At 63.1% G+C, this 57671-nt stretch carries 44 protein-coding genes and 1 tRNA gene (2 of these 45 cut by a window edge); 27 read left to right on the top strand and 18 right to left on the bottom strand.

Going from position 1 to position 57671, the window contains the following annotated elements; genetic code table 11:
- Positions 1-1899, bottom strand: the 5' portion of a protein-coding gene (locus JOD78_RS05555; RefSeq protein WP_121041697.1) for an alkaline phosphatase PhoX. The gene continues 57 nt to the left of window position 1, outside the view; 1899 of the gene's 1956 nt are visible here — the first part of the coding sequence; its start codon is at positions 1897-1899; its stop codon lies beyond the left edge, outside the window.
- A 177-nt stretch (positions 1900-2076) separates the two neighbouring features.
- Here JOD78_RS05555 and prfB point away from each other — a divergent pair.
- From prfB to JOD78_RS05585, 6 genes are all read left to right on the top strand, one after another.
- A protein-coding gene (gene prfB, locus JOD78_RS05560; RefSeq protein WP_121041699.1) for a peptide chain release factor 2 occupies positions 2077-3181 on the top strand; the annotation gives its coding sequence in 2 pieces (ribosomal slippage) (positions 2077-2157 and positions 2159-3181; 1104 coding nt in all).
- A 75-nt stretch (positions 3182-3256) separates the two neighbouring features.
- Positions 3257-4798, top strand: a complete 1542-nt coding sequence (gene lysS / locus JOD78_RS05565; protein WP_121041701.1) for a lysine--tRNA ligase — start codon at positions 3257-3259, stop codon at positions 4796-4798.
- Positions 4799-5096: 298 nt separating this feature from the next.
- A complete protein-coding gene (locus JOD78_RS05570; protein WP_209566797.1) occupies positions 5097-5795 on the top strand; it encodes a glycine zipper 2TM domain-containing protein in 699 nt (232 codons plus the stop codon).
- Between the two features lie 418 nt (positions 5796-6213).
- Positions 6214-7146: an alpha/beta fold hydrolase gene (locus JOD78_RS05575; RefSeq protein WP_209566799.1), complete on the top strand. Its 933-nt coding sequence runs from the start codon at positions 6214-6216 to the stop codon at positions 7144-7146.
- 108 nt (positions 7147-7254) lie between these two features.
- Positions 7255-7770, top strand: coding sequence for a DUF4118 domain-containing protein (locus JOD78_RS05580; protein ID WP_209566801.1), 516 nt, complete (start codon positions 7255-7257; stop codon positions 7768-7770).
- A gap of 113 nt (positions 7771-7883) precedes the next feature.
- Positions 7884-8318: a histidine kinase gene (locus tag JOD78_RS05585; RefSeq protein ID WP_121041709.1), complete on the top strand. Its 435-nt coding sequence runs from the start codon at positions 7884-7886 to the stop codon at positions 8316-8318.
- On the opposite strand, the gene JOD78_RS05590 is transcribed toward JOD78_RS05585, so the two are convergent.
- Positions 8300-9775 carry a PLP-dependent aminotransferase family protein gene (locus JOD78_RS05590; protein WP_209566803.1) on the bottom strand — a complete coding sequence of 492 codons (1476 nt, stop codon included), beginning with the start codon at positions 9773-9775 and terminating at the stop codon, positions 8300-8302. The two genes, JOD78_RS05585 and JOD78_RS05590, sit on opposite strands and share 19 nt — an antisense overlap.
- A gap of 104 nt (positions 9776-9879) precedes the next feature.
- On the opposite strand from JOD78_RS05590, the gene JOD78_RS05595 reads away from it, so the two are divergent.
- Positions 9880-10623: a GNAT family protein gene (locus JOD78_RS05595; protein ID WP_121041713.1), complete on the top strand. Its 744-nt coding sequence runs from the start codon at positions 9880-9882 to the stop codon at positions 10621-10623.
- Here JOD78_RS05595 and JOD78_RS05600 read toward each other — a convergent pair.
- The gene (locus JOD78_RS05600) at positions 10598-11515 is read right to left on the bottom strand and encodes a LysR family transcriptional regulator (RefSeq protein WP_121041715.1); all 918 of its coding nucleotides are present in this window, start codon (positions 11513-11515) and stop codon (positions 10598-10600) included. The genes JOD78_RS05595 and JOD78_RS05600 overlap by 26 nt on opposite strands.
- A 164-nt stretch (positions 11516-11679) precedes the next feature.
- On the opposite strand from JOD78_RS05600, the gene argC reads away from it, so the two are divergent.
- Together argC and JOD78_RS05610 are read left to right on the top strand one after the other, a co-directional pair.
- Positions 11680-12612 (top strand): N-acetyl-gamma-glutamyl-phosphate reductase, encoded by a 933-nt coding sequence (argC, locus tag JOD78_RS05605; RefSeq protein WP_209566805.1) that lies wholly within the window; start codon positions 11680-11682, stop codon positions 12610-12612.
- A 227-nt stretch (positions 12613-12839) separates the two neighbouring features.
- Positions 12840-13067, top strand: coding sequence for a hypothetical protein (locus JOD78_RS05610; protein ID WP_039785514.1), 228 nt, complete (start codon positions 12840-12842; stop codon positions 13065-13067).
- Positions 13068-13149: 82 nt separating this feature from the next.
- On the opposite strand, the gene JOD78_RS05615 is transcribed toward JOD78_RS05610, so the two are convergent.
- The 6 genes from JOD78_RS05615 to JOD78_RS05640 all read right to left on the bottom strand — a co-directional run bounded on the left by JOD78_RS05615 (position 13150) and on the right by JOD78_RS05640 (position 19555).
- Entirely contained in the window at positions 13150-14175 is a 1026-nt protein-coding gene (locus tag JOD78_RS05615) for a TRAP transporter substrate-binding protein (protein ID WP_209566807.1), read from the bottom strand.
- A gap of 54 nt (positions 14176-14229) precedes the next feature.
- Positions 14230-15354: a zinc-dependent alcohol dehydrogenase family protein gene (locus JOD78_RS05620; protein ID WP_121041720.1), complete on the bottom strand. Its 1125-nt coding sequence runs from the start codon at positions 15352-15354 to the stop codon at positions 14230-14232.
- Positions 15355-15430: 76 nt separating this feature from the next.
- Complete coding sequence (locus tag JOD78_RS05625; RefSeq protein WP_209566809.1) at positions 15431-16270, bottom strand: CoA ester lyase; 840 nt, start codon at positions 16268-16270, stop codon at positions 15431-15433.
- Entirely contained in the window at positions 16270-17460 is a 1191-nt protein-coding gene (locus JOD78_RS05630) for a CaiB/BaiF CoA-transferase family protein (protein WP_209566811.1), read from the bottom strand. Before JOD78_RS05630 ends, JOD78_RS05625 begins: the two co-directional genes overlap by 1 nt.
- 24 nt (positions 17461-17484) lie before the next feature.
- Positions 17485-18651 carry an acyl-CoA dehydrogenase family protein gene (locus JOD78_RS05635; protein WP_209566813.1) on the bottom strand — a complete coding sequence of 389 codons (1167 nt, stop codon included), beginning with the start codon at positions 18649-18651 and terminating at the stop codon, positions 17485-17487.
- Between the two features lie 43 nt (positions 18652-18694).
- Positions 18695-19555, bottom strand: a complete 861-nt coding sequence (locus JOD78_RS05640; RefSeq protein WP_204726582.1) for a MaoC family dehydratase N-terminal domain-containing protein — start codon at positions 19553-19555, stop codon at positions 18695-18697.
- A gap of 295 nt (positions 19556-19850) precedes the next feature.
- On the opposite strand from JOD78_RS05640, the gene JOD78_RS05645 reads away from it, so the two are divergent.
- Entirely contained in the window at positions 19851-20789 is a 939-nt protein-coding gene (locus JOD78_RS05645; protein WP_204726583.1) for a LysR family transcriptional regulator, read from the top strand.
- Between the two features lie 20 nt (positions 20790-20809).
- Here the strand turns inward: JOD78_RS05645 and JOD78_RS05650 are convergent, their stop codons facing one another.
- Positions 20810-21574, bottom strand: a complete 765-nt coding sequence (locus JOD78_RS05650) for a sulfite exporter TauE/SafE family protein (protein ID WP_209566814.1) — start codon at positions 21572-21574, stop codon at positions 20810-20812.
- A gap of 12 nt (positions 21575-21586) precedes the next feature.
- Here JOD78_RS05650 and JOD78_RS05655 point away from each other — a divergent pair, with 12 nt between their 5' ends.
- From JOD78_RS05655 to JOD78_RS05685, 7 genes are all read left to right on the top strand, one after another.
- Complete coding sequence (locus JOD78_RS05655; protein WP_157845819.1) at positions 21587-21733, top strand: hypothetical protein; 147 nt, start codon at positions 21587-21589, stop codon at positions 21731-21733.
- A gap of 96 nt (positions 21734-21829) precedes the next feature.
- Positions 21830-22618: an SDR family oxidoreductase gene (locus tag JOD78_RS05660; protein WP_134135905.1), complete on the top strand. Its 789-nt coding sequence runs from the start codon at positions 21830-21832 to the stop codon at positions 22616-22618.
- Between the two features lie 123 nt (positions 22619-22741).
- Positions 22742-22831, top strand: a tRNA-Ser gene (locus JOD78_RS05665).
- A gap of 101 nt (positions 22832-22932) precedes the next feature.
- Positions 22933-23214, top strand: a complete 282-nt coding sequence (locus JOD78_RS05670) for a hypothetical protein (protein ID WP_204726585.1) — start codon at positions 22933-22935, stop codon at positions 23212-23214.
- Positions 23215-23885: 671 nt separating this feature from the next.
- Positions 23886-24980, top strand: coding sequence for an MBL fold metallo-hydrolase (locus JOD78_RS05675; RefSeq protein ID WP_209566816.1), 1095 nt, complete (start codon positions 23886-23888; stop codon positions 24978-24980).
- 2 nt (positions 24981-24982) lie between these two features.
- Complete coding sequence (locus tag JOD78_RS05680; protein WP_209566818.1) at positions 24983-25504, top strand: hypothetical protein; 522 nt, start codon at positions 24983-24985, stop codon at positions 25502-25504.
- Positions 25505-25574: 70 nt separating this feature from the next.
- A complete protein-coding gene (locus tag JOD78_RS05685) occupies positions 25575-26837 on the top strand; it encodes an HNH endonuclease (RefSeq protein WP_204726587.1) in 1263 nt (420 codons plus the stop codon).
- A gap of 343 nt (positions 26838-27180) precedes the next feature.
- Here the strand turns inward: JOD78_RS05685 and JOD78_RS05690 are convergent, their stop codons facing one another.
- Positions 27181-29754, bottom strand: coding sequence for an EAL domain-containing protein (locus JOD78_RS05690; protein WP_209566820.1), 2574 nt, complete (start codon positions 29752-29754; stop codon positions 27181-27183).
- Positions 29755-30114: 360 nt separating this feature from the next.
- Here JOD78_RS05690 and JOD78_RS05695 point away from each other — a divergent pair, with 360 nt between their 5' ends.
- Positions 30115-31305: an MFS transporter gene (locus JOD78_RS05695; RefSeq protein ID WP_209566822.1), complete on the top strand. Its 1191-nt coding sequence runs from the start codon at positions 30115-30117 to the stop codon at positions 31303-31305.
- 27 nt (positions 31306-31332) lie between these two features.
- On the opposite strand, the gene JOD78_RS05700 is transcribed toward JOD78_RS05695, so the two are convergent.
- The 4 genes from JOD78_RS05700 to JOD78_RS05715 form a co-directional block, all read right to left on the bottom strand.
- Entirely contained in the window at positions 31333-32787 is a 1455-nt protein-coding gene (locus tag JOD78_RS05700) for a TolC family protein (protein WP_209566824.1), read from the bottom strand.
- The gene (locus JOD78_RS05705; RefSeq protein ID WP_209566826.1) at positions 32777-34120 is read right to left on the bottom strand and encodes an HlyD family type I secretion periplasmic adaptor subunit; all 1344 of its coding nucleotides are present in this window, start codon (positions 34118-34120) and stop codon (positions 32777-32779) included. The genes JOD78_RS05700 and JOD78_RS05705 overlap by 11 nt, the downstream gene beginning before the upstream one ends.
- Entirely contained in the window at positions 34117-36294 is a 2178-nt protein-coding gene (locus tag JOD78_RS05710) for a type I secretion system permease/ATPase (RefSeq protein ID WP_209566828.1), read from the bottom strand. The genes JOD78_RS05705 and JOD78_RS05710 overlap by 4 nt, the downstream gene beginning before the upstream one ends.
- Before the next feature lie 91 nt (positions 36295-36385).
- Positions 36386-39973: a calcium-binding protein gene (locus JOD78_RS05715; RefSeq protein WP_245201984.1), complete on the bottom strand. Its 3588-nt coding sequence runs from the start codon at positions 39971-39973 to the stop codon at positions 36386-36388.
- 781 nt (positions 39974-40754) lie between these two features.
- Between JOD78_RS05715 and JOD78_RS05720 the strand changes: the two genes are divergently transcribed.
- The 5 genes from JOD78_RS05720 to JOD78_RS05740 all read left to right on the top strand — a co-directional run bounded on the left by JOD78_RS05720 (position 40755) and on the right by JOD78_RS05740 (position 49033).
- Entirely contained in the window at positions 40755-41741 is a 987-nt protein-coding gene (locus tag JOD78_RS05720) for a helix-turn-helix domain-containing protein (protein WP_134135913.1), read from the top strand.
- 696 nt (positions 41742-42437) lie between these two features.
- Positions 42438-43799: a DUF1329 domain-containing protein gene (locus JOD78_RS05725; protein WP_209566830.1), complete on the top strand. Its 1362-nt coding sequence runs from the start codon at positions 42438-42440 to the stop codon at positions 43797-43799.
- A gap of 40 nt (positions 43800-43839) precedes the next feature.
- On the top strand, positions 43840-45531 hold the full coding sequence (locus JOD78_RS05730; protein WP_209566832.1) for a DUF1302 domain-containing protein: 1692 nt from the start codon (positions 43840-43842) through the stop codon (positions 45529-45531).
- Between the two features lie 114 nt (positions 45532-45645).
- Positions 45646-48015 carry an efflux RND transporter permease subunit gene (locus JOD78_RS05735; RefSeq protein ID WP_209566834.1) on the top strand — a complete coding sequence of 790 codons (2370 nt, stop codon included), beginning with the start codon at positions 45646-45648 and terminating at the stop codon, positions 48013-48015.
- 22 nt (positions 48016-48037) lie between these two features.
- Positions 48038-49033: a YCF48-related protein gene (locus JOD78_RS05740; RefSeq protein ID WP_134135918.1), complete on the top strand. Its 996-nt coding sequence runs from the start codon at positions 48038-48040 to the stop codon at positions 49031-49033.
- 92 nt (positions 49034-49125) lie between these two features.
- Here the strand turns inward: JOD78_RS05740 and JOD78_RS05745 are convergent, their stop codons facing one another.
- The 3 genes from JOD78_RS05745 to JOD78_RS05755 form a co-directional block, all read right to left on the bottom strand.
- Positions 49126-50556, bottom strand: a complete 1431-nt coding sequence (locus JOD78_RS05745) for an aldehyde dehydrogenase family protein (protein ID WP_209566836.1) — start codon at positions 50554-50556, stop codon at positions 49126-49128.
- A 71-nt stretch (positions 50557-50627) separates the two neighbouring features.
- A complete protein-coding gene (gene tynA / locus JOD78_RS05750; RefSeq protein ID WP_209566838.1) occupies positions 50628-52919 on the bottom strand; it encodes a primary-amine oxidase in 2292 nt (763 codons plus the stop codon).
- Between the two features lie 243 nt (positions 52920-53162).
- Positions 53163-54284 carry a porin gene (locus JOD78_RS05755; protein ID WP_209566840.1) on the bottom strand — a complete coding sequence of 374 codons (1122 nt, stop codon included), beginning with the start codon at positions 54282-54284 and terminating at the stop codon, positions 53163-53165.
- A 293-nt stretch (positions 54285-54577) separates the two neighbouring features.
- On the opposite strand from JOD78_RS05755, the gene JOD78_RS05760 reads away from it, so the two are divergent.
- The 4 genes in view from JOD78_RS05760 to JOD78_RS05775 are tightly spaced (each overlapping or abutting the next) and all read left to right on the top strand, a layout consistent with a single transcriptional unit that may run on beyond the window.
- Positions 54578-55711 carry an ABC transporter permease gene (locus tag JOD78_RS05760; RefSeq protein WP_121041767.1) on the top strand — a complete coding sequence of 378 codons (1134 nt, stop codon included), beginning with the start codon at positions 54578-54580 and terminating at the stop codon, positions 55709-55711.
- Positions 55705-56535 carry an ATP-binding cassette domain-containing protein gene (locus tag JOD78_RS05765; RefSeq protein WP_209566842.1) on the top strand — a complete coding sequence of 277 codons (831 nt, stop codon included), beginning with the start codon at positions 55705-55707 and terminating at the stop codon, positions 56533-56535. The genes JOD78_RS05760 and JOD78_RS05765 overlap by 7 nt, the downstream gene beginning before the upstream one ends.
- Positions 56535-57452: an MlaD family protein gene (locus tag JOD78_RS05770; RefSeq protein ID WP_039785481.1), complete on the top strand. Its 918-nt coding sequence runs from the start codon at positions 56535-56537 to the stop codon at positions 57450-57452. Before JOD78_RS05765 ends, JOD78_RS05770 begins: the two co-directional genes overlap by 1 nt.
- A protein-coding gene (locus JOD78_RS05775; RefSeq protein ID WP_134135923.1) for an ABC-type transport auxiliary lipoprotein family protein crosses the window boundary here: on the top strand, positions 57449-57671 show its beginning. The gene runs 380 nt beyond the window's last position; the window shows 223 of its 603 coding nt (coding positions 1-223); it begins with the start codon at positions 57449-57451; the stop codon falls past the right edge of the window. The genes JOD78_RS05770 and JOD78_RS05775 overlap by 4 nt, the downstream gene beginning before the upstream one ends.

Here is a 57671-nt window from a genome sequence, read left to right on the forward strand (position 1 = left end):
GTCCTTGAAGTTGGCGCGCACGAGAGGATCGAGGGTGTCCTTGACCTTGTCGTGCAAGCCTTTCTCCCAATCGCCGGCGTGCTGGAAGTTGCTCATCACGTAGGTCCAGCCGTTGATCTCGTCCACCGCATGCAGGCCGGTCGATTCGGCCCCCGCCGGGCAGGACAGCACGCGGGTGAGCGCCTTGGTATCGACGTTGTAGGCCCACAGGAAGTTGTTGACGTGCATGCCGCTGTCTTCACCGATGAACAAGGTGCGCAGCTTTTCGGAAAACTTGATGTTGTCCGGATTGGCGATGTGTTCCTGGTCGGCCAGGTTGCCCAAGGCATCCGGGGTCTTCAGGTCCACGCCCACCAGGGCGGCCGGCGGGGCCATGTCGATGGCCACCCATTCACTGTCGATGGCATTGCCACCGGCATCGCGCTGGCCACCGCGCAGGTTCAGGGCATACACGGCGCCGGCCTTGGGGCCTTCGACCTTGATGTGGCCGGAGCCGTTGAGCATCGAGGTCTGCACATAGGACATGGCCGAATAGGCGATCTTGTCGCGGGCATTGACGGTGGTGCCTTCCATCTTGGTGAAGCCCAGGCTGCCACCGGCCAGTGCCGCGTAGCGGTGGGTTTCCAGGAAGGCGGCGGCCTTCTGCATGCCCGGCTTGACGCGCACCCAGTTGAACTTGCCATTGAACGGGATCTTGGAGAAGGAACCGTCAGCCGGATCGGTAGTGCGGATGTCCATGATGTCGGAGGACTTGTAGCGGTCCGCCATGGCCTTGATTTCGGCACTGGTGGCGCTGCCCAGGCGTACCCAGGACAGCTTGCCGGCACCCGGACCAACGCCCGAGACCTGCTCCCAGCGCGCCACATAGAGCGTGCCCGCGGACAGGTCAGCGGCGCGGTCGGCGATGAACATGAACAGGCCGCCGTTGGTGGCATCGTCGCCCATCAGCACGGTACGCTGGTCCGGCATGACCTGTACCAGTTCGTGCGAGATGCGGCCCAGGCAATAGTGCTTCTTGATGGAACCGGTGCCGTCCGCGTTGACGGTCACTTCCGGCAGGTGGCCGTAGTGATAGGGATTGGCGCGGTTTTCGTCGCCATACAGGTTCTTGCTGAAGGCCTTGAATTGCGGATTGGAGGCGATGGCAGAGGCGTCCGGTTCATATTCTTCCGACGACAGGTGCGTATTCCAGGGCGACAGGCTGGCACCGCAAGTGATCCACAGGCCGTTGACCTGGGAGGTATCAACATTGTGGTACTGCACCAGCGAGAGCTTGCCCGACGAAGGATCCTGGTCCAGGGTCAGCACGGCGATGGGCGACGGCAGCTGGCCGTACATGGCCGCCTGCTTCTGGTCGCGCGTGGTGTATTCGAATTGCACCACGGCAAATACCGCATTGCCCTTCACGCCCGGCACCTTGGCACCGGCCACGGTCAGCAGCGAAGAGCCGTCCGGGCAGTCGGAATAGAACTGGCGCTCCTTGCCCGGCACCGAGCGGTCGATGATGGGCTGGTTGTTGATGTCCAGGTAGCCGCCGGCGAGGATGCTGCCGCCCTTGCCGTTCGGGACCATGTCGCCGGTCATGAAGAAAGGCTGATAGGCCAGCTTGTAGCTCTGCTTGCTGCCATCTGCAAAAGTCACTTCCAGGGCCGAGCCGACGGTGGTGGCGGCCATGGCGGCCGGGTTGTCCAGGGTCGGGGCCGGCATGCCGGTGAAACGCGCCGAGGCGAAGGGCTTGCCCGCACCCGGGGTGGCGCAGGCGGCCAGCAGGGCCGAGGCCGACAGGCCGCCCGCCAGCGGCAGCAGGGGCGCAGCGCCCAGGGCCTTGAGCAGGTTGCGGCGGCCGGCTTGCGGCTGGTCGGCGACGGCGGGAGTGGCGGTGGGGGCAGGCTGTCTCATCGAGGATTCTCCGGTGGTGGCTAGCAGATGTCGGGCAGCGGCGGACGCTGCCGTCAGTATTTTGTCAGTCAAACAAGCGCGCCGATGGTAGCGACGGAAAATGACAGGCGCGTGACGGGGGTGAAACTGCCCTCCTCCTCTTGTATAATTCGAGGTTTGATCGCAAAAGAAACCATCATGGAAGCAGAACGCCTCAATTCCCTCCAATCCTTGCTCGATGATCTGGCCACCCGTGCCACCGAGCTTCGGAGGTATCTTTGACTTCGATGTGAAGTCGGAGAAACTCGAACAAGTCAACGCCGAACTGGAAGATCCCAACGTCTGGAACGACCAGAAGCGGGCCCAGGACCTCGGCAAGGAAAAGAAATCGCTGGAAGCGATCGTCCACACCCTCATCAAAATCGACAGCGAGTTGGCGGATGCGCGCGACCTCTTCGAGATGGCCCGCGAGGAAAAGGACGAGGACACCATCGTCGCCATCGAAGCCGATGCCGAGACCCTGAAGAAGCTGGTCGAAGACATGGAATTCCGCCGCATGTTCAGCGGCCCCATGGACGCCAACAACTGCTTCATCGACATCCAGGCCGGTGCCGGCGGCACCGAAGCCCAGGACTGGGCTTCCATGCTGCTGCGTCAATACCTGCGCTACTGCGAGCGCAAGGGCTTCAAGGCCGAGATCCTGGAACAGTCCGACGGTGAAGTGGCCGGCATCAAGACTGCCACCATCAAGGTCGAGGGCGAATACGCCTATGGCTTCCTGCGCACCGAAACGGGCGTGCACCGCCTGGTGCGCAAGTCGCCGTTCGACTCGTCCAATGGCCGCCATACGTCCTTCTCGAGCCTGTTCGTCTACCCCGAAGTGGATGAATCCTTCGAGATCGAGATCAACCCGGCTGATGTGCGGGTGGACACCTACCGTGCCTCCGGCGCGGGTGGCCAGCACATCAACAAGACCGACTCCGCCGTGCGCCTGACGCACGCCCCGACGGGCATCGTCGTGCAATGCCAGAACGACCGCAGCCAGCACCGCAACCGGGCCGAGGCCTGGGACATGCTGCGCGCCAAGCTGTTCGAACTGGAACTGCGCAAGCGCATGAGCGAGCAGCAGAAGCTGGAAGACTCCAAGACCGACGTCGGCTGGGGCCACCAGATCCGCTCCTACGTGCTGGACCAGTCCCGCATCAAGGACCTGCGTACCAACTTCGAAACCGGCAATACCAAGGCCGTCCTCGATGGCGACATCGACGACTTCATCGCGGCCTCGCTGAAACAGGGCGTCTGATCCAGGCGGACCGCGCGGCTGTGCTGCGCGGCCCGGCTTTCCGGACTGACCGTTCAACCACCAAGAATTCCAACCATGACCACGCAAAACACCCCCGCCGCCCAGCCGGCAGCCGACGAGAACAGCATCATCGCCGAGCGCCGCGCCAAGCTGGCCGCCATCCGCGAGCAGGGCGTCGCCTTCCCCAACGATTTCCGCCCGGCCAACAATGCCGCCGACCTGCATGCCAAGTACGATGGCCTGGAAAATGAAGCGCTGGAAGCCGAACCGGTCCAGGTGACCGTGGCGGGCCGCATGATGTTGAAGCGTGTCATGGGCAAGGCGGCCTTCGCCACCCTGCAGGACGCCTCGGGCGCGCGCGCCGATGGCCGCATCCAGCTCTACGTGACCCGCGACGTCACCGGCGAAGAAGCCATGGCCGCTTTCAAGCACTATGACCTGGGCGATATCCTGGGCGCTGAAGGCACCCTCTTCAAGACCAAGACCGGCGAGCTGTCCATCAAGGTCACCAAGTTGAAACTCATCACCAAGTCGCTGCGCCCGCTGCCGGACAAGTTCCACGGCCTGGCCGACCAGGAAATGAAGTATCGCCAGCGCTACGTGGACCTGATCATGAGCGAAGAGACGCGCCGCACCTTCAAGGCGCGTACTGCAGCGATGTCGTCGATCCGCCGCTTCATGGAAACCAACGGTTTCATGGAAGTGGAAACCCCGATGCTGCACCCGATCCCGGGCGGCGCGGCGGCCAAGCCCTTCATCACCCACCACAATGCGCTGGACATGCAGATGTTCATGCGCATCGCCCCCGAGCTGTACCTGAAGCGCCTGGTGGTGGGCGGTTTCGAGCGCGTCTTCGAGGTCAACCGCAACTTCCGCAACGAAGGTGTCTCGCCGCGTCACAACCCCGAATTCACGATGATGGAGTTCTACGCCGCCTACGTGGATTACCAGTGGCTGATGGGCTTCACCGAACAGGTGATCCGCCAGGCCGCCATCGACGCCCACGGCACCGCCGTGCTGACCTACCAGGGCCGCGAGCTGGACCTGTCCAAGCCCTTCGACCGCCTGACCATCACCGGCGCGATCCTGAAGTACGCTCCGAACTACACCGAAGCGCAACTGGCCGACATCGACTTCCTGCGCACTGAACTCAAGAAGTTCGGCGTCAAGACCGACCAAGCCCCGCTGGCCGGTGCCGGCATCGGCGCGCTGCAACTGGCGCTGTTCGAAGAAACGGCCGAATCGCAGCTGTGGAACCCGACCTACATCATCGATTACCCGGTCGAGGTCTCGCCGCTGGCGCGCGCTTCCGACACGGTCGCCGGCATCACCGAGCGCTTCGAACTGTTCATCACCGGCCGCGAGATCGCCAACGGCTTCTCCGAGTTGAATGACGCTGAAGACCAGGCCGCCCGCTTCCAGGCACAAGTGGCCGCCAAGGACGCTGGCGATGAAGAAGCCATGTACTACGACGCCGACTACATCCGTGCCCTGGAATACGGCATGCCGCCGGCCGGTGGCTGCGGCATCGGCATCGACCGCCTGATGATGCTGATCACCGACTCGCCCAACATCCGCGACGTGATCCTGTTCCCGCACCTGCGCCGCGAAGACTGATCGTCACGCGGGACGGCGCTGCGCCGCTCCCGCGTTGGCGCATCCCGCCTTGCTGCCTCCGCATCCCGCCCGGGATGCGGAACCCCATCCCCCCTGCACGCCCCTCCCTTCCCGCCTGAAACGCCCTTCGATTGCTCCAGAGCAGCGTTGTCTTGCCGCAAACCCGTGTCCAGACCGACTGTTGCAGGATTACAAGTCCTTACAACTGACACAGAATCGGGATTTTTTTTGGCCCATGACCACTCCATAATCCAGTCATCCACTCATCAACGACAACAGAACAACTAGAGAGGTCATCATGGAAACCAATGCCAATACCAATACCCCGCAAAACCTGAACGCAAGCAACAACGCCGTGAGCCAGCCTTCCGCACCTGCTTCGTCGGGACGGATTCATCCGCTGGTCGCCGGTGCCTCGGTGGCCGTGATTCTGGTCAGCCTGATCGGCGTGGCCGCGATGACGGGTCTGTTGCCCAGCTCCAAGAGCGCCAATTCGCCGCAGCAGGTCGCGGCCATGGAGCAAGCCGGCCAGCCGGGCCAAGCCGCCCAGGGCCAGCAACCGCTGGTGCAGCAACAAGCTCCGCAATCCACCTCTTACCAGCCGCAACAGGGCGCCTACCCGGCCCAGGCAGCAGCCCCCGTGGCCCAGCGCGCCGCGGCCGTCTGCAGCAGCTGCGGTGAAGTGATCGGCGTGCGGACCGTGCGCCACAGCGTCCCGACCAGCGGTGTGGGTATTGCTGGCGGTGCCGTGGTCGGCGGCCTGCTGGGCAACCAGATCGGTGGCGGTACCGGCCGTACCCTGGCCACCATTGCCGGTGCCGTCGGCGGCGGTTACGCCGGCAACGAAGTGGAAAAGAACGTGCGCTCCACCACCAGCTACGTCGTCGACGTCCGCATGGACAATGGCAAGACCCGCAGCTTCCCGCAAACCAGCGAAAACTGGCGTGTCGGCGACCAGGTGCGCGTGGTCAATGGCCGCCTGGAAGGCCGCGGTTAAGTCCGACAGCCCCTTCGCCCGGTCTCCGGGCGCGAGCAAACAAGCCCTTCGAGTCGCCTCGAAGGGCTTTTTCTTTGTTGTCGTTTAACCGCCCGGTATTTGTCTTTTGGTGCTGGATATGAAGATTTGTGCACCAATTGCGTCTTTACAACGTTATCCTGACATCAGATTGTCATTTTCCTGCCGGATGGCATGCCAGGCCACCGTCACCCGGCGTTTCCGGGAAGGCAATTGATAAACGCTGGCAACATTTCAACGAGGCAGTTAGACTTTCGCGAAAAGTCATCCGCCTGGACGGCAGCGGAGTTGGTAGTCGGGAAACAGAACGCTGAAGCGTCGACCCGCTTACTCGTACTGAACGGGGGGCGAAGAATTCGCCGGGCGGCGCCCACGGGGCGCGAAAAGCGTTTGAAGATTTATGGACTCACTGTCATCCACCGATACCAGCAGCCCGGCCAGCACAGCGGCCGAGCCTGTCGAGCAACCTCAGCCTGAAGAGCGACACGGCGGCCCGCACAAGGAGCATGCGGTCATCCTGCTGCACGGCCTGTGCGGTTCGCAGCTGGAAATGGGGTCCATCCCCAAGCAGCTGAAGAAGGCTGGCTGTACCGTCATCCCGCTCAACATCGACAACTATTCCGCTGCCCTGACCAATCCGCGCGTCTCGCCCAATTGGGAAGACTGGTGCGCCGTGGTCGAAAGCCGGGTGGCGCGCCTGAAGGAAGAATTCCGTACCGTCTCGTTGTGCGGCCTGTCCATGGGCGCGACGCTGGCGCTGGCCGTGGCGGCGCGCAGCAAGGAACTGCTGTCGGTGGTGCTGCTCTCGCCGGTGCTGCAATACGATGGCTGGTCAGTGCCCTGGTACTGGAAAATGCTGACCGTGGTCTATGACATGGGCGTGCGCAACTGGTCCTACAAGGAAAGCGAACCCTACGGCATCAAGAATTACGAGATGCGCCGCCGTGTGGCCGCCGCACTGGAAAAGGATGGCGTGGCCGCCGTCGGTGCCGCTGCCATCCCGGCACGCCACCTGCGCGCCGCCCTGCGCATGATCGCTTTCGTGCGCAAATCCCTGCCCCTGGTCCGCACCGATATCCTGATCATTCACTCCATCGACGATGAAACTGCATCGCCGCGCAATGCCGAGCTGATCCTGCAACAGATCAACTCCGAGGTACGCAAGGTGATCTGGCTGGGCGACTGTTATCACATCATCACCGTCGACAATGAACGTGAAATCGTCACCAACGAAACCGTGATGTTCATCAAGCGCAGCATCGAGATCCACGGCAACGAGATGAACCGCAAGTATCTCGCCCATGCCTCGCCGCTGAAGGACAGACGGCACTGACTTGATGTGAAGATACAACGCAGCCCGGCAATTTGGCCGCCAGTAAGTCTTTTGACAGACAGCATTCTTAACATGAGCCCATTGCACCACCGTGCAATGTGAACCAAGATGGATACGACGCGCCCCCACTCCAAGACCATCATGAGCCTGATCCGACTCAAGAACGCCAAAAGCTGGCGCCCGCAGGGCTTCAGGCCGTTGTACGTGAGTACTTTCGGCTTCGTCGCCGCCTTCGGGCTGCGCTATGCGCTGGCGCCTTTTGTCGAGGAATCGCTGTCGATGCTGTTCTTTGCCGTCAATTGCATCGTGATGAGCTATCTGTTCGGCTATCTGTACTCCCTGGGCCTGCTGGCCATCAGCATCCCCACGGCCATGTTCTTCTTCCGCAAGCCGTATTACACGATGGACGGGCTCAACGACAAGGACATCTTCCTGATCCTGGTCTACATGGTCATCGTCGCCACCGCCTCGATCATCATCGAGTGGCTGCAGCGCGAGCGCTATGCCGCGGTGCTGCAGCAGCGCGTATCGGAAACCCGCTATCGCCTGCTGATCGAATCGGACCAGGCGCGCCGTGCCGAATACGCCAGACAATTCGAAAGCAGCGCCCGCGAAAGCGCCTGATTTCGATCCGCACCGGGGCTGCCGGCAACACCTGCGCAGCCCATCAGGAAGCTCCTGATACCCTGCCCGCAGCCTCTCCCCTAAGATGCCTCCATACCAGCAAGGAGGCTGCCATGTCCCTGACCCATCACCTGCCCAGCGTACTCGTCGTCGATGCCGACCTGGACGCCATCGAAACCGCCCGCTTCGCCGTCTGGCGCAGCCAGTTGCCCTGCCAGTTCGAATGGTTCGACGATGCCGAACTGGCCAATGCTTCGCTGCTGACCAAGGCGCTGTGCCGCAGCAAGGAGCTGCCGGCCCTGATCCTGCTGGATCCGCGCAGCTTTACCGGCACCGAAGGGTATGAATTGCTGCGCACTCTGTGCATCTACCAGCAACTGGCGCATATCCCGCTGGTGCTGTTCACGGCCGCGCCGATGTCCGCCGATTTCGCCCAGGAACAAGACAGCCGCATCTGGTATGCCGCCAAGCCGGCCCGCGCGGCCGATTACATGGACCTGGTCACGCGCTGCGTGAAGCAGCGCCTGCATCAGCCGGCCACGCTCTGATCACGCTGCACGCGCCTGACGATCCCCGCCAGGCGCCGGATCAGCGCGGCGTATTGCTCTTGCGAGGTATTGCCGTAACCGATCACCAGCCCGTTGTTGCCAGCCTGCGCCGGCCCGGCCGAAAACGACGACAGCGGCCCGACGTTCATGCCCGCCGCCCGCGCCGCCGTACTCACGGCGGTATCCGGACAATCCGGCGGCAGCCGCAAGGTCAAATGCAAGCCGCTGTCGCCCCCTGAGATGCCGAACTCCGGCAACTGCGCCTGCAAGGCCGCCCGCAGAGCCTGCTGGCGCTCCCGATAGAGCCGCTTCATGCGTCCCAGATGACGCGCGAACTGGCCGCCGGCCATGAACTCCGCCAACGCCAGCTGCTCCAGCCGGTGCCCGCCGCGCAACAACTCGGACAGCGCGCGCCCCGCCCCCTCTCCCACGGAAGACGGCAGTACCAGAAAACCGATGCGCAAGCCCGGAAACAGGGTCTTGCTGAAGGTGCCCACGTACAGCACCGGCGCATCCGGCACCAGTCCCTGCATGGCCGGGATGGGATGACCGTGATGGCGGAAGTCGCTGTCGTAATCGTCCTCGATGATCCAGCAGCCGTGCTCGCGGGCCCGCGCGATGAGCGCCAGCCGCCGCGCCAGCGACAGTACCGCGCCGGTCGGATATTGGTGCGAAGGCGTCACATGGATCAGCCGGGGCGGCGAGCGCCAGGCCCGCTCGGCAATCAGGATGCCCTCCTCGTCGACCGGCATGGAACGAATCTTCATATCGCCTGCATGGAAGGCGGCACGCACCCCGCCATAGCCGGGATCCTCCAGCCAGGCGCGCTCGCCCGGATTGGCAAAGAGCCGCACGCACAGCGACAGCGCCCCTTGTGAGCCCTCGGTCACCACTACCTGTCCCGCTTCGCAACGCACGCCGCGAGCCACCCGCAGATATTGCGCGATGGCCTCGCGCAAGACTGGCTCGCCCAGCGGATCGCCATAGGCCAGCGCCATCGGGCCGGCCCGTTTCAGCGCGCGCTCCTGCGCGCGCAGCCAGGCATTGAGCGGAAAGCGATTGAGCGCCGGCATCCCCGGCGTGAGGGCCAGCCCGCGGTCACCGGCATCGCGCGTGGGCTGCATGGTGCTGACCCGGCGCGATGGGCGTGCGTGGCCGGTGCGTGACGCAGGGGAAACGGCATGCAGCCTTGCCGGCGCTGCCAGCAGGGTCGCCACGCGCGTCCCCTGCCGATCCGCTACGGCATAGCCCTCGGCCACCAGTTGTTCATAGACTGCCAGCACGGTATTGCGCGCTACCTGCAACTGCTCGCACAGGCTGCGGGTGGAAGGCAGGCGACTGCCGGGCGGCAACTGGCCACCGAGGATGGCGCGCTTGAAGCGCGCCAGCAATTGCTGCTGGCGCGAAGCAGCGCCGGGCCGTACATCGAGCGGGGAAGACAGCAAGGAAAGTGGCATGGCAAGCAGGTTTTCGTGGCTCCATCAAATCATCGTCTTGTGGCACTTTTGATGATGCCACGAAAACGCTATCGTGCCAGCTCTCCCTCGCCATGAAAGCCACCATGACCGATCTCGTCCGCAGCAACGATTACCAGCAACCCATCGGCCCTGCCCTGCCGGACTGGCAGCCGCGTGCGCGTCCCGATGGCCGCACCCTGCAAGGCCGCAGCTGCCGGCTGGAGCGGCTGGATGCCGACCGCCACGCCGCGCAACTGCACGCCGCCTTCGCCACCGCCCCGGATGGACGCGACTGGACCTACATGATGAGCGGCCCCTTCCCCGACGCCGCCAGCTACCGTCAGCAGGCCATGCAGATGCAGGCCACGCAGGATCCGCTGCACCATGCCGTGATCGACCTGCGCACGGGGGACGCCATCGGCACCCTGGCCCTCATGCGCATCGAACCGGCGCACGGCGTGATCGAGGTCGGGCACATCGCACTCTCGCCGCTGCTCAAGCGCAGCCGCATGGCCACCGAAGCGCACTACCTGCTGATGCGCCACATCTTCGAGGATCTCGGCTATCGCCGCTACGAATGGAAGTGCGATAGCCTCAATGCGCCCTCGCGCGCTGCCGCGCAGCGCCTGGGGTTCAGCTTCGAGGGCATCTTCCGCCAGGCCATCGTCTATCGTGGCCGCAGCCGGGATACGGCGTGGTTCTCCATCATCGACAGCGAATGGCCGGCACTACGCGCAGCCTTTGAACGATGGCTGGACGACGGCAATTTCGATGCAGCGGGCCAGCAGCGCCAGTCACTTTCCGTCCTGACACGCGCCGCGCTCACGCAGACGAACGCGGTGTCTTGAGCTGCTTGAGTTCCCACAGCGCTTCCAGCACATGGCGCGTCGCCGGTTCCAGCTGGCTGGCGCGATGGGCGATACCGAGGGGCCGCCACAGCGCTGGCCGCAAGGGCCGCATGACGATGCGCGGATCCAGCGGCACCGGCCGCCCTTGCGCGCTGGCCTCATGCGGCAGCAGCGTGGCACCGTAACCGGCGGCCACCAGACTCTTGATGGCATCGTTGAAATTGAGCTGGATGCGCGCCTCCGGTTGCTCACCGGCCCCCGCGAACCATTCGCTGGTGAGGCGCGAGAGCCGCGTCTCGGGCGCATTGAGGATCAGCGGCTGCGCGGCCAGCCAGCCCGGCGTGACCAGCCGGGGCGCGTGCCAGGCCGCCGGCAGGAAGGCCATCACCGGATCACGCCGCCACGGGCGGACCGTCAGGCCGCTCACGGGAGACTGTGGCAAGGCCACCAGGCCGATGTCCAGCAGCCCTTCGTTCAACTGCGACAGTGTCTCCTGCGAGGTCAGGATGTGGATCTGCACGTCGATATCGGGATGGCGCTGCCCCAGCCGTTCCAGCACCTGCGGCAGCAACGTGGCAATGGCCCCGGTGGAGGCACCCAGCCTGACGCGCCCGGCCAGCCCCAGCACTTGCCGGCCGACTTCTTCCAGTGCCTGGTCGGCCGCCGCCAGCAATTGCCGTGCGCGGGCGATCAGGGTGGCACCGATGCCGGAAGGCCGCACCTGGCTGCGCTGGCGCAACAGCAGCGGCGCACCGATGCGCTCTTCCAGTTCGCTGATGTGCAGGCTCACCGTGGGTGGAGCCAGGTGCAGTTCGCGCGCGGCGGCGGCAAAGGAACCCAGGTCGGCAATGGCCACCAGGGTACGCAGACGGTCCAGGCTCAATTCACGCATTGCATGACTCCCGTGGAAAAGACGACGTTCAGGAAAACTGAACGATCTCTTTGTGATATTCAACTTTTCCAATTATACGATCCGGTTCACCATGCAGGTCTTCGGCAAGCGCCAGCCGACCTGATTCGGCGCACATCCCTGTCTTCCCTGCATTGGAGCAACCCGTGAGCACACTTCCCCTGATCTTCATCGATGGCGACCAAGGCACCACCGGCCTGCAGATCCATGAGCGTCTGCGTGACCGCAAGGACCTGCGCATCCTGACCCTGCCGGCCGCCGAGCGCAAGGATGCAGCCCGCCGCGCCGAGGCCATCAACAGCGCCGACATCGCCCTGCTGTGCCTGCCGGATGCCGCTGCCCGCGAAGCCATCACGCTGATCGAGAATCCCAAGGTGCGCGTGATCGATGCCAGCTCGGCCCATCGCACCAGCCCCGGCTGGGTCTATGGCTTCCCTGAACTGTCGGCGCAACAGCCGCAGGCGATTGCCCATGCACAGCGCGTGACCAATCCGGGCTGCTACCCGACCGGTGCCATTGCCCTGCTGCGTCCGCTGGTCCACGCCGGCCTGGTGCCCGCCGATTATCCGCTGGCCATCCATGCGGTCTCCGGCTATTCCGGTGGCGGCCGCGCCCAGGTCGAGCAATACGAAGGGGCGGAGGCCGCGCAAGCCGCGCCCTTCGTGCTATACGGACTGGGACTGGCGCACAAGCATCCGCCGGAGATGCAGTTGCACGCCGGCTTGTCGCAGCGCCCGGTATTCGTGCCCAGCTATGGCGCCTTCCGCCAGGGCATCGTGCTGTCCATCGCCTTGCAGGCCCGCCTGCTGCCGCCGAACGCCACGCTGGAGAGCCTGCGAGCCGCTCTGCAGGCGCATTACGCCGGGGCGCGCCACGTCACCGTGCTGGATGCGGAACAAAGCGCGGCCACGGCCCAGCTCGATCCGACCCGCCACAACAACAGCAACGACATGACGCTGGGGGTCTTCGGCAATGCCGCCGAAGGACACCTCCTGCTGTGCGCCGTGTTCGACAACCTGGGCAAGGGCGCCTCCGGTGCCGCCGTGCAGAACCTGGACCTCATGCTGGGTGCCCACTGACTCGTGTATCAGGACCAAGCTCATCAGCACGCATCCATTGACCGGCGGGCGACACCCACAAGGCCGCGCCCGCCGTCAAGCGTCTGACTCGTAAATTGTGGTAAAGGACTGAAATAGCGCAAGGCAGGAAAGCGCAGGCTGTGGCATGATGGCACCTCGATTTGCCACCCAACCTGCAGGTGCCGGCCCTCCCCCTCAGCAGTGACCGCCGCCCGCTTCGAAGCAAGATGTCCACCACCTTAGGCGCTATCGCGTGCAAGTATTTTGACGCGACCATCAAATTGACTCCCGTATTGCGTACCGATGGCAAGTGGACGGCGTTCGTCCATATCGACTTTCCGGACCGCACCACGCATGAATTCGGCGATTTCAAGCCGGGCAATTCCAAGATGGAAGCCCTGCAGAATGCCGTCACGGCGGCCGAGCAATACGTCCGCGAGCGCAAGAAAAAGTAAGTTTTTTCTTCCCTCCTCTGCCGCATGAAAAAACGGCCTGCATCGCTGCAGGCCGCGCTTTCGGCTGTTGCGGGCTGTACGCTCAATTCATCTTCACGCCCGCCGCCTCGCTTTCCTTATAGATTGCATCGATGAGATCCTGCCCCACGCGCGAGGCCATGCTCTTGTGTACCGGCAGCAGTGCGCGCCGCCATTCGGCTTTCTCGTCCTCGCTCAGAGTATAGATCTTGGTCTTGCCACTGGCCTTGATGGCAACCAGGGCATCGTCATTTTCCTTCTGGGCGATGGTATTGGCATACACGGTCGCCTCCTTCATGGCCCCTTCCAGCTGGCTGCGCACGTCCGCCGGCAAGGCTTCCCAGAACTTCTTGTTCACGATCACCGCATAGCCGATGTAGCCGTGGTCCGACACCGTCAGGTTGGACTGCACCTCGTGCATCTTCTGCGTATAGACATTGGACGGGGTGTTCTCGCTGCCATCCACCACGCCGGTCTGCATGGCCTGATACACCTCGGAAAACGCCAGCACCTGCGGATTGGCCTTGAGGGCGCGGAACTGTTCATCGAGTACCTTGGAGGACTGGATGCGCATCTTCAGTGCCCGGAAGTCCGCCACCTTGTGCAGCGGGCGGTTGGCCGTCATCACCTTCATGCCGTTATCCCAGTAGGCCAGGCCCTTGATGCCCTTGCTCTCCAGCTTCTGGAACAGCCCCTGCCCGATCGGCCCTTCGGTCACCTGTTTCAGCACGGTCTTGTTGGGGAAGATGTAGGGGAGATCGAAGACCTCGAACTCCTTGGCGCCCAGCGGGCCGAACTTGGCCAGCGAAGGAGCAAGCATTTGCACCGACCCCAGTTGCAGGGCTTCCAGTTCTTCCTTGTCCTTGTAGAGCGTGCTGTTGGGATAGACCTCGACCTTGACGCGGCCATGAGTCGCCTTCTCGGCCAGTTCCTTGAAGCGTTCCGCGCCCTTGCCCTTGGGCGTGTCATTGGCCACCACGTGGCTGAACTTGATGACGATGGTCTGCTGGGCCAGCGCTGCCGTGGCCGACAGGCTCAGCGTGGCGAAGGCGCAGGCGGTCAGTGCCGCCCGCTTTGTGATGATGGTCATGGATGTCTCCTCCGGGGATGAAGCCGGCAGGCCGATGACCTCGGCCTTCCGGCGTTAGAACACGATCAGGTCACGCAGGCCCTCCCCGCTGTGCAGGCGGTCGAAGCCGCGATTGATGTCGGCCAGCGCCAGGCGCTCGCCCATGAGCTTGTCCACCGGCAGCTTGCCGGCCTGGTACAGGCCGATATAGCGCGGGATATCGCGCACCGGCACGCAGGAGCCGATGTAGCTGCCCTTGACGGTCCGTTCCTCGGCCACCAGGCTGACCTGCTGCAAAGGCCAGTTCTGATTGGGTGCCGGCAGGCCGGCCGTCACCGTCATGCCGCCGCGCCGGGTCATGCGATAGGCGGCCTCCATGGCCTGGACCGACCCGGCCATCTCGAAGGCGTAATCGACGCCGCCCTTGGTCAGCGCCTTGACCTTCTCCACCGCATCCGGATCACGGGCATTGACGGTGGCCGTAGCGCCCAAGGCGCGCGCCACTTCCAGCTTGCTGTCATGCAGATCGACGGCAATCACTTCGCGGGCACCGGAGGCCAGCGCGCCCAGCATGGTGCACAGGCCCACGCCGCCCAATCCCAGCACGGCCGCCGTGGTCCCGGCCTTGACCTCGGCCGTATTGACCGCCGCACCCACACCGGTCAGCACGGCGCAGCCGAACAGGGCCGCCTGTACCGGATCGATGTCCGCCTCGATCTTCACGCAGGAGCGGCGCGACACCACCGCATGATCGGCAAAGGCCGATACGCCCAGGTGATGGTGCACATGCTGCGCGCGGTCATGCAGCCGGCGCTGGCCGGAGAGCAATTCCCCTACCGCGTTGGTTGCCGCACCCGGCTCGCACAGCGCGGGACGTCCTTCCATGCAAGGCAGGCAGTGACCGCAGCTCGGCACGAAGACCAGCACCACCAGGTCACCCGCGCGCAGGTCGCTCACGCCGCTGCCGACCTCGACCACTTCGGCCGATGCCTCGTGCCCCAGCGCCATGGGCACCGGACGCGGACGCACACCGGTGATGACCGACAGGTCCGAGTGGCACAGGCCCGCTGCCTTCATCTTGACCAGCACTTCACCGGGGCCCGGCGGATCGAGATCGAGTTCCTCGATCTTCAGCGGCTGGCTCACCGCAAATGGGTAAGCCTCGGTCATTTCACGCAATACGGCGGCCTGGATTTTCATGGTGTCGTCTCCCTGCTTGTTGGAAAACGCCTAGATTACACGAGCGCTGCCCGGCGCAACGCGGGTCAAGCTGCGCTCAGTCCACCAGACGTCCGGCCTGATGCAGGAATTTCTCCGCCTGCAGGATCACCGGTTTGTCGATCATTTTTCCATTGAGCGAAATCGCACCGCCATCGCTGGCACGCACGGCCGCCATCACTTCCTCGGCCCACGCCAGCTCCTGCTCGCCGGGCATGAAGCCACGCCGCACGCCCTCCACCTGCTTCGGATGGATGCACAGCTTCGCGCCAAAGCCCATGCGCCTGGCCCGCTGCACCATGCGTGCGAGGAAGGCATCGTCATTGAAGTCCGTGGTCACGCCATCGATGGGCGGCGCGATGCCCGCCAGGCGCGATGCCATCACCATTTCCATGCGGAAGTGCATCAGCTCTTCTTCCTCCGGGCCGCATTGCATGCCCAGATCGACCTGCGCATCGATGGACCCGAAGGCCAGCCGCTGCACCCCCGGCACGGCGGCAATCTCGCGCATCGCGGCCAGGCCGGCGGCACTTTCGATCAGCGCAATCAGACCACGCCCAGGCCCCAGCCGACGCGCGATGGCAGACAGGGTCTTGGCCTCCTCTGCCTTCGGCAGAACAATGCCCGCCATCGATAGTGCAGAAAACGTCAACAGGTCATCACCGTGCCAGACGGTGTCGGCCGCGTTGATGCGCACCCACAGGCGCGGCTGCGGACCATTGCCGCGCAGCCAGCGGGCCAATGTGGCGCGCGCTTCCTCCTTCTGCGGCAGGGCGACTGCATCTTCCAGGTCAACGATGACGGCATCCGCCCCGCTCTCCAGCGCCTTGGCGTAGCGCTCGGGGCGATTGGCCGGCACGAACAGGTAGCTGCTGGCCGTGGTGATGTGCGGTGCCATTACACGGCCCCCCGTTCGCGCAGCGCAGTGATGGCTGCTGCGTCATAGCCCAGTCTGGCGAGGATGGCCTCGGTGTGCTGACCCAAGGCAGGAATGGCTTCCATGCGGTAATCGAAACTGTCATTGGCACCCGGCGGCAGCAGCGCCGCCACCTTGCCGGCCGGCGTATCCACTTCGGTCCAGCGTTCGCGCGCGGCCAGTTGCGGGTGCTGCCACAGTTCCTGCATGGTATTCACGCGCGCATTGGCGATCTGCGCCTGGTCCAGGCGCGCCACCACCTGCTCGGCACTCATGTCGGCGAACATGCCCAGGATCAGCTGGCGCAGCGCTTCGCGATGTTCATGGCGGCGCGCATTGCTGGAAAAGCGTTCATCGGTGGCCAGCGCGGCGTCCTGCAAGACCACCTCGCAGAAGACTTTCCATTCGCGTTCGTTCTGCAAGCCCAGCATGACGGTCTTGCCATCACCGGCCTTGAATGGCCCATAGGGATAGATGGTGGCGTGCTCCGCGCCCGAACGGCCCGGCGCGCTGGCCCCCTGGTAGGCGTAATACAGCGGAAAGCTCATCCACTCCGTCAATGCCTCCAGCATCGACAGATCGATATGGCTGCCGCGTCCATCACGTCCGCGCTTGATGAGGGCGGCCAGAATGTTGGAATACGCGTACATGCCGGCGGCGATATCGGCAATCGAGCATCCGGCCTTGACCACTTCATCCGGCGTCCCGGTGACCGACAGAAAACCGGCTTCACTCTGGATCAGCAGGTCATAGGCTTTCTTGTCGCGATAAGGGCCATCCTCACCATAGCCGGAGATGTCACACACGATCAGTCCCGGATGCTTCGCGTGCAGCGCCTTGGCCGACAGGCCGAGCCCGGCGGCGGCGCCCGGCGCGAGGTTCTGCACCAGCACATCGGCTCCGCCCAGAAGCTGGTCGATGATGCGCTTGCCCTCTTCATCCTTGAGGTTGAGGGTCAGACTTTCCTTGGAACGATTGGTCCAGACGAAATGCGAGGACAAGCCGTTGACGCGCGTATCGTAGCCGCGCGCAAAATCCCCGACACCGGGCCGCTCGATCTTGATGACACGAGCCCCCAGGTCTGCCAGCTGGCGCGTACAGAACGGCGCGGCGATGGCGTGTTCCAGACTAATGACGGTGATGCCCTCCAGCGGGCGATTGGCGTGCGACATGGAGTCTCCCTTGGGCGGCCTGATTCAGAAGGAACGGGGCAGACCGAGAATGTGCTCGGCCACGTAGGAAAAAATCAGGTTGGTCGAAATCGGCGCCACCTGATACAGCCTTGTCTCGCGGAACTTGCGCTCGACGTCGTATTCGCAGGCAAAGCCAAACCCGCCATGCGTCTGCAGGCAGACATTGGCCGCCTCCCACGAGGCCTTGGCCGCGAGATACTTGGCCATGTTGGCCTGGGCACCGCAGTTCTGATGAGCATCAAAGAGCGCACAGGCCTGGTAGCGCATCAGGTTGGCGGCCTCGATCTCGATGTAGGCATCGGCAATCGGGAACTGCACGCCCTGGTTCATGCCGATGGGGCGATCGAAGACCACGCGTTCTTTGGCATAAGCGCTCGCCTTGTCGATGAACCAGTAGCCGTCGCCGATGCACTCGGCGGCGATCAGGGTGCGCTCGGCGTTGAGGCCGTCGAGGAGGTACCTGAAGCCGCGCCCCTCCTCGCCGATCAGGTTCTCGGCGGGGATTTCCAGGTTGTCGAAGAAAAGTTCATTGGTCTCATGATTGACCATGTTCAGAATGGGCCGCACCTCCAGCCCCTTGCCGATGGCCTCCCTCAGATCGACCAGGAAGATCGACATGCCCTCGGACTTTTTCTTCACCTGATCCAAAGGCGTGGTCCTGGCGAGCAGGATCATCAGGTCGGAATGCTGTACCCGCGAGATCCAGACCTTCTGGCCATTGACCACGTAACGATCGCCCTTCTTCACCGCCACCGTCTTGATGCGCGTGGTATCGGTACCGGTGGTGGGCTCGGTCACGCCCATCGACTGCAGGCGCAGTTCGCCGCTGGCGATCTTGGGCAGGTATTGCTGCTTCTGCCGTTCCGAGCCGTGGCGCAGCAGCGTACCCATGTTGTACATCTGGCCGTGACAGGCCCCGGAATTCCCGCCAGTACGATTGATCTCTTCCATGATGACCGAGGCTTCGGTCAGCCCCAGTCCCGAGCCGCCGTATTCCTGCGGAATCAGGGCCGCCATCCAGCCGGCTTTGGTGAGCGCATCGACGAATTGCTCGGGATAGCCGCGCGCTTCGTCGACCTTGCGCCAGTACTCCGGCGGGAAGGTCTGGCACAGGTCACGCACGGCGTCGCGCAGGTCGGTGTAGGCATCAGGGACGGCTTGATACGACATGAGGGGGCTCCGGCTCTATATTATTTAAATGATTTATTTAGTTTCAGTCCAGCAGGGCTTCAGCCTGCATCGCCAGTTCGCCACGTTCGTTCTGCGCCCACAGCGCCACGCTCTTGCCATCGGCAGCAGGCTTGCCGCACAGCGTGAAGGGCTCGGTATCGAACAAGGTTCCCACCGAGCGGAAGTTGAACTCGCGCATCACCGCCTGCGGCATTTCACGTGCCACCAGGTCGGCCAGCAAGGTGGCGATCAGCGGCCCGTGGACGATGAGGCCGGGATAGCCCTCCACCTCGGTGACATAGCTGCGGTCGTAATGGATGCGATGACCGTTGAAGGTCAGCGCTGAATAACGGAACAGCAGCACCGGGTCCGGCTCCACGCGGCGCGACCAGCGCGTATCGGTGGGCGCGCTCTTCGGCACCACCACCGGGGCGCCCGGCTGCGGCAGATCGCGGTAGACGATGTCATGCTCTTCGCTCAGGCACAGCTGGCCCTGATGACGGATGGTGTGCTGCACGGTCACGAAAGCGAGCGCGCCGGTGCGGCCCTGCTTCACGTCCACGCTGGCGATGCGCGAGACCTTCTCGGCCTGCGCGCCGATGGGCAGCGCAGCCGCAAACCGCAGCCTTCCCCCGGCCCACATGCGGCGCGGCAGCGGCACCGGCGGCAGGAAACCCCCGCGCTGCGGATGGCCATCCGCGCCCACTTCGGACTGGCGGCACACGCTCCAGAAATAGATCCAGTGCCACAGCGGCGGCAGCGCGTCGCCGACCTGCGGCTGACGCGGACCGTCCAGCGTGGCCGCCAGCGCTGCCGCGAAGGCCGGGCTGATCTGGTCGTGGCGCGTTTCGGTCTTGTCCAGCCACTGCCGCAGCAGGGCGAGATCGAGGTCGGGGTGCGACATGGCTCCTCGCATCGTGGTTGTTGGTTGGGCACGAGTCTGCGGTGTCCACCCGCCGGGAACAATCTGTATTTTTGGAAGGGGGGCTTACGCAGAACTGAAGTCACGCGCAGCACAGGGATGCGGCATCGCGTCACAACTCGTCCGTATTTCACGCCATGCAGTGACGCAATTGGGCGTACCATGGGCAGCCACCGAGAGCACGCGCGCACCCATGGCGGAAGCGTGCCGCAATACAGGATGGCCAGGCTTGCCGCAGTGCAGGCGCCATCCTCACCGAATCTTTCCGGGAGACATCATGCTTTTCGATCTGACCGACCTGCGCCTCTTCATCCTCATCGCCGAACTCAACAGCCTCACCCGCAGCGCCGAACGCATGAATCTCTCGCTGGCCGCCACCAGCAATCGCATCAAGGAACTGGAAACGCGCTTCGGCACCCGCCTGCTCTATCGCGAGAGCAAGGGCGTGCAGCTCACACCAGCCGGGCATACCCTGCTGCATCACGCACAGCTCTTCATGCAGCAGGTGGAACACCTCAAGAGCGACATGCAGCAGTACAACAACGGCATCAAGGGCTATATCCGCATTTTCGCCAACACCACGGCGGTGACCGAATTCATGCCCGAGATCCTGGGCAAGTTCCTGGCCAGACATCCGCAGGTCAACGTCTCACTGGAAGAGCGCCTGAACCATGACATCCTGCGCGGCATCCAGGAAGGCACGGCCGATATCGGCATCGTGGCCGGTCCGGTGCAGGGGGATGGACTGCAGGTACTCAACTTCTCGACCGACAGGCTGGTGCTGGCCACTGCGCTGGAACACCCGCTGGCGGGCGCCGGCAGCGTTCCCTTCCAGGACACGCTGGAGTACGAACACATCGGCCTGCACGAAGGCAGCACCCTGCACCACTTCCTCAACAAGATCGTTTCCGAACAGGGGCAGCGTCTCAAGCTGCGGATTCAGGTGCGCAGCTTCGAAGCCATGTGCCGCATGATCGAGACCAATGTCGGCATCGGCATCGTGCCGCGTTCAGCGGCGCAGCGGCATCAGCAGACCATGCAGTTGGCGGTGGTGGAGTTGAGCGATCCGTGGAGCGTGCGCGAGCGCAGCATGGTGTTCCAGAACATGGATACGCTGTCGCCGCATGCACGCAATCTGGTGGATTTCATCCGCGAGCAGATGGCGCAGGAGAGCGACGAAGACAAGCTCGCCGCACGCGCAAGGAAGACCGCCTGAGCGGCGGAGATGGCCGGCCCTCAGCCGGCGATCATCATCCAGACCGACAGCAACAGCAATGCGGCGCAGAAGAGGATGCGCAGGCGCCGCTCCGGCAGATGGTGTGCCAGCGCCACGCCCCAGGAGATGCTGAGCACGCCGCCCAGCGCCATCGGAATGCCCACTGACCAGTCCACATGACCCGCGTGAGCGTAGGTCCACAGCGCCACCAGCGTACCGGGCGTGACCATGGCCAGCCCCAGTCCTTGCGCGGCGGTCTGCGTCACACCGAACAAGGCCGTCAGCAAGGGCACGGCGACGATGGCGCCGCCCACGCTGAAGAAACCGGCCGAGGCGCCGGCAGCCATCCCCACCAGCGGAATGTCGCGACGCGAGAGGATCACGGACGATTCCACGCTGCGCTTGTTGCGCATCAGCGTCCACAGGTAGTACAGCGCCAGCAGGCCCATGAAGGCGGCGAAGCAGACATGCAGGCTGCGCGCCGCCATGGCCGTGGCGATGCGGGCCGAGACATAGGTGGTGAAGACAGCCGGCACGCACATCATGGCGGCGGTACTCCATTGGATGTGATTGCGCTGCTTGTAGCGCCAGAAGGCGATGACGACGTTGGGCACGATCATCACGAGTGCCGTGCCTTGGGCCAGTTGCTGGTCCATGCCGTAGAGGTAGCCCAGCACGGGGATGGCGATGAGACCGCCGCCGATCCCGAAGAGACCGCCCATGGCGCCCAGCAGGCCGCCGAGCAGGAAGTTGACTACGCCGGAGAAAAACAAGGAAGCCGTCATCGGTGTACAGTGATGCCTCTGCTGGCCGGCTGCAAGGTGCAGTGGCCGCATCGAAGGATAAAAAAGGAGACTGACATGAGCGGCGTCATCGTGTTTGCGCTGGAGATGGGCGTGGTCGCCCTCATTGCACTGGCCATCTACATGGTGATGAAGAAATAGCGCCGCCGATCAGGCCCGACAGTGTAGCGCAGGCGGACCGGGCTGTCCCGGCGGCTGTGCTTTCCTGCCATCCCCCCTCAAGCAAAGGAAGACAGAATGGATCTCGGCATCAAAGGTAAAACCGCCCTCGTCTGCGCATCGAGCAAGGGCCTCGGCCGCGCGTGCGCACTCTCGCTGGCGCGCGAAGGCGTGCACGTCACCCTGCTGGCACGCGGTGCGGAGGCACTGGAAGCAACGGCCCAGGCCATCCGCACGGAGACCGCCGCCACCGGTGCCATCATCACCACGGTTGCGTGCGACATCACCACCCCGGAAGGACGCGCCCTGGCGCTGGCCGCCTGCCCTGCCCCGGACATTCTGGTGACCAATGCCGGCGGACCCAAGCCGGGCGATTTTCGTGAGTGGACGCGGGATGACTGGATCGCGGCGGTCGACGCCAACATGCTGACGCCCATTGAGCTCATCAAGGCGACGGTGGATGGGATGATCGCGCGCGGCTTCGGGCGCATCGTCAACATCACGTCGAGTGCGGTGCGGGCACCGATCGATATCCTGGGGCTCTCCAATGGCGCGCGCTCGGGGCTGACGGGTTTTGTGGCGGGGCTGGCGCGCAAGACGGTGGCGCACAACGTGACCATCAACAATCTCCTGCCGGGGCCGTTCGAAACGGATCGCTTGCGCTCCACTGCGACGGGGGCGGCCAAGGAGAGCGGGCGCACGGTGGACGAGGTGCTGGCGGACCGGCGCAAGCTCAATCCGGCGGGACGCTTTGGCGATCCGGCCGAGTTCGGGGATGCCTGCGCTTATCTGTGCAGTGCGCAGGCGGGGTTCATCACGGGGCAGAATCTGCTGATGGATGGGGGGGCTTATCCGGGGACGTTCTGAGCGGGATGCAGGGTGGTCTGGTGGGCGGATGCCTTGCATGCCGGAAAGGGTGGATGCAAAGCAAGTGATGTGATGTATAATGCGGCCCTCGTGCGACGGGCAACATGCCCGGCTGCCACGCAAGGAGGTTTGGGTGAGTGGTTTAAACCAGCAGTCTTGAAAACTGCCGACGGGGTGACCCGTCCGTGAGTTCGAATCTCACAGCCTCCGCCACAGTTACCCCAAGTCATTGTTTTAACGTAATATCAGGCACTTTTTGAATTACGTTGGTACAAATGGCAGGTACAAAAGCTCGGAAGCAGTCAGAGGCCCTGATGACCGAAAGGGTCAAATTGCCTCCGAATATCTATCGCCTGCCAAATGGTGGGCTTCAATTCCGCAAAGTTATTCCCAAAGATGTTCGCGCCATCATCGGTCTCACCGAATTCAAGCGCACGTTAAGCTTCGACCTTCGCATCGCTACGATAGAAGGTAAAAGCTTGATGCTGACGTCAGCAAGCTCATTTACGACGCCCGCAAAGGCACTGATGCGAATCAGGCCATCGAAAAATATAAAAAAGCTGGGCGCCCCAAGACTCTCCTCAATGGCGACTTAAAAACTCTGTATGGCCACGCAGCAGCCCTTTACGTCGTTGGAGTGAAAAGAGACCAAGAGCGGCGGCGTAATGGAGAACTGACCGGCCCTGAATTTCATAAACTGGGCGCCACCCTGCTCAACGCGCACAGGGACGTTGACCTGCGTCGTTAATTTGCAGCCAGCTTAGCTGCACAGCGGAGCGCTGCATCAATGCTTGCAGGCAATTTTTCCCGCGATTTCCCATTTCTCTTATTGAGAAGGATTTCGCCTATGCCATCGCGGCTACGAAAGGTCGCCCCCTTCCAGCGGTGCATGGCGTGTTCAACACCGCTGTCGGAAAAGAATTAGGCACAAAGAACATGACAGCAGTCGTCGAGTTGTATAAGGCAACCTAAGCACCGTACGGCATACGTGTATTCCGAAAGAAGCACCCTGCTAGTGCCAATGCTCACATGAAAATTTCCCTATACAAACAAATTCACCTACTTTTTTTCCTGCGGGAATGATTAACCAATACTGCATCAAAAAACGTAAAGATTTTTTAATTCACGCCTATTGAAAACTGCAAATTAGCTGCGATTATTACTAGCCGCTGAGCCAGCTCCAAGGACACCACCATTGTTTCTGAAGCGCGCTGAGACAAAGAACCAAGAGTTGCCGTTGAACAATAACATCAAGGAGCATCAATAAATGGTCAGTGCGTATGAAATTGATTTTCTGCCTGTAGGGGAAGGTGAAAGAAGTGGCGACGCAATCGCAATTCGTTGGTTTGAGCCCGATGGCCAACGAGTATTGATTTATGACGGGGGCACCCGTGAATATGGCCAAGCCTTGGTCGCCCACGTCAAAAGGCACTTCCAAACAGATTTCGTCCATTACATTGTCAACTCACACCCAGACAATGACCACGCTGGCGGCCTCGAGTACGTGCTGGATAATCTCCGTGTGGGCGAAGTATGGATGCATAAGCCCTGGGATTACAGTCCGTCCATCCGGCACTATTTTGACGACGGACGCCTCACGGATAACAGCCTGAAGGAACGGCTGCAGAAAAAGATGTCTGCTGCCTACGCAGTACAAAAGGCAGCGGAGCGGCATGGTGTGCCGGTTTACGAACCGTTTGCCGGCTCGCAAATTGGCATATTCACGGTACTTTCGCCTGAACGCGACCGCTACATTCACCAGCTCGTGCCAGAGTTTGAAAAGTCTCCAGCGTTGAAGAAAGAAGCTTCAGCCAGTCCACTGAACTCTCTGTACAAAGCGTTCGATTCAGTTCAAGGGGCAATCGGTTATATCGCAGCGCTTTGGCACGAAGAATTTCTACCGGATAACGTTACGACATCAGCGGAGAATGAAAGCAGCGTAATCCTTTTTGCAAAGACCGCAATGGACGGAATTTTGCTTACCGGGGATGCTGGCATTGACTCGCTGAAAGCTGCGGCAGAATACGCCCGCGTGCGTGGCGTCAACTTAGCTGACTACGTCACATTCGTACAAATTCCGCACCACGGCGGGCGCCACAATGTGTCGACCGCAGCGCTCGACCTTATTGTCGGACCAGCACTGGCACAACAACCTCAAGATACGCGAAAACGTGCCTATGTGTCGGTTGGTAAGGAAGCGCCGCGGCATCCCAAGCGTGTCGTCACAAATGCCTTCAATCGTCGCGGCTTTAAGGTAGTCCAAACGAAAGGTATTTCTCTTTGCCGCTACGAAGGGGTTAGTGCCAGAGAAGGATATGCCGCCGTTACATTTGTTCCCTTCTATCACCAGGTGGAGGAATGAGCATGGACGCGAGCTCTTTCTCCAAAATCGTCAGCCAGTTCTCTGACCCGTATGAGCGCCAAGCTCGTTTGATTCCCGCACTGCTGGTGCTGGCCTCTCCTGCGATTATGGTCATCGCCCTTTATGGCGAAAAGGCAACGCTTCTAAGCGGGATTCTTTCGACGCTTCTCGCCTGCGGCCTTCTGTTTCTCCTTTCTGACGCTGCACGCCAGTTGGGAAAATCGAAGGAGAAGGCTTTATGGAAGAAATGGGGGGGAACACCCACCACGCAAGTCCTTCGCCATTCTGACGACACTTTCGATGAAGTCTCAAAAGGACGCTATCACGCCACATTGGCTAATGCGATGGGCATCCAGTTCCCGACGAAAGCCGATGAGCAAGCGGACCCATCCAAAGCCGACGCCATCTACGCATCTGCTGGGAACCTCTTGCGCAACGCCACCAGGGACACGAAGATGTTCGTCCTGCTGTTCAAAGACAACATCTCATATGGATTCCGCCGTAACGGCTATCCGCGGCTGTAAGAAGAGGCTTGATTCCTACCTAAATCGTCCTTTTCGGCGATTTTTCCACGTCTAAACAAACCAGTTACATATGCCCAAATACATCGAGTTAGCGCAGTATCTAAAAAATCTCAAAGAAGATGAAATTACGCTCTCGCTCCCGGAAATCGAAAAAATTCTTGGATATCCACTTGAGCCATCCGCATGGCAATATCCAACTTTCTGGACCAATACGGACCATCCAACACGCCCAATCGGGCGCCGTCTGAAAGAAGTCGGTTGGGAACGCCTTTCAACAAAGCTTAAGTCGGCGCAAAAGGTTACCTTCGGCCGAATCAATCGTGAGTCAAGGCCGGCGCTGGAGGCTATGCGACCAAGCGGCAAGTCAACAATTTACGACTTACTAAAATCTGCCAACATTTCCACAGACGACTGGCACGTCAACGCGTTAGGCGAGCCGGTCATAGGTTTCAAAACCAACCCGAAGTATTGCTACAACTGGTCTTTCGGCTCAGTCCTTGAAGGTTTCGCATTTTGCATTTGGCACAAATACCTGCGCGAAAATAATGACGATATTGTTTTCAGCGAGAATATTCGGGCAATCGCAGCAGAGAGGCAACTACGAGCGAGCGACATGACGCTCAGCAAAAAAGAGAGGTATCAAGCAACTTCTCAAGCAAGGCGGGCCAAGGAATTCGACATCGCTTTGGCTAGCTCATTCAAAAGCCGTCTCCCCTTGCGCGCTATCATCTCAGATGGAGCGGGTGGCGATGAAGAGCAAGAGGGCAAGCGTTCACACGTCAATTCTCGCTATCTTGATACCGCCATTTGGTACATCCATGAGTACGATAATGAAACCGGCGATGTTCTTTTAGTTCGAGGTAAAAAGCCTGACTACCTTCTCGATGTTCCTCTGGACAATCAAAATGAGGACGGAGATGAAGATAATTTCTCTCCGAATGACCGCACTCCAGATAAGGTACAGCTGAGAGCTATTTACATTCGGCAAGGCCAGTATCTCTTCCGCACCAAAGTCCGCAATGCCTATAGAGATACGTGCGCCGTCACTGGCTGCCAGGTGGTGGACATATTGGAAGCTGCCCACATCCGGCCTCATGCAATTGAGCCGAACACCCACGTCACAAACGGCTTACTCCTCCGTTCCGACATTCACACATTATTCGACCTTCATAAGCTTTGCATCGATGAGGAATTCAAGATACGGGTCTCAAAGAGCCTGCTGAATTCTGAATATGGAAAATACGACGGCCAGCTATTGACCTTGCCGCTCTCGCAGAAGCAGCATCCGAATGCCGATGCCCTTCGAGAACGAGCAGAGCAGTTTGTGGAATAGCTATAGCATCTTACTTACTATCCCACCGTCACCATGATGAAAACAAAGCTCAAAGACTTCGTACAGCATCTCTATCATGAAGTAGAAGATGAAGTCGAAGCGGCGCGCTATCTTGAAGAAGCCTTGCCCTTGATTGGCATCATCGTCATGTACTTCAACCAGTTGGAGAAGCATCTCGACGACGCTATATGCTCATTGATTTCATCTAGGTCTGACGCGATAGGACTGTTGGTGATTCACGGAATGGCGTACGGTGCAAAAGTCGAACTATTCAAGCGCATTAGTGACGACCGCCAAAGATCGCTGAAATACTCCGGCAATCGACTCAACAGGATAACGGCGTTCACGCCCGGCCCCGGCTACCTATCCACGCCACCAGCGCCTGCGCCGCCATCGGCCGCGCAAACAGATAACCCTGCACGAACGCACAGCCCATGCCTCGCAGCAGTTCGGCCTGCTCCTCGGTCTCCACGCCTTCGGCCACGCACTCCATCTGCTGCGAGCGCGCGATGCCGATGATGGCCGGTAGCAGCGACGAGGCGCGTCCCTCTTCGCTCACGCGCAGGATGAAGGAGCGATCCAGTTTCACGCAGTTGAAATCAAAATTGTGCAGCGTCGACAAGGAGGAATAGCCAGTACCAAAATCATCCAGGCACAGTCCGAACCCATACGTGCTCAACTGACGGAACTGCGCCTGCAGATGATGCGAGTCATCGATGAGCAGACTCTCGGTAAGCTCCAGCGTGATCATCGGCGGAGCCACGCCGGCATTGAGAACGATGTCGCGCACCTGCTCAAAGAAGTGCACGTTCATCGCCTGCCGCACCGAAACATTCACGTGCGCCGTGAATCCTTCCGGCAGGATGCCCAGCGCCTGCCACTGCGCCACATCGGCCGCCACCTTGCGGAAGGCCAGCGCACCCAGCTGCGAAATACGCTCGCTGCGTTCGGCCAGCGGAATGAATTCGGCTGGCGAGACCGCGCCGAAGGCCGGCGAGTGCCAGCGCATCAGTGCCTCCACGCCGTGCAGCGCACCGCTGCGCAGATCGCAGATGGGCTGGTAGACCATGCTGAACTCGGCCTCCAGCGTGGCGGCGTCCATGGCCGCCAACAGCGCCTGCACCCGTTCTTCGCGCGCCAGCATGGCCGGCTGGAACACGCAGTAACCGCCACCGCCCGGCTGCTGCGCCTGGCGCAATGCAATGGCGGCATTGGCCAGGCTCTTTTCCATGGCGGCCTTGCTGCGCTGTTCGCAAATACTCACGCCAAAACTCAGGAATACGCGCACCTCTTCCGCCCCACCGGTCGACAGCACCAGTTCGGACTTGCTGCGCAGGCGCATGAGCATGTCTTCATGGTCGACAGGCGCACCCAGCATCACCACGGCGATACGGCTCTCGCTGTAGCGGCAACGGACCAGCCGCTGCGCCGCAAAGTCACCCCACACAGGAGCCACCTGCTGGCACAGGCTCTGCCACAGGTGACGCAGCGCGACCTTGTTGAGCGTATCGGCCAGGACCACATAGTTGTTGATCTCCACCATGCAGACCGTGGCCTGTTCCCACGCGCTCTGCTCCAGCCGCTCGGCTGCGCCGATCAGGCTCAGGAGGCCGCTTTCCTGATCGCGGTCGACCTTGTCGCGCAGTTCGTGATACAGCCTGTAGAGATTGCCGGCCATGCGCTCGACGGCATCCTGCACCGAGACGATTTCCTCGATGGCCCAGCCTTTGGGATAGAGCAGCTCGAAGCGATGCGTCCCGCTGGCCTCGCGAAAAGCCACCTGCTCGGCCTGATGGCGCAGACGCATCAGCGGCGAAGTGATGCTGCCGCGATACAGGCGGATCAGGACCAGGCCGCCGACCAGCATGACCGCGAGTGCGACCCAACTGATCCAGAAGATGCCATCGAACACCGACAGCAGTTCGGAGCGGGACGAAATCACCAGCACCCGATAACCGGCCAGTTCAGCGGGTGCACCGTCGATCTTCGACAGCGGCTGCTGGTAAATCAGGAACTTGCCGTTGGCATCGGTCTTGAGATTGACCATGCGCGAACGGTCCGCCAGGCGCGCAATGGCCAGTTCGGTAAAACGCGCGCGGCTGCCAGGCGGCTGGTCGATCAGGAAGCGCTTGTCGGCGGCACTGAGGCGGTCCGATTGCAGCAGTACGCGTTCATTGTCATCGACGATGAAGACCCCCGCCACCAGCGACTGCTGGACTGCCGCATCCAGCAGATGCTGCAGCCGCGCCTGCGAGAGATCGACGGCAATCACGCCTTGATCTTCCGGCGAGCGATTGACGGGACAAGTCATGGACGCATTCCACTGCGCATCGGCTCCCATGCTGAAGTAGATCGCGGAGACCTGCGGGCATTCGGCGGTGGCATTCACATACCAGGGACGCTGGCGGGCGTCGTAGTCGGGCGTGACGGACAACGGCGCAAGGTGCTCGCCGTCGGGGCGCTGGTCGAAGTGTTGCAGGCCGGGATGGGCGTCATCCTGCAGGTAGTAGTCGAGGCTGCCGTAGCCCTTGAGATTGACGGCAATCAGCTGGCCACGGTTGTTGCCGAACTGGATGTAGGAAAAGCGCGGCTCCTCGGCATTCTCGCGGCGCGCCAAGGACTCGATGAAGCGGGCCAGCGAACGCAGATCGCCATGCAGGGGGATCGAGGATTCCAGCATCAGGCCCTGCATCTGCTTGATGAACACCCCGCCCGCCAGGTACTCGGAGCGGAAGCCCTCCAGCACGCGATTGAGTTCGCGCTCCAGCAGCGGCTGCACGATCTTCTCTTCCAGGTCATGCTGCAGCCAGAAAAAACCGGCCGCGCCGAACGCCGCCAGGCAGCCCAGGAAACAGATCAGCGCGCCCGCGATGAGCTGCCCGATCTTCCACTGGTGATGTTTGTTGAGAAATCGCATTTCCCCTTCCCCGCCGCTGTTGCGCGTGCTGTAGTGAGCCAAGCTCTCTGGCTGGTGCTCCCCGTCTTGCTTGATATCGCTTGATATCGCTTGATATCGCTTGATATCGCTTGATATCGCCTGATATTGCGTGGTGATGCGTGGCGATGGGGGGCCTCGCGCTCCGCTGCGGCCCTCTGCTGTCACTGCGTCCCGGCTTCAGGCTATCAGGCTTCCGCTGTCCGACGCTATCAGGAAAAGCATGAACGCGTGTCTTTTCCTACAATCATGGTCTTGATGCCTGGCCGCAACGGATTTGCCGTGCGGGAAAGCGCAGGCATCCTTATTTTTTCCGGCCAGTCCGGTAACGCGATTTTGTCCATGCATCCCTTCACCGCCCTGCTCCTGCTGACCGCCATCCAGATCGCCACCTCCTTTGCCGCGACCGCCGTGCTGACCATCTCGCCCCTGCTGGCCGAGACGCTGGGCATTTCCGTCAGCTGGGTCGGGGTCTACACGGCGGTGCTCTACGCGGCGGCGGCCTGCTCGTCGATCTGGTTCGGCAACCGCGTCCATCGGCTCGGCGCATTCCAGGTCAGCCGCTGGTGCCTGGCGCTCTGCGCCCTGGGGATGCTGCTCATCGCGACCACCCACGTGGCAGGGGTGCTGGCCGGCAGCGTACTCATGGGCATGGGCTACGGCGGCATCACGCCCGCCAGTTCCTACTTCCTCAGCCAGAGCGGCCCGCTGAAAAACCGCAGCCTGCTGTTCTCGATACGGCAAAGCGGCGTCCCCGCCGGGGCTGCACTGGCGGCCTTGCTGGTGCCGCTCATGACGCAGCATGTCGGATTGCTGTGGGCCTTCGTGGCGCCGGGCCTGATCGGCCTGCTCGGTGCGATCGCCTTCAACAGCAAGTCGGCGCAAGACCACGACCCGGCCCCGGCGGCCAGCAAAGGCGCAGCATCCGCAGAGAGCGTCTGGTCGCTGCTGCGCAGCCATCCGCCACTGCGCATCCTGACGCTGGTGGCCTTCCTGTTCTCGGGCTTGCAGGTCACTGCCATTGCCATGCTGCTGCCCTTCCTGCACGGCTTCCAGCAGATGTCGATCGAACAGGCCGCCATGCTGCTGACGCTGTTCAATCTGGTGGGTGTGGTGTTCCGGCTGATCTGGGGCCGCTGCGTTGACCGCGGCGTGCCGGCGCTGCGCATGCTGGCCGTCTCCGGCCTGCTGGGCACGCTGGGCTTTGCCATTCTCGCGTGGTCGGCCTTTGCGCCCACACCGATGCTGATGTTCCATGCGGCCGCCGCCGCGCTCGGGGTGGCCGTGGTGGCCTGGAATGGCGTGCTGTTCTCGGAGATCGCCTTCCTCGTGCCGCGCGCCCAAGTGGGCCGGGCCACCGGGCTGTGCGTGTTTGCCGGATTCATCGGCGTGGTGCTCATGCCCACCGTACTGACCCTGGCCATCGAGCAGCGCACCGCCTCCGGATTGGTGTTCGCGCTGGGCGCAGCGCTGTCGATGCTGGTCGGCTGGCAGACCTGGCGCCGCGCAGCGCGCCCAGGCCAGGCAACCTGATTCGCCTGCGCCACCAGTCGCGCGCGCTCACCGGCGTGCGGCCTTGGTGAAGCTGACCCGCCCCATCTCGCCGGCATTGGCCAGCAGGCGCAATCGCGCCGAGCGCCACTCGCCCAGCGCACGGATGCGTTCCAATTCGGCATCGGCCAGGGCCGTCTGGGCGTTGAGCATCTCCACGATATCGGCCGCACCCGTGTCGTACTTGCGCCGCACCGACTCTACCGAGCGCTGCGCCGCTTCCAGCAGGGCGCGTGCAGAAGCCATGCTGCGCAAGGCGGTGGTCGCCTCTGCATAGGTAGTGGCGATGTCGCCCAGCACCTGCGCCTGTACTTCACGCAGCTCGGCCTCGCGCATCTCCAGTTGGGCCTGCGCGCCATCGACCTTGTAGCCGTTGGCAAAGCCATCGAAGATCGGGATGGTCAGGTTCAGTCCGACCACCGTATCGCGATCGCCGCGACTGCCGGGCTGGTTCGGACGGCCGTTGATGTAACGGCTGGCCGTCATGTCCAGCGTCGGCAGGCCGTCGGCCACGGCGACTCTCACCTTCTCGCGGGCGGCCTCCACCTGGCCGCGTGCGGCCAGGATGGCCGGGTGATACTGCCGGGCCGATTGCAGCCAGCCCGGCAGGTTCTGCTCCAGCCCGAGCGGATCCTCCTCGGTCTCCGAGGACAGCGTGATGACCGGTACGTCGCCCGCCTCGTCCAGCAAACCCAGGCCCACGGCCAGCATCACCACGCTGCGCTTGTACTGGCCGATGGCGCGCGCCAGTTCCAGCTCGGCCCTGGCCACGAAGGTGCGTGCCTGCAAGGTCTCAGGCAGGGCACCCACGCCGCGCTGCTCGCGCTTGATGGCGGCCTCCAGGATCTGGCGTGCCAGCGCCAGGCTGCGCTCGCGCGACTGCTGTGCAGCGCGCGCGCTGTGGGCGTCGTAATACAGGCCGACGGCATTGCCCATGGCTTTCTGCAGGGTGGCGTCCTGACTGGCCGAGGCCGCCTGCAGCAGCACATCGGCCGCGCGCTGGTTGGCACTGCGCCCGCCGAAGTCGAGCAGGCGCCAGGTCAGCGTCGCATACAGCGTGCCGATCGAGCGCTTGCTGCTGCCCTGGTCCGACGTGGCGCTCTCGCGGTACTGGCCGACACCCGCCCCGAGGGTCGGCAGGTAGGCTGCACGCGCCTCGCCCAGTTGCGACGACTGCAGCTTGATCGCGGCCCATGAGGCTTGTACCTGGGGCTGATGGCACAGCGCCAGGTCCACCGCATCGACCAGCGTGAGCACCTTGCCGGGCGTGAAGGGGCTGGTTGCGCAGCCCGTTGGACGGTCGTCGCCGGGCAGTATCTTTCCCTTGTCCAGTTCGGGCGGGCGTGCCAGCAAGGGATCGAAGCGCGCAGGCGGGGCCGCACCAGCCGGTGCCGCAAGCAGCGAGACCATCAGGATCAGGGCCGTTACCGCATGGCGCGGTCGCAAAGAGTCATCAACGCTCATGCAAAGCCTCCTTCTGATGCCGCATCAACGGCGACAGCACATACTCGATCACGCGCCGGCTGCCGGTGCGAATCCCGACATTGACGGCCAGCCCGGCCGACAGCGGCAAACTCCGACCATCGACATTCAAGCTGTTGCGGGAAAGCAGGATGCGCGCGGAATAGACCAGGCCCTTCTTCTCATCCTGAATGGCATCGCGCGAGACATGCACCACGCGCGCCGGGACGGTGCCGTACTTGGTGTAGTCGAAGGCATCGATCTTGACCTCGACCTCCTGCCCGATGCGCACGAAGCCGACGTCCTTGTTCTCCAGCCAGGCCTCGATCTCGATGTCGCCCTCCTCCGGCACGATCTGCATCAGCGGTTGGGCGGCCGCCACCACACCGCCCACGGTATGCACGGCCAGCTGCTGCACGGTGCCGCTGACGGGGGCCATCAGCGTGAGCAGGCGGCTGCGCTCTTCGGCGCGGCGCTGGTCCTGCTGTGCGGATTCGATGATCTTCTCGGCTTCGATGCGACTGTCGTGGGCTTCCTTCTGCGTCAGCGCCAACAGCGCGGTGCGCTGGTTGCGGGCCTCGCTCAACTGGCCTTGCAGATCCACCCTCGCCTGCTCTTTCTCCAGCCATGCATGACGCGAGACGGTGTTGTCGGCCATCAGCTCCTTGTAATCGGCGGCACGCGCGCTGGCCAATTGCAAGGCCGCTGCGTAGCGCGTGATCTCGTCATCGATCCGGGCCAGGCGCGCCCGGAAGTCCTGGTACTGGCCCTGCAACTGGCGCTCGGCCGAGTCCCGCTGCGCGCGGCCTGCGCCGCCAAGCTCCGCCAGCTGCGGCGCCTGCAGCTGCTGCACCGCCTGCATCATGGCCGCCGCGCCCGCCACCTGCAGCCGCGCCTGGGCCACGGCGTCGGCGGCCTTGTCGCGTTCGGCATCACTGCTGGTGGCATCGAGTTCCATGAGGATCTGGCCGACTCGCACGCGCTGTCCTTCCCTGACCAGGATGTCGCGCACGCTGGCCACCTCGATGGACGCGATGGTCTTGATGCGGGCCGAAGGAATGACCTTGCCGGTAGCGTTGACCACGATGTCGATGTGGCCCACCAGCGACCACAGCAGCGTGAGCAAGACCATCGCCATCAGCAGGCGCGCAGTCCAGCGCAGGCTGGCCGAATCGGGCGACTCCTGCAGCGACAGCGCGGCCGGCAGGAACTCGGCTTCCTGCTCGTTGTAGAAGCCGCTCTTGCGCGGATCGCGCTGGCGCCACGCATGCCGCAGTACGCGCCCATAGCGCTGCCACAGCGCCAGCCAGGCCCGGGAACGATGATGCAGACTCATGGTGTCTCCCCTTGCAATGGCTTGCCGGCCTGCAGCGCACACAGATGCGCATAGATGCCATCGGGCAGCATGAGCAATTCCTCATGGCTGCCGCTCTCGACGACGCTACCGCGCTCCATGACCACGATGCGGTCGGCATCACGCACGGCTGACAGGCGGTGCGCGATGATGAGCACGGTGCGCCCGGCACAGATCTGGCGCATGTTGTCCTGGATGATTTTTTCGGATTCGTAGTCCAGCGCGCTGGTGGCCTCGTCAAAGATGAGGATGCCGGGATTGCTGATGAGTGCGCGCGCAATGGCGATGCGCTGGCGCTGTCCGCCGGACAGTCCGCTGCCCTGCTCGCCGACAAGCGTGTCATAGCCCTCGGGCAGTTCACAGATGAAGTCATGCGCTCCGGCCAGCTTGGCGGCGGCGATCACCTGCTCGATCGGTGCGGAGGAATCGACCAGGGCGATGTTGTCGCGGATGGAGCGCGAGAACAGCGTGTTCTCCTGCAGCACCACGCCGATCTGCTGGCGCAGCGAGGCGGTGTCGATGATGGCGATGTCCTGCCCATCGACGGTCACGCGGCCGCTCTCGCAGACGTAGAGCCGCTGCACCAGCTTGGCCAGCGTGCTCTTGCCGGACCCGGAGCGGCCGACGATGCCGATCACCTCGCCCGGCTGTATCTGCAGCGTCAGCCCGCGAATGACCTCCGGCGTCTCGGGGCGATAGCGAAAACTCACCCGCTCAAACGCAATCGCGCCGCTCACGCGCGGCAGGCGAGTGCGCTGGCCCGCCACTTCGCTGCGCGCATCGAGCACATCGGCCAGCCGGCTCATGGAAATGCCGATCTGCTGGAAGTCGTTCCACAGCTGTGCCAGACGCAGGATCGGCGCCGCCACCTGGCCGGCCAGCATGTTGAAGGCCACCAGTTCGCCCACGGTCAGGGTGTTGTCCACCACCTGCAGCGCGCCCATCCACATGATGCCCACGCTGACCAGCTTGCTCACCAGGTTCACGCCGCCGTTGGCCACCAGGCTGATGTTGGTGGTGGTGAGACCGGCGGCGACATAGCCGGCCAGTTGCTGGTCCCACTTGCGTTGCCAGTGCGGTTCCACGGCAAGTGCCTTGACGGTGTCCATGCCGGTCAGGGTCTCCACCAGGAAGGACTGGTTCTCGGCGCTCTTGTTGAACTTGTCGTTCAGGCGTGCGCGCAGCACCGGTGTGAAGATCAGGGACAACAGCAGGTAGACCGGGATGGAAGCCAGCACGATCAGCGTCAGCGGCACGCTGTACCAGAGCATCACCGCCAGGAAGATGAAGGAGAACATCAGGTCCAGCACCAGCGTCATGGCATTGCCGGTGAGGAAGCTGCGGATGTTTTCCAGCTCTCGCACGCGGGCAATCGAGTCACCCGCGCGGCGTACCTGGAAGTAGGCCAGCGGCAGGCTCAGCAGATGGGCAAACAGGCGCGCGCCCAGCTCCACGTCGATCTTGCTGCTGGCCTTGGCGAAGATGGCGGTACGAATCCCGGTCAACAGGGCTTCGAAAATGGTGGCGGCGATCAGGCCGACCGCTATCACGTTGAGCGTCATCATGGCGTGGTTGACCAGTACCTTGTCCATCACCACCTGGAAGAACAGGGGCGTCACCAGGCCGATGATCTGCAGCACCAGCGAGATCAGCAGCACCTCGGCCAGCACCTTGCGATACTTGACCACGGCCGGGATGAACCAGGTGAAATCGAAGCGCGAGGACTCGCCCGCATAGCTGGCCTGGCTGGTCATGAGGATCACCTGACCGGCCCAGAGCGCCATGAATTCGCTGCGCGTGAGGACCTGCGGTGCTTGCCCCGGCCGCTGGATCAGGATTCGCAAGGGCGCGCCCGGTGATTCCTGCGGCGCGGCGTCGATCTTGGCCAGCACGAAGAAGTGTCCGGCGTGATCGACGCAAATGGCTGGTACCGGCGTGCGCTCCAGCCTGGCCGCTTGCTGGCGGATGGCGCGCGCCTTCATGCCCAGTGCGCGCGCGCCCAGCAGGATGGTCTGCACGCTGAAGGGCTCGCGGCCGAATCGGTGCTGCAATTGCCGGGCATCGGCTGCGATGCCGTGCAGCTTGGCCAGCATGATCAGGCACAGCAAGCCGCTGTCCGTCCCCGCCTGGCCGGGGTCGTGGTCCGTCTGGTTCATAGGATTTCCGAGAGGGTTGCTTCGAGGATGGTGGGTCAAGGACGGCCGCTGCCCTGCTTGCCGGCCGCCTTGACGGACCGTGGGTCCGTGTTCAGTGGGTCACGGTCAACAGCACCTGGTCCGCACTGGACTGGCCGCTGCGCCACTCGGTCTGGGTCGCCGCCGGCGGTGCGAAGCTGGCCATGGCCTGCACCAGTTTTTCCACATCGCTGTCGTAGAGGGTGTAGCCCTCGGCGGTCCTGATGCGCTCGATGTGGTTGTCGCTGCCGCTTGCACCGCCGACGTACCAGTCCTTGACGGTGATCTGGTCCTGTCCGCCCAGCACGTCGATCTGCAAGTCATTGCCCACGTGCCGGAACCACAGGCTGGTCTGCCTGATGTCGGTGAACTGCAGCGTATCCAGGTTGCCCTTGGTGGCATCGTTGTCGGCCACCAGGTCCTGGCCATCCCCGCGGCTGAAGACGTAGGTGTCGTTGCCGGCCTGGCCTGCCAGCGTATCGTCGCCACGGCCGCCGGTGAGGATGTTGTTGCCGCGATTGCCGACCAGCTGGTTGTCCAGCGCATTGCCGCTGCCGTTGAGGCTGGCGTCGGTCATCTTGATCGGTGCCACCGTGATGAGCGCATTCGCGCCGTCGACATTGGCCGCGTAACGCAGCTGCTCCATGGTCAGGAAACGGCACATGTCGCTGGCATTGCCCTGGCCGGAATCGGTGATGTAGACGCCTTGCGCAACACCCGTGGCCTCATCGCAAACCACACCGGTGAGCGTGATCACGTGATCGCTGCGTACCGGGCTGCCGTTGTCGCCATGCCCCCACAGCCGTGACGAGCACACGCCGATGATGGCACCTCGGCCTGCCTGCAGGGCGTCCAGCAGCTTCTGCTCCTCATAGCTGGTGAACATCTGGTGGGCCATGTGATAGCTGTCCAGAATCTTGCTGCGTTCGTAGACATTCGTGCCGCCTCCCATGCCGCTGGCATTCTTGGGCGTGCACCAGCCCATCTGGATCGCGCGGCGTACTACATCGGGCTCGCTGACGGACTGGCCGGCGATGGTCAGCAGGTTGGCGATGCTGGCCTCGCCACAAGTGCCGTCGTAACCCGCGATATCGCCGCCCTGGTCGTAGTCGAGGTGGTAGTCATGCGGCGCGCCATAGACCAGCACGGGCTTGCCGTCCATGCTGGCGCGCTGCGGTGTGCCCGCATCCAGCAGCACCAGATTCTCGACGTTCTCCCCGAGGGTAGTGCTGATGCGGGAGTAGACGGTATCGATACCCTCGCCTGCCTGTTCCGTCACCTTGTCGCCGGGGTTGTCGATGAAATAGCTGTCGCTGCCCTTGCCCCCGATCATGGTATCGGCACCAGTTGCGCCGTCGATGACGTTGTCCTGGCTGTTGCCCACGATGAGGTTGTCCAGGCCATTGCCACCGGCGTTGTAGTTGCCGCCTTCCAGCAGGTGCAGCTCTTCAACGAATTCCGTCAGTGCATAGCTGCTGCCGGCCAGCACCGTATCGTAGCCGCCGTTGTCGCGCTCCAGCACCACATCGCCGGGACTGCTGACGACGTAGGTATCGTTGCCGCTGCCGCCTTCCATGTGATCGTTGCCGGCCCCGCCATCGAGATAGTCATCGCCTCCGGCGGTGATGAGGGTATCGTCGCCGGCGCCGCCATGGAGCTTGTCATTGCCCACCACGCTGGCCGGCAATGGCTCCAGCCAGTTGGCGCGGATGTCGCTGCCAACCAGGTAATCATTGCCGTCGCCGCCGTAGAGGATGTCGTCACCATTGCTCCCGGTCAGTTGGTCGTCCCCCTCTTCGCCATGGAGCTGGTCATTGCCCTCGCCGCCATACAGCTTGTCGTTGCCGCTGCCGCCCCGGAGCTGGTCGTTGCCCGCATTGCCCATCAGGCTGTCATTGCCCGCTCCGCCGAAGATCACATCGTCGTCCGAGGGAAGGACCGTCAATCCGAACAGGGACGCGCTGCCGATATCGTTGCCCATGAGGCTGTCATCGCCATCGCCCCCATACAGCCTGTCATTGCCCCAGCCTCCGAACATGCTGTCATTGCCTGCACCGCCATCGATGAGATCGTCACCTTCGCCGCCGGAAAGCTGGTCATCGCCGTCTTCGCCATAGATCCGATCATTGCCGCCGAAGCCGTTGACGCTGTCGTTGCCATTGCCTGCCCAGAGGATGTCGGCCCCGTTGCGGCCAAAGACCTTGTCGTCGCCGTCACCGGCCAGCAGGGTGGTCAGCCGTGCCGGATCGATGACCAGCGCGTAGTCCAGTCCGTTGTTGCCGGCGCTGAGCAGGTCGGCACCATCGGTGCCGATGAGAGTACCCGGCGCACTGCTGACGATCTTGAACTGGTTGACCCGGAAATTGATCACCCCGCCGCCGGGCAAAGACATGCTGTTGTCGTTGTCGCGCAGGGTGCGGTAGTTGCTGGGCGGGACCGGCGGATTCTCCCCCGGAGCACTGGACTGCAAGCGCGCATTGCCGGCAGTGAAGATGCCGTAATCAGTGGCCCGCAGTGCATCGCGTTGCACTCGCTGCAGGGCATCGGCCAGCGCGCTGATCTCGCCGGGCTGGCCGATGCCGTCCTGGTTGGCATCGGACCAGGCCATGAGGCCGGACAATTCCGCGCCACTGAGTTCTCCGTCCCGGTTGCCGTCCAGCGCTGCCAGCTGAGCCGCAGTCACGCCTTGCAGGCGCGCATCGAGAATGCGCCAGCTGCGATCGCTCACCTCATTCCTTGAATCGGCCTCGCTCACCTGGCCTTCGCTGAAGGCCTGCTGCGGCAGGAAGCTGCCGGGATCGAAGCGGCCCGCCTTGCGATAAACGGCGGGGGCATTGGACGAATCCTCCGGTGCGGACGCGGCGGCAGGAACTGGGACCGATGCGTTGGCAGGTGCCGTGGTGGTGCCGCGCGTGATGATTGCTGGCAAGCTTGCCAGCGGCATGAGCACGGGGCAGTAGAGATCGATGGGACAGAGCATCACCTGGCCATCCAACAGAACCGGCACATACACCGGAACCGGCTGACCCGTCTGCACCGACACCGGGGCCGGCGCGACCGGACAGGCGGGTGCCAGCACCGCAGGGGACATGGCCGGGCGCCGCACGCTCCTGGGCGCAGGGGCTGCCGGCGACAGCGCCACCAGCGCCGCAAGGGATGGCGTGGAAGTGGCCGTGGCAGCGGCGGTGGCGGCCGGTGCGCCGGCCGTCTGGGTAGATGCGACAGAGATCTCGCCCGCTGTGAGCGCCGCCTTCTCGGGCAGCCCATGCGCCGCTACAGCCTCACTGACGTCCACCGACGCAAGAGATGAAGGCGGCGGCAGCAGCGGTCTGGACTCGCCGGGCATCGGGCCAGGGATCTTGCCCGCAGCCTTGCTCGCAGCAAGCGGCGCGGAAGTGCTGCCCGTGCTCGTCGTGGAAGATGCCGCCCACAGCAAGCTGCGCGATGGCAGGCCGGCGTTGTCCGAGCCCCTGACGGCAAACTCGGCCGGGCTCAGCGCCACGGCTTCCGCCTTCTTCGCCATGGGCGGGCCCCCAGCGCCAAGGAGAACCGCTGGCGCTGCCGCCCGCGTCTTGCCGGACAGATGCGCCAGCAGCTTCTCGGGCGTCACCAGCGTGATGACAGGCAAGATATCCTTGCGGTGTTCGTTTATTGTTTTCATGTTGTTTTCCCTGAGCGGAGTGCAGCCGATGCGTGGAGGCGGGGCAAAACGTCCGTCTTTCCTCCCTTCGTGGTCCGGGGTGCGCAGCGACCGGCGCGGCGACATGCCGCTGCTCTGTTGTCACTGCAAGCTTGCCCTCCCCAGGGCAGCTTCCGTCGGCGGACGACACAAGGTGTCAACCCGGCCACTTTTGCTGAAAGACAAAACAGTTTTGCCCCGTGGCAATTCAACCCCGGCACAGCTTCCCCGTAAATCGCACCAAAGGGCCGCCATGCCGCTGAAAATGGCGGTCCCCGCCCCATGCGGCTTGCAGGCCAAATGAAAGTTTTTTCCGCGACGCAGCGCGCAAAGCGCCACCCCATGCGACATGCAGCGCCGATCAAATAGATCAAGCGGAAACGATATGAAGATTTCTGTCCATGGACAGCTCGCACGAAACTTCACCTAGGTACAAAACGAAGCGAGCATATTTTCATTTTTGAGACAGTTCGGTGCGTTACCACGAATGCTCTGCCCGCCGCAATACTCCAGAATCCCAATGTGACGAATGCGCCCTTGTGCTTTACCCTGTGATTCAGTAGATTGGCGAAAAAAATGAAAGTCCGAGAGCCACCCTCGAAGGTGCTCCGAGACAACGGAGACGGAAATCAATCACCCTGCCCCTCGCCGCCCGCAGACCTGGTTTGCGGCGTCGATGAGCGTCTTGCTTGCCGTTTCCGGATGTTTGACAGGCTGGTGCGAAATTTGCATCGTCTGACACAAAACAACAGGAGCCCGCGCCATGCATGCCGACCATTTTTCCGTTCACGCCGAACAGTTTTCGGATGTGGACCAGCAAGCCAGTACGCTCACCGGATGGGAGCAGGAGTACCAGCAACTGGGCAGTGGCCGTTTTGTCGGCGCGCTGGCCATGGTGCAGACCGACGAGTTCTGCTTCATCCGCGAGACCACCAACACCGCCCTGCACGAACGCATCGTGCCGCCGCCCGAGCAGATGGTCATCGGCATCTGCAACACCAGTGCCCAAGGCCACCTGCTCAATGGCCGGCCGCTTACGCAGGACCAGTTGATCGTGCTCGATGGCAGCCGGGCGCACCACATCCGCACCAACGGTCCGATCGAATTGCTGGGCATCTCGGTGCAGCGCGAGCTGTTCCTGTCGCAGCTGCACGAGCAGGATGAAGCCAGCGTGCGCAAATGGCTGGACCTGTCCGTGCTGCAGCTCGATGCGGCCACGGCGGGCATGCTGCGCCATTACTTCTCGGTCGCCTTCGATCTCCTCAACACGCCAGCGGGCAAGGCCACGCGGCCGATCAGCCCGCGTGCGCTGGCTTCCACCGCCATCAGCAACGTGGCGCTGGCGCTCTCGCTGAACCAGGGCCATCACGAACTGGAATCGACCCTGCCCTCGCGCCAGCGCCGCGAACGCATCGTGCAGAACGCCATCGACTACATGCGCACGCATGCGGGCGAGGAGATCGGCATCCTCGATGTCTGCCGCGCCACCCACGTGAGCCGCCGCACCCTCCAATACTGTTTCGAGGAACGGCTCGACATCTCGCCGCTGCAGTACCTCAAGGCGCTGCGCCTGAACGCGGCGCATCGCGAAATCAAGCGGCGCAGCGGCGAAGAACGCGGCCACGACACCATCGGCAACCTGGCCGCCCTGTGCGGTTTCAATCATCCCAGCCGCTTCGCCTCGGAATACAAGAAGATGTTCGGCGTCCTGCCTTCGGAAACGGTCATCAAAACGGCCGCACAATCCTGAGTCTGCCGGCACAGTCCGCATTGGTAACGCCGGTTACCAATATGGACTGTGCCGCTGTCCTGGGCAATTTTGGGGCAGAGGTCTAGCCGTTTTTGGCAAAGCTGCCCTGTCTTGGTCCACCACCTCCATCGTCCACTCTCATTTGCACCCGGAGCACGCATCACCATCTGCGCGTGCTCCAGGCAAGCCCGCCTCAAAATACGAGCTTTTCTCACAATAAAACCGACCGGTTGGTTGATTAATATTGTTTCCGGCAACAATCCTGTTTTTGTCACAGGTCAATTCAACGACAAGGGAATAATCCGCTCCATTCTTCGCCTATCAACATCCTGCCGGACAAATCGGTCAGCCTCGCCCTGCAAGCCTTTTTCAAAGCCGATTACAGCGGGGCCGTCTGGTTTTGCACCATCCCCTCCGGGCGTTCCTCCCGAAAATTGCTAAAAGCGGCTAACAGTACCGAGGTGGCCCCTTCTACATTCTCCCTCGTCCACTGCTCCCAAAAAACCACCTATTCAGGACAACGCCATAAGCGAGTCAATTTCCCTGTACGTCAGCGTTTTGTCAGACATGGGGCCCAGCCCGAACGGGTTGTGGCAATAGGAAAGGCCTCCACGCCTTGGGAGCGGTCCGCCATCCGGACTGCGCGGCAGCGCATCCGGCCAACGCACACCCGCATCACAACAAGGGAGAACAACAATGAAGGTCATCCACATGAGCGCCATGGCCCTGGCGCTGGCTGCCACGTTCGCGCAGGCCGCCACGCCCGCCGACCTCGGCGGCAGCCTCACGCCGCTGGGCGGCGAAAAAGCCGGCGGCAACGGCGTGCCGGACTGGAAGGAAGACAACGTGGTCCTGCCCGGCTGGTCCTACGGCAAGCTGCGCCGCGATTTCTTCAAGTACAAGGACGAGAAGAAAACCGAGACCATCGATGCCTCCAACGTCGACAAGTACGCCAGCAAGCTCAGTGCCGGCCAGGTTGCCCTGATCAAGCAGATCAAGGGTTACAAGATGGATGTCTATCCCAGCCACCGTTACTGCAGCGCTCCCGATTTCGTGGTGGAGAACACCAAAAAGAATACCAGCGCCAAGCTCGGCGCCGATGGATGGAGCCTGGCCGAGGCGGTGGTGCCGGGCATTCCCTTCCCCGTGCCCAAGAGCGGCGAAGAGGTCATGTACAACAGCAAGATGCGCTATCGCGGCGTGGCCCTGGAATGGAAGTCCACCATCACCGCCGTCTCACCGCGCAAGGGCAGCAGCGAATGGATCAAGGCCGGGTCGCAGCAGACCATGTTCTTCCCCTGGGCCGCCAAGGGCAGCGTGAATCTCTCGGCCCTGCCGCCGGTGGAGTACTACACCTACTTCGCCTACAACTCGCCCACGGCTCTGGCCGGACAAGCCTTGTCGCTGACCACCTTCCTCAACCAGGCCGGTGGCGAAACTTTTTACTATTTTCCCGGCCAGCGCCGCGTGCGCCGCATGCCCTCCTACGCCTACGACTCGCCGCAGATCGGCATGGAGAACCAGTACACGCTGGATGAGCCCATGGTCTTCAACGGCACCATCGACCGCTTCGACTGGAAGCTGGTCGGCAAGAAGGAAATGTACGTGCCGTATGGCAGCTTCGGTGCCACCGACTTCAAGGCCAAGTTCGAAGACGTGGCCGGTGACGAGTCCATCGCCGAGAGCGCCCGCCGCTACGAGCTGCACCGCGTCTGGGTGGTGGAAGCCACGGTCAAGGCCGGCGTGCGCCACCTCGCGCCCAAGCGCACTTTCTATGTTGACGAGGACAGCTGGAACCTGGTCGCCGCCGATGATTACGACGCACAAGGCAAGCTGTGGAAGCACCGTGAAGCCTACGTGATCCCGGTCTATGAGACCGGCAGCTGCGACCAGGCCGGCTTCGCGCAATACAACCTGGCCGAAGGCCGCTACGTGTTCGACCTGCACGCCGCCGGCACCGGCAAGGACATGGCCTGGGAAGTCGACGGCAAGGGCAATCCGCGCGCCAAGGCCAGCTTCTACAGCGCCGACAACCTGCGTGCCATCAGCGATCGCTGAGCGGTCCTGAGACGGCATCCGCAACGGGAGAGGAACAACAATGAAAAATCATCTGCAAACCAGGGTCATCGCATTGGCCGCCGCCACGCTGTGCAGTGGCGCGGCACAGGCCATCACCTTCGAGGGTGAGACGGTGTCCGGCAATTTCGATTCGACAGTCTCACTGGGTGTGGGCGTGCGCGCCAGCAAGCAATCCTGCGGCCTGATCATCGGCAGCAGTGGCGGCAGTGCAGCGGCCGCCTCCGGCCCCAGTGCGCCGGGTGGCTGTGCCGATGCACTGTCCTCGCTCAATGACCAGGGCGACCTGAACTACAACCGGGGCGACCGCTTCACCACCTATCTCAAAGGCACCCATGAGCTTTTGCTCAACATGCCGGAAGACGTGAAATTCCTGGGCCGCGTGAGCTGGCTGCGCGATTACTCGGCCACTCGCAGCACCGGCAACATCAGTGGAGCCAATACCACCGGCCGCGCGCTGTCGGATGACGCCACCAATGAATTGCATTCCAAGGTGCGCCTGCTGGACCTGTGGGTCAGCAAATCCTTCGACCTGGGCGAGGAACGCGCCCGCATCCGCGTCGGCAATCAGGTGGTGAACTGGGGCGAGAGCCTGTTCATCGCCGGCGGCATCAACCAGACCAATGCCATCGACCTGATGCGCCTGTCCAATCCGGGTACGCAGTTGAAGGAAGCCATCCTGCCCGCCCCGATGGTCAACTTCGCCACCGGCCTTGGCCGTGGATTCTCGGTGGAAACCTATGTGCAGCAAGGCTGGGAGAGCAATTACTTCCCGCCCGTGGGCAGCTACTGGTCGACCGCCACCGTGGGCAGCGGCGCCGATGCGCTGGGTGTGCCGGTCACCGGCCGTCCGCGCTCCACCGGCCAATATGGTGTGGCCCTGCGCTATACGCCGCCGGGTGCCGATGTGAACTTCGGCCTGTACGTGATGAATTACCACGACAAATCGCCCGTGCTGTCGACCGCCAATACCGCCAGCGGCCTGGGCTATTCCTATCTGGAAGACCGCAAGATGGTTGGCCTCTCGGCCAATTTCCCGCTGGGCAACTGGGCCATCGGCACGGAACTGTCGTATCGGCCCAAGGATGCGGTCTCGCTCAACGGCTCGGTGCTGAACGCCAATGGCGGCCTGTGCCAGACCAATGGCAAGTGCTACATCGAGACCGAGAAATACCAGCTGGCCATCACCGGCATGCTCAGCCTGACCCCCAGCGAACACGGTGCCGTGCTCAAGACCCTGGGGGCCGATACCGCCACGCTGATGGTGGAAGCGGTGGCCATCAAGTATCCCAACCTGAAGAGCGCGTATGGCGGCATCCCCGTGGCTGCGGGCCTGTGGGGCTGGGGCTACGACACCACGGCCAATGCCAGCAATACACTGGCCAATGGCGGCAATACTTCCGGCGTGGGCAGCGCGACTTCGTATGGCTACAACTTCGACTTCAGCTGGGTCTACGACGGTTCGGTGATCCCTGGCTGGCAGGTCATTCCCGAGGTCTACTTCTTCCATGCCGTCAAGGGCCGCACGCCCAATGCCACGGCGACTTTCATGGAAGGCGCGAAGATGGCCAACTTCACCGTGACCTTCACCCAGAACCCGGCCAAGTGGCAGGTGGCGCTGAACTTCGCCAAATTCTGGGGAGGAGCCAGCGTGTTCGATCAACCGCTGCGTGACCGCAGCTTCTATGGCATGACCATCAGCCGCAACTTCTGAGGCCGCGCGCCCGGGCCCTCCACGGTCCGGGCGCATTGACGTGCAATCCCGTTTTGCTTGAAGCCGCCTGCGGGCGGCCCGCGTTTTTGAACTCCGACCCGAGACCACCGCACCATGGCCAACGCCCCTTCCCTGTTCAGTCTGGATAGACTCGAAGCCAGCCTGTTCCGCCTGCGCATTCCCATCCTGGCCCTGCTGCTGGCCTTCACCGCCGTGCTGTCGTATTTCGCGCTGCAATTGCGCATGGACGCCGGCTTTGAAAAACAGATGCCGACCCATCACGAATACATCGACACCTTCAAGCAATACCGCGATGACGTGCTCGGGGCCAATCGCCTCAACATCGTGCTGCGCGCACGCAAGGGCAGCATCTGGACCAGGGAGGGACTGACCCGTTTGTCCGAGATGACGCAGGCCGTCATGTTCCTGCCCAATATCAGCCGACTCGGCGTGCAGTCGCTGTGGACGCCCAACACTTTCGTGAACGAGATCACCGAAGAGGGTTTCCGCGCCGACCCCGTCATCCCCGGCACCGTGATCCCCTCGGCGCTCACGCCGGAGACCATCGAACAGATCCGCAATACGGCCGTCAATGGCGGCTTCGTCGGCACCCTCATCTCGCGCAACCAGGACAGCGCCATGATCGTGGCCGAGATCAACGAGTTCGATGCCAAGGGTGACAAGGTCGACTATCTGGCCTACAACAAACTGCTCAACGACCTGCGCGCGAAATACGAGAACGCCGACTTCGAAGTGCAGATCATCGGCTTTGCCAAGCAGATCGGCGACGTGGCCGATGGTGCCGAAGGCGTGCTCAAATTCTGCGCCATGGCCCTGCTGCTGACCACCGTCGCGGTCTACTGGTATTGCCGCTCGCTGCCCTTCACGCTGCTGCCGGTGGCCTGCTCGCTGGTGTCGCTGGTGTGGCAATTCGGCACGCTGCGCCTGCTCGGTTACGGGCTCGATCCGCTGGCGGTGCTGGTGCCCTTCCTGGTGTTTGCCATTGGCGTCTCGCATGGCGTGCAGCAGATCAATACCATCGTGCGCGGCATTGCCAGTGGCCAGTCCTGCGAAGCGGCGGCCCGCGCCAGTTTCAAGGGCCTGCTCATTCCGGGCGTGCTGGCGCTGGTGACGGCGCTGGTGTCCTTCGTCACGCTGGTGATGATCCCGATTCCCATGGTGCGCGAGCTGGCCATCACGGCGTCCATCGGCGTGGGCTACAAGATCATCACCAACCTGGTCATGCTGCCGCTGGCGGCCTCGCTGCTGAAGGTCGGCAAGACCTATGCCGACAGCGCCATGCGCGCCCAGCAGGCCAGAGGCCGCTGGCTGGCCGTGCTGTCCCGCTCGGCACAGCCGCGCGTGGCGCGCAGTATCGTCGTCATCACCCTGCTGGTGCTGGCCGGATCGGCCTGGTACAGCCATGACCGCCTGGTCGGCACGCTGCAGCCGGGCGCACCGGAACTGCATGCCGACGCACGCTACAACCGCGATGCCCGCTGGATCGCGGACAACTACGGCAACGGGCTGGACTGGCTGACGGTCATCCTGTCGACGCCTTCCAATTCGTGCGACAACGTCAGCTTCGGGCGTTATCAGGATCAGTTCGATACGGTCATGCGGCATGTACCGGGCGTGCTGTCTGTGAGCTCCTTCGCCGACCAGATGAAGATCTATAACGAGGGTTACAACGAGGGCAATCCGGCCATGTTCACGGTGCCGCTGGATGCCGCCAACTATGCCGCCCTGGCGGTAGAAATCGGGCGTGTACGCGGCTTCCTCTCCAAGGACTGCAACATGCTGGCCAGCCATCTGTTCCTGGCCGACCACAAGGCTGCCACCATCAATGGCGTGATCCAGGCCGTGAAGGCCTATCGCGACCAGCACAAGCTGGCCGGGCTGGAAATCCGCCTGGCCGCAGGCAACGCGGGCGTGATCGCGGCCGTCAATGATGAAGTGGAAAAATCCGAGCTGCCCATGATGCTCTACGTCTATGGGGCCATCGTGCTGCTGGTGTTTGCGGTCTATCGCGACTGGCGCGCCATCATCGCCTGCTGCCTGCCGCTGACGGTGGCTACCTTCATCGGCTATGCCTTCATGAAGCAATTGCAGATCGGCCTGACAGTAGCGACTCTGCCCGTGATGGTACTGGCCGTGGGCATCGGCGTGGACTATGCCTTCTACATCTACAACCGGCTGCAGCTGCATCTGGCTGCTGGCCTGCCCATTGAAGAGGCGCTGCACAACGCGATTCAGGAAGTGGGCATCGCCACCATCTTCACGGCCATCACGCTCGCCATTGGCGTGGCCACCTGGTCCTTCTCCGACCTCAAGTTCCAGGCCGACATGGGCAAGCTGCTGGCCTTCATGTTCCTGGTCAACCTGGTCATGGCGATGACCGCCCTGCCCGCCTTTGCAGTGGTGCTGGAGAAGATGTTCCCGCGCAAGTCGCCCATCAAGCTCAACAGCGCCCTGGCGCACTGATTACCGATCGCAAGGACGATTCATGATTTATTTCCGCAAACATTCTGTGACGCTGGCCTTGGCCGTGCTGGCCGGTGGCGTCTCCCCTGGCGCATTGGCGCAGGCCGGCGCGCCGGTCACGCTGTCACCGGCGCGCTCCGATGCGCATGCCCTGCACAACATGATGCTGGGCGCGACCCGTGCCGGCAGCCGCATCGTGGCCGTTGGCGCCTATGGCTACATCATCCTCTCCGACGATGGCGGTGCCAGCTATCGCCAGGCCGACAAGGTACCGGTCGATACCACGCTGACCTCGGTCAGTTTCGCCGGCACCGAGCAGGGCTGGGCGGCCGGCCACGGCGGCGTGATCCTGCACACCGCCGATGGCGGCAAGACCTGGGCCCTGCAGCGCAGCGACACCAGCGTGGACCAGCCGCTGTTCTCGGTCTGGTTTGCCAATGCCAATGAGGGCTGGGCGGCCGGGCTGTGGTCACTGCTGCTGCATACACGCGATGGCGGCAAGAGCTGGCAGCAGGTCAAGCTGCCCACCGCACCCGGCCAGCAGCGCGGCGACCTGAACCTGCTGCACATCTTCCCCGGCCGCGATGGCGCGCTGTTCGTCGCGGCCGAGCAAGGCGTGCTGTATCGCTCGCTTGATGGCGGCCAGCACTGGGACGCGCTGGCCACGGGCAGCAAGGCTTCGCTGTGGAGCGGCGTGGTCACTGCCTCCGGGGCCATCATCGTTGGTGGCCTGGGCGGCAAGCTGCTGCGCAGCGAGGATGGCGGGCAGCACTGGCAATCGCTGGCCTCCCCGACCAGCGGCTCCATCACTGCCCTGCGCAGCGAAGGCAATCAGGTCATGGCCAGCTCTCTCTCCGGTGCGTTGCTGGTGAGCGAGGATGATGGAAGGCAATGGCGCATCAAGGCCGTGGCACGCGATGCGCTGACCACGCTGGAATTGCAGGATGGACGGGCCGAGAGGCCGATCGCGTATGGCAAGGGCGGGCAGGCCAAGCTGGAGGCGAGCGTGACGCGCTAAGCTTTCCCACTGGGGCGCGCACGCATCATGTCGCTTCGGGCATTAAAAAAGGATATCCACGGATATCCTTTTTTTGATACAAGACCGTACGGTTATTTTTTCAAACTGATCACTTGCGGCTGCGTCACCCCCTTCAATCCCTCCTGCCCGAATTCCAGTCCCCACCCCGAACGCTTGTTGCCGCCAAAGGGCACCATGGGATGGACCATGCCGTGCTGGTTCACCCACACCGTCCCGGCCTGCAATAGGGTAGCCACTTCGGCAGCACGCTGCGTATCACTGCTCCACACCGACGCGCCCAGGCCGACGTCGAGCCGGTTGGCATTGGCGATGGCCTGCTCCAGATCGCTGTAGCGGATGATGGGCAGCACCGGCCCGAACTGTTCCTCGTCCACCAGACGCGCACCATCGCGGATCTCGGTCACCAGCGTGAGCGGATAGAAATTGCCCGGGCCATCCGGCAGCACGCCACCGCAGACGATGGTGGCGCCCTCTTCACGGGCACTGTCCACCAGCGCCGCCACTTTCTTCAACTGCATGGGATTCTGTACCGGCCCCATGGCGATGCCGGGCTGCAAGCCGTCGCCCATGGGCGTGGCCGCAATGATGGCCTTGAGCTCGGCCACGATCTGGTCATGCAGCGCATCGGGCACGTAGAGGCGCTTGGCACAGGCGCATGTCTGGCCCATGTTGAGGAAGGCGCCCCAGAACAGGCCCGGCGCAATCGCCTTGGGATCGGCATCTTCCAGCACGATGGCCGCATCATTGCCGCCCAGTTCCATGGTGGTCGGCGTGAGGTTGCGCGCGGCCGCTGCAACGATGCGCGCACCGGTCGCACCGGAGCCGGTGAACATGATCTTGTTGACGTTCGCATCCTCCACCAGCAGGGCGCCCACGCTGCCATCGCCGCTGACGGTATTGAGCACGCCGGCCGGCATTGCTTCCGCAATCACGCGCGCCAGTTCCAGGCCGCAGACGCTGGTGTATTCCGAGGGCTTGAGCACGACCGTATTGCCGGTGTAGAGCGCCGGGATGATCTGCCAGATGGAAATCATCAGCGGCCAGTTCCAGGGTGCGATGGCGGCAATCACGCCATAGGGCTTGCGATGCAGTTCGTCGCGCCGGGTCTCATCCTCGAACACCACTTCCGGGGCCAGTTCCAGGCTGGCCGTGGCGCGCGTCCAGGCCTCGCAGCCCCACAGTTCGAAGCGTGAGCCCGGCACCTGGTCAGGACCTACGCCGCCCAGCGGGCGGCCCTGTTCCAGCGTCACCAGCGTGGCCAGCCGTTCGGCATTGGCGGCGATGGCATCGGCCACGCGCTGCAGATGCTCGCGCCGCTGCGCCAGTGACAAGCCTGCCCAGCCCGGTTGCGCCTGGCGTGCGGCGGCTACCGCTGCCGCAACCTCGATGGCATCGGAGTGCGGGAAGCGGCCCATGATCTGGCCGGTGGCGGGATTGTGCGAATCGAGCAGGCGGCTGCCCGTGCGCAGTTGGCCGCCGATGATGTTGGATGCGATGTGCATGGAGTCTCCTTGTGAAAAAAGACCGTCGGGCCGAAGCGCAGACGGTCAAGCTTTGCCGGCTTGGGGAAGCCTTATTTCTTCTTGTTCAGGCCGAGGGTGGGCGTCTCGTCGAAGAAGTTCCAGGGCTTCAACAGGACGTGTACCCATTCGGTGGGCATGATGGGCCACTCTTCGGCACGCGCCACGTGGGTGGTGCCGGTGGTCAGCCAGACCACATCGTCCTGGTTGACGATGGACTGGTTGTCCTTGACGAAGGCACCCAGGCCGGTGTCCTCGTGCGAGCGGTTCGGATACTTGCCTTCCGGGAAGCGCTGCTGCGGGTCATAGCGGGTCACCCACAGCTGGCGGTCCATGAAGCTCAGGCGCTTGTTGAGCCATTCATCGGGCGAGAAGTTGGCGCCCTTGGCAATCGGGTGCGTACCGCCCGCATACGGGATCAGCTGGTAAGAGACCGGATTGCCGACCTTGTTGAACTTGTTCGGGTTGCTCAGCAAACGAATGGTCGATGCATCGAATTTCTGCGCCGCCTGCTGCTCGGTCTCTGCGGTGCGCTGCACGGTCTGCATGGTGCTGCTGCGTGGGCCGCCCCGGGTGTTGGGCAACACCACCGGATCAACTTCGGTGAGCGTATTGCCTTCACCATCGATGTCCAGATCAAGACGGAAGTTGTAGATATGCTGGTGCGTGGTGCCGACGATGTTGTGATCGATCAGCGTGCCGTAACGGGTATCCTCGGCCGCGCTGGCGTCACGCATGGTCGAGGACTTCACGCCCTTGACCGCTTCGATGCCGGTGGCGCCGGCATTGATGCCGATGGTGCCGTTCTCGGCAAAGACCCAGTCGAAGATGTAGTCGTAATTGCCGACCGTGCTGATCCAGCGGATCACCAGCTCACGCCGCTCCACCGACAAATTGGGCTGGCCGTATTCCTGGTGCTTGAATTCCGGACCGGCATAGCGTTCGAAGACGCCAATGGCGCGCGGGATGGTACGCGGCTTGCCGCTGGTGTCGGCCAGCGTGGCATCGAGCAGCACCACGTTGTCAGGGGCATCCTTGCCGCGCTCGATGGGTGAGGTCAGCGTGCCCATGCCGTATTCGCCCGAATCCAGGTAGGCCTTGAAATACCAGCCCACGTCCGGATCACCGTAAGGCACGATCATGCCGCCCAGCGAACCTTCGTACATGATCTGGCGCTTCTTGCCGTGGTCGTTGTAGGTGACGGTCGAGAACATCAGGCCCACGCGCGAATCCAGCTTGAAGTGCATCTCCCAGTTGCGCCAGCGCAGGGTGTTGCCGGTGATGGTGTAGTTCTTGCCCTCGGGCTCGCTGATGTCCAGCGGCTTGGGCGGCGGCACCAGAGCGCGGCCGCTGCCGTCGTAGCCGGTCGGTTTCATCGGCACCGGGATCACGCCGTTGTCTTCGATCTTGATGACTTTCTTCTGCACCAGATCGACCACCGCCACCAGGTTTTCGATGGGATGGGCCCAGTAATTGCCGTCGCCGACATCCAGGTAGCTGACCACCTTGAGCAGGCGGGCATCTTCCTGCAAGGCATCCTTGCCGCCGAAGTAGCCCACGGTCAGCGGAGTGGCCACCACCTTCTTGATGTCGGTGATGCCGCGCTTGGCCAGCGCCTGGGCGTAGTCGGGGCTGGTTTCCATCGCATTCTGGACGGTGGCGAAGTCATCCACCAGCACCATGCCATGCACACCGACCTTGGGCTCCCAGCGCGTCACGCTGCGTTGACCCAGATCCACCGTACCTTCGATCACCTGGCTGCCATCTAGCAAAGTGAAATCGGCGCGCCGGGCAAAGGTCTGTCCGCGTTCGCCGAGGGCGAATTTCCAGACCTGCTCCTTGGGCGCTTCGGCCACCGTGATTTCGGTAAAGCGATAGGACGGCTGCCAGCGGCCGCTGGCCTTCAAGACATCCAGCGTGGCATTGATCTCATCGGCGCTGAGCGGGTTCAGCGGATGCGGCACCGCCTCGATCTGGAAAGTCTTGTCCAGACTGGGCGCAAAGACGGTATTGATGAATTCGTCGGAGACATAGGGCTGTCCGTTCTTCATCACCAGCGGCACCGGCAGCTTCACGCTCTGGCCGTTGACCAGCGCGGTCGTGGCGCGCGGCTTGACGCGCACGGTCACGCTGTTGCGCTGGATGGTCCACAGACCCGCATAGGCATCCCAGCGCACGGTAGCGCCGAAATCTTCCAGGGTCTTCTTGAGCGGCAACATGTGTGCGGCCGCGCCATGGGCGGCGGCCGGCAGCGGCGCCAGCAAGGCGGTGGCCAGGCCGGCTACGGAAAGCGTAGACAAGACCGCCTTGCGCAGCAGGCGGGAACGGAAACGAGTGGAGGTCATGGTCGGAACGTGTCGGTGTGGAACGGGTGTGATGGATTATTGCGTTCCCTTCCCGCACCGGCGTAGCCCGATTTGGCAAACCTGCGCGCCGCACGAGGTCCTGCGGCGCGCGCAGTCTGCGTTCTCTTCCCGCATGCAGCCTTTCTTTGCCCCTGATGTCTCCGGATCGCACCGCTCAAAAGCAAAACAGCCCCCGCACTGCGGAGGCTGTTTTGCCGTTTTCGGCTATGTTTTTCGGCGCTCTCAGAACTTGTGCCGCAGCCCGATACGCAGGACATTCTGGCTGCTGTCGTCCGCCGGTGCCGACGAATAGGCCGCGCTGATGACGCCGGGATTGAGCACGTCGCTGGCCGACTGGCGGCTGGCCATGGCGTAGAGATCGGTGCGCTTGCTGAAGAAATAATCGATGCCGACATTGAGCTGCGTGGTGTGACCGCGCGTAGCACCACCGCTGGCACGGGACAGATCGGCACGATCATGGATGACACTGCCCAGCAGGTGCAGCCTGGCATTCATCGCGTAATCCACGCCGACGTCGAACACATTGGCGCGGGTAGCGCTGGTGATGGCCACCAGTCCGCTCGCCGCCAGCGGCTGCTGGGTCGGGCGGCGCACCTGCGACCAGGCTGCGAACAGCTTGGCCGGACCGGCCTGGTAGCTGGCGCCCAGGGTGAAGGTCTTGAGGTCGGTATCACCGGCACTGGACGGCGGCGTATCCGCGGCCAGCTTGCTTTGGTAGTAAGCGGCACCGATGCCCGCATTGCCCCGCCGATAGTTGGCTCCGACGCCGAAGGCTTGTCCCGCCGACGTCTTGCCGGCGACCTCGCCGAAGCCGTAGAACAGGCTGCCGGTAAAGCCATCGATGTCGGCCGTATCGAAGCGCAGCGAATTGCTGGTCCGTGCGCCGGTCAGGCGATCGAGGCTGTTGAAGTGCCCGGCACGCACACCGCCGCCACCGAAGATCTGGAAGGAACTGTATTGCAGGCCGATCTCTTCCAGATAGTCGGTCTGGCGGCCAATGGTCAGCGTGCCGACATGGCCACTCAGGCCGACCACCGACTTGCGGTCGAACAGGCTGCCCGGCGTGGCCATGGCACCGTCGTCAGCGGAGAATCCGTTTTCCAGCTGGAAGATGGCCGCCAGTCCGCCACCCAGTTCCTCGCGGCCGCGAAAGCCGATGCGCGAGGCCATGGCGTCACCGGAGTCGACACTGACGCGGCTGTTGTTGCCGGCACCGACCTTGCTGGCATAGACCAGGCTCATGTCGATGACGCCATAGACGGTGACGCCGGAAGTCTGGGCCTGGGCACATTGGCTGGCGTTGAGCAGCCCCAGGGCGGAAAGAGTGAAGACGAGTTTTTTCATGAGAAGCGTGCCGCACGCGGCATGGTGCAGAAAACGTCAAATCATCCCGGGTGCTTTCTGCCGGGTGGAGGGAGGAGAATGGCACTGGCCGGGTCCAGGGAAGGCACATGGTAGGAGCCCCTTCCCCCCGCAGCAATTACCTCTTGGGATAGTGCCCGCGCGGGTCATTGCGGCTGGCGCGAAGCCTGTGCCCATGCCATACTTGCGGCGGCCCGCTGACGCTTTTTGCGCAGTGGCGCGCAAGTTCGGTACACTGCCCTCTTCCAACCTTGCCCTCGCTGGCCTGACCTGATTTGAACAACGCCGCCACCTTCCGCCTCGAACCGTCCAGCCCGCCTGTGCTGCACGTGGAAGGCGACTGGACCTTGCGCAACTACCGCGCGCTGTCGCACCAGATCGCACAGCAGCGGCCGGCGGTAGACGATCAGCTGGTGCTGACGTTTTCTGCACTGACCGCCTTTGACACCGTGGGCGCCAAGCTGCTGGTGGATCTGCTGGGCGTGCCCGCAGCCTTGCGCCAGACCGGCGAGGACAGCAATCTGCCGCGCGCCTGGCGCGGCCTGCTGGCCGCCGTGGCCGAGGCCAAGGCCATCGCCATGCCCAAGGCCGCCCCGCCGCCGCAGGCCTGGATTACCGACATGCTGGAACGGGCCGGCGTGGCCACCCTCAACCTGCGCGCCTGCTCGCGCGGCCTGCTGGGTTTTGCCGGACTGTGCCTGCAGACCTTGGCGGCCTCGTTCTGGCGTCCTTCGCGCTGGCGCTTTACGGGCGTAGTGGCCCAGGTGGAACAGACCGGGCTGGACGCGGTCCCCATCGTCTCCCTGCTGACCTTCATGGTGGGTGCCGTGGTCGCCTTCCTGGGGGCGACCGTGCTGGCCGATTTCGGCGCCAGCCTTTATACGGTGGACCTGGTGGCCTTCTCCTTCCTGCGCGAATTCGCGGTGCTGCTGACGGCCATCCTGATGGCCGGGCGCACCGCCAGTTCCTTTACGGCGCAGATCGGCTCGATGAAGGCCAACGAGGAAATCGATGCCATCCGCGCCCTTGGACTGGACCCGATCAACCTGCTGGTCCTGCCGCGCATCATCGCGCTGCTGATCTCCATGCCCCTGCTCACCTTCATCGCCATGATGTCGGGCCTCTTCGGCGGAGCCATGGTGTGCGCGCTGTCGCTGGACATCAGCCCGACCATGTTCCTCTCGCTGCTGCAGCAGGATGTGGGCATCCGCCACTTCGTGCTGGGCATGGTCAAGGCACCGCTGTTTGCCTTCGTGATTGCCATCATCGGTTGCAACGAAGGCTTCAAGGTCAGCGGCAGCGCCCAGTCGGTGGGCCAGCACACCACCTCCAGCGTGGTGCAGTCGATCTTCGTGGTGATTTTGCTGGATGCACTGGCGGCCCTGTTCTTCATGGAGATGGGATGGTGACCCCGGGGCACGACGATCAGGCCGTCGAAGCGATCATCGACGTGCGCGGTCTGCGCAACCAGTTCGGACCGCAAGTGGTCCATGACCAGCTGGACTTGCAGGTGCGGCGCGGTGAAATTCTGGGCGTGGTGGGCGGTTCCGGTACCGGCAAATCGGTCCTGCTGCGCAGCATCGTCGGCTTGCAACGTCCTGCGGCGGGACAGGTGAAAGTGTTCGGACAGGATCTGTCTGCACTGTCCTCCGAAGCACGTTCGCAGTATGAGCGTCGCTTCGGCGTGCTGTTCCAGCAGGGCGCATTGTTCTCTTCGCTGACCGTGCTGGAAAACATCGCGCTGCCCCTGACCGAATACGGCGGACTCGATGCCGATGAGGCGCGTGGGGTCTCGGCCATGAAGCTGGCGCTGGCTGGCCTGCCCATTGCAGCCGGCGACAAAACTCCGGCGGAACTTTCGGGCGGCATGATCAAGCGCGCCGCGCTGGCCCGTGCGCTGGCGCTGGATCCGGACATCCTGTTCCTGGACGAACCGACCGCCGGCCTCGACCCCATCAGCGCCGCCGCCTTCGACCGCCTGATCCTGACCCTGCGCGACGCGCTGGGCCTGACCGTGTTCCTGGTCACCCATGACCTGGACACCCTCTATGCCATCTGCGACCGCGTTGCCGTGCTCTCGGCCAGGCGCGTACTGGTGGCCGACCGCATCGAGGCCGTGGCGGCCTTCGATGATCCGTGGATACGGCAATACTTCCAGGGCCCGCGCGGACGGGCCGCCAGCCAGGCCGCACTGCGTGCTTCGGCCACCCCAACGCATCAAGGAAACGCCTAATGGAAACGCGTGCCCATCACGTCCTCATCGGACTCTTCACCATCCTGGTCGCCCTGGCGGCACTGGTGTTCTGCCTGTGGCTGACCAAGGTCGGACAGGACCGCGACGTCGACTACTACACGGTCATCTTCAACGAGGCGGTCAGCGGGCTCTCGCGCGGCAGCCCCGTGCAGTACAGCGGCATCAAGGTGGGCGATGTGGTCGGCCTGAGCCTGGACCCGGCCGACCCGCGCAAGGTGCGCGCCCGCATCCGTGTGACCGGCAAGGCGCCCATCAAGGAAGACACCGGCGCCAAGCTGGCCCTGGCCGGCATCACCGGTACCGCATTGATCCAGCTGACCAATGGCTCGCCCGAGAGTCCTCGGCTGGAATCCAAGGACGGCAATGACCCGATCATCATCGCCTCACCCTCGCCGCTGTCGGCGCTGCTCTCCAACGGCGAGGACCTGCTCTCCAACGTCAATGAAGTGCTGCTCAATGCCAAACAGTTCCTGGCGCCGGAAAACGCCCGCCGCCTGAACCAGACCCTGGCGCACCTGGAACAGCTGACCGATACCCTGGCCAACCAGCGCGGCAACGTCGGCACCGCCATGCAGGAACTGGCGGCAGCGGCGCGCCAGGCCAATCTGGCGATGCAGTCGGCCAACCAGTTGCTGGCCACACGCGGCAATGACGCCATGGGCAACCTGCAGCAAGCCATGCGTTCGCTGGCGGCCAGCAGCCAGCAGATCGAAAAGCTGATCCAGCAGAACCAGGCCGCCCTCAACAACGGCGCCCAGGGCGTGGCGGAGATCGGGCCGGCCATTACCGAACTGCGCAGTACCCTGGCCTCGGTGCGGGCCATCAGCCGCAAACTGGAAAGCAATCCCGGTGCCTACCTGCTGGGCCAAGACAATCTTCAGGAATTCCAACCATGATGACCCCGCTCCTGCGCACCGCCCTGGTGGCCGCCGGCCTGGCCCTGACGGCGTGTTCGATTCTTCCCAAGTCCGATCCGCTGGCGGTCTATCGCCTGCCGCCGCTGGCTTCACCCCATGCGGCGACCACCGGCACGCCCTATCGCGCACTGCGCATCGCCACTCCGGCGGCCAGCCGCAGCATCGACAGCGAACGCATCCTGGTGCTGCCTGAAGGCG

It is taken from the genome of Herbaspirillum sp. 1130 (assembly GCF_017833835.1).
Lineage (GTDB): Bacteria > Pseudomonadota > Gammaproteobacteria > Burkholderiales > Burkholderiaceae_D > Herbaspirillum > Herbaspirillum huttiense.

Excerpts from the sequence above, each read along its gene's own strand:
- lysS (WP_121041701.1), top strand. The coding sequence starts at position 3,257 with ATGACCACGCAAAACACCCCCGCCGCCCAGCCGGCAGCCGACGAGAAC.
- JOD78_RS05570 (WP_209566797.1), top strand. The coding sequence starts at position 5,097 with ATGGAAACCAATGCCAATACCAATACCCCGCAAAACCTGAACGCAAGC.
- JOD78_RS05575 (WP_209566799.1), top strand. The coding sequence starts at position 6,214 with ATGGACTCACTGTCATCCACCGATACCAGCAGCCCGGCCAGCACAGCG.
- JOD78_RS05580 (WP_209566801.1), top strand. The coding sequence starts at position 7,255 with ATGGATACGACGCGCCCCCACTCCAAGACCATCATGAGCCTGATCCGA.
- JOD78_RS05585 (WP_121041709.1), top strand. The coding sequence starts at position 7,884 with ATGTCCCTGACCCATCACCTGCCCAGCGTACTCGTCGTCGATGCCGAC.
- JOD78_RS05590 (WP_209566803.1), bottom strand. The coding sequence starts at position 9,775 with ATGCCACTTTCCTTGCTGTCTTCCCCGCTCGATGTACGGCCCGGCGCT.
- JOD78_RS05595 (WP_121041713.1), top strand. The coding sequence starts at position 9,880 with ATGACCGATCTCGTCCGCAGCAACGATTACCAGCAACCCATCGGCCCT.
- JOD78_RS05600 (WP_121041715.1), bottom strand. The coding sequence starts at position 11,515 with ATGCGTGAATTGAGCCTGGACCGTCTGCGTACCCTGGTGGCCATTGCC.
- JOD78_RS05610 (WP_039785514.1), top strand. The coding sequence starts at position 12,840 with ATGTCCACCACCTTAGGCGCTATCGCGTGCAAGTATTTTGACGCGACC.
- JOD78_RS05615 (WP_209566807.1), bottom strand. The coding sequence starts at position 14,175 with ATGACCATCATCACAAAGCGGGCGGCACTGACCGCCTGCGCCTTCGCC.
- JOD78_RS05620 (WP_121041720.1), bottom strand. The coding sequence starts at position 15,354 with ATGAAAATCCAGGCCGCCGTATTGCGTGAAATGACCGAGGCTTACCCA.
- JOD78_RS05625 (WP_209566809.1), bottom strand. The coding sequence starts at position 16,270 with ATGGCACCGCACATCACCACGGCCAGCAGCTACCTGTTCGTGCCGGCC.
- JOD78_RS05630 (WP_209566811.1), bottom strand. The coding sequence starts at position 17,460 with ATGTCGCACGCCAATCGCCCGCTGGAGGGCATCACCGTCATTAGTCTG.
- JOD78_RS05635 (WP_209566813.1), bottom strand. The coding sequence starts at position 18,651 with ATGTCGTATCAAGCCGTCCCTGATGCCTACACCGACCTGCGCGACGCC.
- JOD78_RS05640 (WP_204726582.1), bottom strand. The coding sequence starts at position 19,555 with ATGTCGCACCCCGACCTCGATCTCGCCCTGCTGCGGCAGTGGCTGGAC.
- JOD78_RS05645 (WP_204726583.1), top strand. The coding sequence starts at position 19,851 with ATGCTTTTCGATCTGACCGACCTGCGCCTCTTCATCCTCATCGCCGAA.
- JOD78_RS05650 (WP_209566814.1), bottom strand. The coding sequence starts at position 21,574 with ATGACGGCTTCCTTGTTTTTCTCCGGCGTAGTCAACTTCCTGCTCGGC.
- JOD78_RS05655 (WP_157845819.1), top strand. The coding sequence starts at position 21,587 with ATGCCTCTGCTGGCCGGCTGCAAGGTGCAGTGGCCGCATCGAAGGATA.
- JOD78_RS05660 (WP_134135905.1), top strand. The coding sequence starts at position 21,830 with ATGGATCTCGGCATCAAAGGTAAAACCGCCCTCGTCTGCGCATCGAGC.
- JOD78_RS05670 (WP_204726585.1), top strand. The coding sequence starts at position 22,933 with ATGACCGAAAGGGTCAAATTGCCTCCGAATATCTATCGCCTGCCAAAT.
- JOD78_RS05675 (WP_209566816.1), top strand. The coding sequence starts at position 23,886 with ATGGTCAGTGCGTATGAAATTGATTTTCTGCCTGTAGGGGAAGGTGAA.
- JOD78_RS05680 (WP_209566818.1), top strand. The coding sequence starts at position 24,983 with ATGGACGCGAGCTCTTTCTCCAAAATCGTCAGCCAGTTCTCTGACCCG.
- JOD78_RS05685 (WP_204726587.1), top strand. The coding sequence starts at position 25,575 with ATGCCCAAATACATCGAGTTAGCGCAGTATCTAAAAAATCTCAAAGAA.
- JOD78_RS05690 (WP_209566820.1), bottom strand. The coding sequence starts at position 29,754 with ATGCGATTTCTCAACAAACATCACCAGTGGAAGATCGGGCAGCTCATC.
- JOD78_RS05695 (WP_209566822.1), top strand. The coding sequence starts at position 30,115 with ATGCATCCCTTCACCGCCCTGCTCCTGCTGACCGCCATCCAGATCGCC.
- JOD78_RS05700 (WP_209566824.1), bottom strand. The coding sequence starts at position 32,787 with ATGAGCGTTGATGACTCTTTGCGACCGCGCCATGCGGTAACGGCCCTG.
- JOD78_RS05705 (WP_209566826.1), bottom strand. The coding sequence starts at position 34,120 with ATGAGTCTGCATCATCGTTCCCGGGCCTGGCTGGCGCTGTGGCAGCGC.
- JOD78_RS05710 (WP_209566828.1), bottom strand. The coding sequence starts at position 36,294 with ATGAACCAGACGGACCACGACCCCGGCCAGGCGGGGACGGACAGCGGC.
- JOD78_RS05715 (WP_245201984.1), bottom strand. The coding sequence starts at position 39,973 with ATGAAAACAATAAACGAACACCGCAAGGATATCTTGCCTGTCATCACG.
- JOD78_RS05720 (WP_134135913.1), top strand. The coding sequence starts at position 40,755 with ATGCATGCCGACCATTTTTCCGTTCACGCCGAACAGTTTTCGGATGTG.
- JOD78_RS05725 (WP_209566830.1), top strand. The coding sequence starts at position 42,438 with ATGAAGGTCATCCACATGAGCGCCATGGCCCTGGCGCTGGCTGCCACG.
- JOD78_RS05730 (WP_209566832.1), top strand. The coding sequence starts at position 43,840 with ATGAAAAATCATCTGCAAACCAGGGTCATCGCATTGGCCGCCGCCACG.
- JOD78_RS05735 (WP_209566834.1), top strand. The coding sequence starts at position 45,646 with ATGGCCAACGCCCCTTCCCTGTTCAGTCTGGATAGACTCGAAGCCAGC.
- JOD78_RS05740 (WP_134135918.1), top strand. The coding sequence starts at position 48,038 with ATGATTTATTTCCGCAAACATTCTGTGACGCTGGCCTTGGCCGTGCTG.
- JOD78_RS05745 (WP_209566836.1), bottom strand. The coding sequence starts at position 50,556 with ATGCACATCGCATCCAACATCATCGGCGGCCAACTGCGCACGGGCAGC.
- tynA (WP_209566838.1), bottom strand. The coding sequence starts at position 52,919 with ATGACCTCCACTCGTTTCCGTTCCCGCCTGCTGCGCAAGGCGGTCTTG.
- JOD78_RS05755 (WP_209566840.1), bottom strand. The coding sequence starts at position 54,284 with ATGAAAAAACTCGTCTTCACTCTTTCCGCCCTGGGGCTGCTCAACGCC.
- JOD78_RS05765 (WP_209566842.1), top strand. The coding sequence starts at position 55,705 with ATGGTGACCCCGGGGCACGACGATCAGGCCGTCGAAGCGATCATCGAC.
- JOD78_RS05770 (WP_039785481.1), top strand. The coding sequence starts at position 56,535 with ATGGAAACGCGTGCCCATCACGTCCTCATCGGACTCTTCACCATCCTG.